Origin of the sequence: Caballeronia arationis (assembly GCF_001544975.2) — a bacterium.
Lineage (GTDB): Bacteria > Pseudomonadota > Gammaproteobacteria > Burkholderiales > Burkholderiaceae > Caballeronia > Caballeronia arationis.
This window is the reverse complement of record NZ_FCOG02000037.1, coordinates 1-57,671: the sequence shown is the minus strand read 5'-3', so window position 1 is coordinate 57,671 and position 57,671 is coordinate 1. Positions and strand designations below refer to the sequence as shown.

The 57,671-nt window shown below is 63.7% G+C and carries 47 protein-coding genes and 2 pseudogenes (1 of these 49 running past the window's edge); 19 read left to right on the top strand and 30 right to left on the bottom strand.

Annotation, left to right across the window (positions count from 1 at the left end):
• From AWB81_RS22000 to AWB81_RS21975, 6 genes are all read left to right on the top strand, one after another.
• Nucleotides 1-604, top strand: partial view of an MFS transporter gene (locus AWB81_RS22000; RefSeq protein ID WP_062638666.1) — the final stretch only. 788 nt of this gene lie to the left of the window's left edge; 604 of the gene's 1,392 nt are visible here — the last part of the coding sequence; its start codon lies off the left edge, out of view; the stop codon is at nt 602-604.
• Between the two features lie 117 nt (nt 605-721).
• On the top strand, nt 722-2,419 hold the full coding sequence (locus AWB81_RS21995; protein ID WP_062638665.1) for an FAD-dependent oxidoreductase: 1,698 nt from the start codon (nt 722-724) through the stop codon (nt 2,417-2,419).
• A gap of 29 nt (nt 2,420-2,448) precedes the next feature.
• A complete protein-coding gene (locus tag AWB81_RS21990; RefSeq protein ID WP_062638664.1) occupies nt 2,449-2,628 on the top strand; it encodes a hypothetical protein in 180 nt (59 codons plus the stop codon).
• Nucleotides 2,629-2,847: 219 nt separating this feature from the next.
• Nucleotides 2,848-3,486 (top strand): 4Fe-4S dicluster domain-containing protein, encoded by a 639-nt coding sequence (locus AWB81_RS21985; protein ID WP_062638663.1) that lies wholly within the window; start codon nt 2,848-2,850, stop codon nt 3,484-3,486.
• A 15-nt stretch (nt 3,487-3,501) separates the two neighbouring features.
• Nucleotides 3,502-5,148, top strand: coding sequence for an FAD-binding protein (locus AWB81_RS21980; RefSeq protein ID WP_062638662.1), 1,647 nt, complete (start codon nt 3,502-3,504; stop codon nt 5,146-5,148).
• A gap of 20 nt (nt 5,149-5,168) precedes the next feature.
• Nucleotides 5,169-6,413, top strand: coding sequence for a complex I 51 kDa subunit family protein (locus tag AWB81_RS21975; protein WP_062638661.1), 1,245 nt, complete (start codon nt 5,169-5,171; stop codon nt 6,411-6,413).
• Between the two features lie 91 nt (nt 6,414-6,504).
• Here the strand turns inward: AWB81_RS21975 and AWB81_RS21970 are convergent, their stop codons facing one another.
• The 3 genes from AWB81_RS21970 to AWB81_RS46910 are packed head-to-tail and all read right to left on the bottom strand — an operon-like array spanning nt 6,505 to nt 10,441.
• Nucleotides 6,505-6,762 (bottom strand): DUF4242 domain-containing protein, encoded by a 258-nt coding sequence (locus AWB81_RS21970; protein ID WP_062638660.1) that lies wholly within the window; start codon nt 6,760-6,762, stop codon nt 6,505-6,507.
• 59 nt (nt 6,763-6,821) lie between these two features.
• The gene (locus AWB81_RS21965) at nt 6,822-9,371 is read right to left on the bottom strand and encodes an ATP-binding protein (protein ID WP_235025866.1); all 2,550 of its coding nucleotides are present in this window, start codon (nt 9,369-9,371) and stop codon (nt 6,822-6,824) included.
• A complete protein-coding gene (locus AWB81_RS46910) occupies nt 9,281-10,441 on the bottom strand; it encodes an adenylate/guanylate cyclase domain-containing protein (RefSeq protein WP_235025865.1) in 1,161 nt (386 codons plus the stop codon). Before AWB81_RS46910 ends, AWB81_RS21965 begins: the two co-directional genes overlap by 91 nt.
• Nucleotides 10,442-11,085: 644 nt before the next feature.
• On the opposite strand from AWB81_RS46910, the gene AWB81_RS48315 reads away from it, so the two are divergent.
• Nucleotides 11,086-11,220, top strand: coding sequence for a hypothetical protein (locus AWB81_RS48315; RefSeq protein WP_268811759.1), 135 nt, complete (start codon nt 11,086-11,088; stop codon nt 11,218-11,220).
• A gap of 56 nt (nt 11,221-11,276) precedes the next feature.
• Entirely contained in the window at nt 11,277-12,806 is a 1,530-nt protein-coding gene (locus AWB81_RS21960) for a hypothetical protein (RefSeq protein ID WP_062638659.1), read from the top strand.
• 110 nt (nt 12,807-12,916) lie between these two features.
• Here AWB81_RS21960 and AWB81_RS21955 read toward each other — a convergent pair whose 3' ends face one another.
• Nucleotides 12,917-13,522, bottom strand: a complete 606-nt coding sequence (locus AWB81_RS21955; RefSeq protein WP_087135102.1) for a YceI family protein — start codon at nt 13,520-13,522, stop codon at nt 12,917-12,919.
• A gap of 192 nt (nt 13,523-13,714) precedes the next feature.
• On the opposite strand from AWB81_RS21955, the gene AWB81_RS21950 reads away from it, so the two are divergent.
• Genes AWB81_RS21950 through AWB81_RS21935 form a run of 4 tightly spaced genes read left to right on the top strand, consistent with a single transcriptional unit; the run spans nt 13,715 to nt 17,767 of the window.
• A complete protein-coding gene (locus tag AWB81_RS21950; RefSeq protein WP_143753754.1) occupies nt 13,715-14,629 on the top strand; it encodes a FecR family protein in 915 nt (304 codons plus the stop codon).
• Nucleotides 14,626-15,504, top strand: a complete 879-nt coding sequence (locus AWB81_RS21945; RefSeq protein ID WP_062638656.1) for a c-type heme family protein — start codon at nt 14,626-14,628, stop codon at nt 15,502-15,504. Before AWB81_RS21950 ends, AWB81_RS21945 begins: the two co-directional genes overlap by 4 nt.
• Before the next feature lie 9 nt (nt 15,505-15,513).
• Entirely contained in the window at nt 15,514-16,905 is a 1,392-nt protein-coding gene (locus AWB81_RS21940) for a serine/threonine-protein kinase (RefSeq protein ID WP_062638655.1), read from the top strand.
• A gap of 40 nt (nt 16,906-16,945) precedes the next feature.
• Nucleotides 16,946-17,767 carry a PP2C family protein-serine/threonine phosphatase gene (locus tag AWB81_RS21935; RefSeq protein WP_062638654.1) on the top strand — a complete coding sequence of 274 codons (822 nt, stop codon included), beginning with the start codon at nt 16,946-16,948 and terminating at the stop codon, nt 17,765-17,767.
• On the opposite strand, the gene tagF is transcribed toward AWB81_RS21935, so the two are convergent.
• Genes tagF through AWB81_RS21860 form a run of 15 tightly spaced genes read right to left on the bottom strand, consistent with a single transcriptional unit; the run spans nt 17,764 to nt 38,218 of the window.
• Nucleotides 17,764-18,411 (bottom strand): type VI secretion system-associated protein TagF, encoded by a 648-nt coding sequence (tagF, locus tag AWB81_RS21930; RefSeq protein WP_062638653.1) that lies wholly within the window; start codon nt 18,409-18,411, stop codon nt 17,764-17,766. The two genes, AWB81_RS21935 and tagF, sit on opposite strands and share 4 nt — an antisense overlap.
• Nucleotides 18,411-21,818 carry a type VI secretion system membrane subunit TssM gene (gene tssM / locus AWB81_RS21925; protein WP_062638652.1) on the bottom strand — a complete coding sequence of 1,136 codons (3,408 nt, stop codon included), beginning with the start codon at nt 21,816-21,818 and terminating at the stop codon, nt 18,411-18,413. Before tssM ends, tagF begins: the two co-directional genes overlap by 1 nt.
• Nucleotides 21,819-21,858: 40 nt before the next feature.
• Entirely contained in the window at nt 21,859-23,199 is a 1,341-nt protein-coding gene (locus AWB81_RS21920) for a DotU family type VI secretion system protein (protein WP_235025864.1), read from the bottom strand.
• Between the two features lie 33 nt (nt 23,200-23,232).
• On the bottom strand, nt 23,233-24,591 hold the full coding sequence (tssK, locus tag AWB81_RS21915; protein WP_062638651.1) for a type VI secretion system baseplate subunit TssK: 1,359 nt from the start codon (nt 24,589-24,591) through the stop codon (nt 23,233-23,235).
• Nucleotides 24,578-26,014 (bottom strand): type VI secretion system-associated FHA domain protein TagH, encoded by a 1,437-nt coding sequence (tagH, locus tag AWB81_RS21910; RefSeq protein ID WP_062638650.1) that lies wholly within the window; start codon nt 26,012-26,014, stop codon nt 24,578-24,580. The genes tssK and tagH overlap by 14 nt, the downstream gene beginning before the upstream one ends.
• Nucleotides 26,011-28,014 carry a type VI secretion system Vgr family protein gene (locus AWB81_RS21905; RefSeq protein ID WP_235025863.1) on the bottom strand — a complete coding sequence of 668 codons (2,004 nt, stop codon included), beginning with the start codon at nt 28,012-28,014 and terminating at the stop codon, nt 26,011-26,013. The genes tagH and AWB81_RS21905 overlap by 4 nt, the downstream gene beginning before the upstream one ends.
• 16 nt (nt 28,015-28,030) lie before the next feature.
• The gene (locus AWB81_RS21900) at nt 28,031-28,420 is read right to left on the bottom strand and encodes a DUF4280 domain-containing protein (protein ID WP_062638675.1); all 390 of its coding nucleotides are present in this window, start codon (nt 28,418-28,420) and stop codon (nt 28,031-28,033) included.
• A gap of 35 nt (nt 28,421-28,455) precedes the next feature.
• Nucleotides 28,456-31,074, bottom strand: a complete 2,619-nt coding sequence (gene tssH / locus AWB81_RS21895) for a type VI secretion system ATPase TssH (protein WP_062638648.1) — start codon at nt 31,072-31,074, stop codon at nt 28,456-28,458.
• Nucleotides 31,071-32,102: a type VI secretion system baseplate subunit TssG gene (tssG, locus tag AWB81_RS21890; protein WP_087135104.1), complete on the bottom strand. Its 1,032-nt coding sequence runs from the start codon at nt 32,100-32,102 to the stop codon at nt 31,071-31,073. The genes tssH and tssG overlap by 4 nt, the downstream gene beginning before the upstream one ends.
• Nucleotides 32,087-33,964: a type VI secretion system baseplate subunit TssF gene (gene tssF / locus AWB81_RS21885; RefSeq protein WP_062638646.1), complete on the bottom strand. Its 1,878-nt coding sequence runs from the start codon at nt 33,962-33,964 to the stop codon at nt 32,087-32,089. Before tssF ends, tssG begins: the two co-directional genes overlap by 16 nt.
• Nucleotides 33,961-34,500: a type VI secretion system baseplate subunit TssE gene (gene tssE, locus AWB81_RS21880; protein WP_062638674.1), complete on the bottom strand. Its 540-nt coding sequence runs from the start codon at nt 34,498-34,500 to the stop codon at nt 33,961-33,963. Before tssE ends, tssF begins: the two co-directional genes overlap by 4 nt.
• Before the next feature lie 32 nt (nt 34,501-34,532).
• The gene (tssC, locus tag AWB81_RS21875) at nt 34,533-36,041 is read right to left on the bottom strand and encodes a type VI secretion system contractile sheath large subunit (protein ID WP_062638645.1); all 1,509 of its coding nucleotides are present in this window, start codon (nt 36,039-36,041) and stop codon (nt 34,533-34,535) included.
• Between the two features lie 4 nt (nt 36,042-36,045).
• Nucleotides 36,046-36,582 carry a type VI secretion system contractile sheath small subunit gene (tssB, locus tag AWB81_RS21870; RefSeq protein ID WP_062638644.1) on the bottom strand — a complete coding sequence of 179 codons (537 nt, stop codon included), beginning with the start codon at nt 36,580-36,582 and terminating at the stop codon, nt 36,046-36,048.
• Nucleotides 36,583-36,627: 45 nt separating this feature from the next.
• Nucleotides 36,628-37,683, bottom strand: a complete 1,056-nt coding sequence (gene tssA, locus AWB81_RS21865; RefSeq protein ID WP_062638643.1) for a type VI secretion system protein TssA — start codon at nt 37,681-37,683, stop codon at nt 36,628-36,630.
• 49 nt (nt 37,684-37,732) lie between these two features.
• A complete protein-coding gene (locus AWB81_RS21860; protein WP_062638642.1) occupies nt 37,733-38,218 on the bottom strand; it encodes an Hcp family type VI secretion system effector in 486 nt (161 codons plus the stop codon).
• A 514-nt stretch (nt 38,219-38,732) separates the two neighbouring features.
• Between AWB81_RS21860 and AWB81_RS21855 the strand changes: the two genes are divergently transcribed.
• Both AWB81_RS21855 and AWB81_RS21850 read left to right on the top strand, forming a co-directional pair.
• Nucleotides 38,733-39,266: an RNA polymerase sigma factor gene (locus tag AWB81_RS21855; protein ID WP_062638641.1), complete on the top strand. Its 534-nt coding sequence runs from the start codon at nt 38,733-38,735 to the stop codon at nt 39,264-39,266.
• A complete protein-coding gene (locus AWB81_RS21850; RefSeq protein ID WP_062638640.1) occupies nt 39,263-40,096 on the top strand; it encodes an anti-sigma factor family protein in 834 nt (277 codons plus the stop codon). Before AWB81_RS21855 ends, AWB81_RS21850 begins: the two co-directional genes overlap by 4 nt.
• Nucleotides 40,097-40,144: 48 nt before the next feature.
• On the opposite strand, the pseudogene AWB81_RS21845 reads toward AWB81_RS21850, so the two are convergent.
• Nucleotides 40,145-40,761: pseudogene (locus AWB81_RS21845) on the bottom strand (LacI family DNA-binding transcriptional regulator).
• 31 nt (nt 40,762-40,792) lie between these two features.
• Here AWB81_RS21845 and AWB81_RS21840 point away from each other — a divergent pair.
• Nucleotides 40,793-41,467 (top strand): beta-galactosidase trimerization domain-containing protein, encoded by a 675-nt coding sequence (locus tag AWB81_RS21840; protein WP_235025862.1) that lies wholly within the window; start codon nt 40,793-40,795, stop codon nt 41,465-41,467.
• 272 nt (nt 41,468-41,739) lie between these two features.
• On the opposite strand, the gene AWB81_RS21835 is transcribed toward AWB81_RS21840, so the two are convergent.
• The 3 genes from AWB81_RS21835 to AWB81_RS21825 form a co-directional block, all read right to left on the bottom strand.
• Nucleotides 41,740-42,060, bottom strand: coding sequence for a hypothetical protein (locus AWB81_RS21835; RefSeq protein ID WP_062638673.1), 321 nt, complete (start codon nt 42,058-42,060; stop codon nt 41,740-41,742).
• Nucleotides 42,061-42,525: 465 nt separating this feature from the next.
• Nucleotides 42,526-42,951, bottom strand: a complete 426-nt coding sequence (locus tag AWB81_RS21830; protein ID WP_235025861.1) for an SgcJ/EcaC family oxidoreductase — start codon at nt 42,949-42,951, stop codon at nt 42,526-42,528.
• A gap of 236 nt (nt 42,952-43,187) precedes the next feature.
• A complete protein-coding gene (locus tag AWB81_RS21825; protein ID WP_062638672.1) occupies nt 43,188-43,856 on the bottom strand; it encodes an MlaC/ttg2D family ABC transporter substrate-binding protein in 669 nt (222 codons plus the stop codon).
• Nucleotides 43,857-44,120: 264 nt separating this feature from the next.
• Between AWB81_RS21825 and AWB81_RS21820 the strand changes: the two genes are divergently transcribed.
• A complete protein-coding gene (locus AWB81_RS21820; protein ID WP_235025860.1) occupies nt 44,121-44,291 on the top strand; it encodes a hypothetical protein in 171 nt (56 codons plus the stop codon).
• A gap of 149 nt (nt 44,292-44,440) precedes the next feature.
• A complete protein-coding gene (locus AWB81_RS21815; protein WP_200822531.1) occupies nt 44,441-45,589 on the top strand; it encodes a BamA/TamA family outer membrane protein in 1,149 nt (382 codons plus the stop codon).
• A gap of 134 nt (nt 45,590-45,723) precedes the next feature.
• Here AWB81_RS21815 and AWB81_RS21810 read toward each other — a convergent pair whose 3' ends face one another.
• The 3 genes from AWB81_RS21810 to AWB81_RS21800 form a co-directional block, all read right to left on the bottom strand.
• Nucleotides 45,724-48,138, bottom strand: a complete 2,415-nt coding sequence (locus tag AWB81_RS21810) for a mechanosensitive ion channel family protein (protein WP_235025859.1) — start codon at nt 48,136-48,138, stop codon at nt 45,724-45,726.
• A gap of 638 nt (nt 48,139-48,776) precedes the next feature.
• On the bottom strand, nt 48,777-49,655 hold the full coding sequence (locus AWB81_RS21805) for an ATP-grasp fold amidoligase family protein (protein WP_062638636.1): 879 nt from the start codon (nt 49,653-49,655) through the stop codon (nt 48,777-48,779).
• A gap of 728 nt (nt 49,656-50,383) precedes the next feature.
• The gene (locus AWB81_RS21800; protein ID WP_062638671.1) at nt 50,384-51,295 is read right to left on the bottom strand and encodes a CHAD domain-containing protein; all 912 of its coding nucleotides are present in this window, start codon (nt 51,293-51,295) and stop codon (nt 50,384-50,386) included.
• Between the two features lie 247 nt (nt 51,296-51,542).
• Between AWB81_RS21800 and AWB81_RS21795 the strand changes: the two genes are divergently transcribed.
• On the top strand, nt 51,543-51,911 hold the full coding sequence (locus tag AWB81_RS21795) for an NUDIX hydrolase (protein ID WP_087135100.1): 369 nt from the start codon (nt 51,543-51,545) through the stop codon (nt 51,909-51,911).
• Between the two features lie 322 nt (nt 51,912-52,233).
• Here the strand turns inward: AWB81_RS21795 and AWB81_RS21790 are convergent, their stop codons facing one another.
• The 4 genes from AWB81_RS21790 to AWB81_RS21780 form a co-directional block, all read right to left on the bottom strand.
• Entirely contained in the window at nt 52,234-53,424 is a 1,191-nt protein-coding gene (locus AWB81_RS21790; protein ID WP_062638634.1) for a M20 aminoacylase family protein, read from the bottom strand.
• A gap of 1,346 nt (nt 53,425-54,770) precedes the next feature.
• Nucleotides 54,771-55,136: a winged helix-turn-helix domain-containing protein gene (locus AWB81_RS48510; protein WP_327372388.1), complete on the bottom strand. Its 366-nt coding sequence runs from the start codon at nt 55,134-55,136 to the stop codon at nt 54,771-54,773.
• The gene (locus tag AWB81_RS48505) at nt 55,133-55,429 is read right to left on the bottom strand and encodes a response regulator (protein WP_327372387.1); all 297 of its coding nucleotides are present in this window, start codon (nt 55,427-55,429) and stop codon (nt 55,133-55,135) included. The genes AWB81_RS48510 and AWB81_RS48505 overlap by 4 nt, the downstream gene beginning before the upstream one ends.
• Nucleotides 55,430-55,874: 445 nt before the next feature.
• Entirely contained in the window at nt 55,875-57,044 is a 1,170-nt protein-coding gene (locus AWB81_RS21780; RefSeq protein WP_062638633.1) for a porin, read from the bottom strand.
• A gap of 247 nt (nt 57,045-57,291) precedes the next feature.
• Between AWB81_RS21780 and AWB81_RS21775 the strand changes: the two are divergent.
• Nucleotides 57,292-57,612, top strand: a pseudogene (locus AWB81_RS21775) (transposase); the annotation flags it as partial.
• Nucleotides 57,613-57,671 lie beyond the last annotated feature (59 nt).

Sequence of the window (57,671 nt, the reverse complement as noted above, 5' to 3'; positions counted from 1 at the left end):
CGAGCTCGTCTCACCGACCGTCCTTAAGTTCGCGCTCGCCTATTTCTGTCTTGTCAATACGCTCGCCATGGTTGCGGTCTGGACGCCGCTGATCGTGAAGAGCTTCAGCGCCGACGCAAGCAATCGCACCGTGGGTCTCCTGGCTGCGATTCCGCAGCTCTGCACGATCGTCGCAATGATCTGGTGGGGAAGGCGCTCGGATCGCAAGCAGGAACGCAGATGGCACCTGATGCTGCCGATGCTTTTCTCCGCCGCTGGCTGGCTCTGCACGGCTTACTCGACAAATCCCGTGGTCCAAATGCTGGGTATCTGCCTCGCATCGGCGGGATCGTATACCGCCATGTCGATCTTCTGGACGACCCCGGATCACGCCCTGAGCTTTCGAGCCCGCGCGGTCGGCATCGCAGTGATCAACGCTACCGGCAATATTGGCTCGGCCTTGAATCCACTGGTGGTGGGTTGGCTGAAAGACCTGACCCACAGCTTCTCGGCCGGTTTGCTGTACGCGGCGGCACTGCTCGTGATCGGCGCCGTCGTAGTGGCCATGCTGCCGATCGAGCCGACCCGCAAGCGCCGCGCCGAACCATCAAGCAGCGTTAGCTAGACCGCGCTTGCGATAGCGGCTGTTCGACTCAAACCAGGGCGAAGTGTCCAGCTACGAATGACGCGTCATCCATGATCGCGTCCACACTTCGTTCAAGAATTCGTTATGGAGCAAACGATGGAATTCAAATCTTATCCCTTTACTGCAAAAAAATACGCTGCCAAGGTGCCGAAGCTAAACAAGGGTATCGAGACGAAGCGACATGCAGTTACGATCGTTGGCGGAGGTCCAGTCGGGCTGACGGTGGCGCTCGGTCTGGCAAACCATGGCGTTCCCTCCGTATTGATCGAAGCCGATGACTCCGTTTGTTCTGGGAGCCGGGCCATCTGCATATCTCGCCGTAGCCTTGAAATAATGGAGCGCCTGGGAGCAGCGGATGGATTTCTGAAGACCGGGCTGCCGTGGACTGGTGGGCGCAGCTTCTACCGCGACACCGAAGTGCTGCACTTCAAAATGCCACAGGACGACAATCAGAAACTGCCGCCGATGGTGAACCTTGCTCAATATCACATCGAGCAGTTTTTACTGGACGCGGCGCAACGAAAATCCGACCTGATAGATATTCGCTGGCAAACACGGGTGACAGCGATCGATTCGCGTGCGGACGGCGCCACGCTCAACCTTGCAACTCCCGAAGGCGACTACTCGCTTGACACGGACTGGGTCGTCGCCTGCGATGGCGGCCGCAGCACGATTCGCGAGGCGCTAGGACTCCAGCTCAAAGGAACGAGCTACGAGGGCCGCTATGTGATCGTCGATATCGAACTCGAGAGCGACAGGCCGACTGAGCGACTCGCCTACTTCGACCCATCGTCCAACCCGGGTTCCACCGTGTTGGTCCACAAACAGCCTGACAATGTCTGGCGCATCGACTATCAACTGCGTGACGGCGAAGACGCCGAGCAGGCCGTGAAGCCGGAGAATGTGTTCCCGCGGGTGCAGAGCCTCCTGGACATGATGGGTGAGCGTGGTGATTGGGCCCCGATCTGGATCACGATCTACAAAGCCAATGCCCTGTCCCTGGAACGCTATCGTCAAGACCGCGTGCTGTTTGGCGGCGATGCAGCCCATCTGGTCCCGATCTTTGGCGTGCGCGGCGCAAACTCAGGCATTGACGATGCGGATAATCTGGCGTGGAAGCTGGCCTTTGTGGTTCGTGGCCTTGCTTCCGAAGGATTGCTCGACAGCTATTCGGACGAGCGCGTCTTTGCCGCGCACGAAAATCTGAGTTACGGCACGAAGAGTACCGAGTTCATGGCGCCGCCGTCATTCGCCTTCGAGTTAATGCGCAAAGCCGTTTTGAGTCTCGCGATCAAGCATGAACGCGTGCGCTCCTTGATCAACCCGCGGCAAACTTCGGCCATCACCTATATCGCGTCGCCGCTCAATGCGCCGGAAGCAGAGCCGGGCGCATTTGCGGCGGGTCCGGTGCCGGGGGCGGTGCTTGGGGAGTGTCCGTTGATGATTGTCGAAGGTGGCAACGCAAGGGAGGCTCATCTGACAGACCTTGTCGTTCCCTCTTTCACGGCCTTGCATTTTAGTGAAAACGGACAGGTACCCGCGGAATTCGTCGCACTCGAAGAATCACTCCGACGCGAAGGGCTGCCTTTCAAGCTGATCCCTGTGACTTCGCATCTGCATCCTGAGACGAAAAGCGATCACAACTGGGACCATACGGGTCGGCTGTTTGCCATGTACGGCGCCAGACCCGGCACCGTGTATCTGGTTCGCCCGGACGGTCATGTATTGGGGCGCTGGCATGCGGCAGCGGCCGAGGATATTGCAGCCGCCATCCACCGCGCCCTTAACACGTGATCACGTCCAACCTGATAAAGGAGAACACCATGACCGACAGCGACCTCGATAACGTCTATACCCGACTGTGCAAGGCAATGACCCAAGTGGGCGAGGCGAACGCTCCCCTGTTTCTCGCGCGCTTTGCGATGCTCGCGATCGATACGATCGACGACCCGGCCGTCGCATTGAACCTGATCGATGATGCGAGCGATGGAATGCCTGAATAAGGGCAACCGTCGTTCCTGGTTGTACCGAATCACATCAACCGCTTCCTCGCGAGCGATCCATCGCAATCAGGATCACCACGATGAGGCGTGCGAGGGCTTTCCAGTGATTTCATGCGACCTCCCCTTGGCAATACCCTCGCTTATGCTATTGTCTATTTAACGTTTTCCGTGGATATGCCACTGCGGTGTCAGCGCCGCGCAACGACAGAGTGCGAAAAAATGGTTTGCTTGAGCATTGAAGGGCATCAGGTTGAAGCCCCAGCCAACTGCTCGATCTTGCAGGCCTTCGTGCATGCAGGGCAGACGCTTGTCCAGGGCGTCGGCTGCATGGGCCAGGGGGTGTGCGGCTCATGTCGCGTCATGGTCCGGCGCAGCGGCGAGCAAGAGGTGAAGACCGCGCTTGCTTGCGAAACCCTGATCGAAGACGGCATGCAGGTCGCCTTCCTGGATTACTTCACAGCCTCGGCACGCCACGCGTATCGCATCGAGGATGTCGGCGACAGCTGGCAGGCGCTGCGCACGATTTCTGAAATATTCCCGGAAGCCGCTCATTGTCGTCACTGTAGTGGCTGCGATCGCGCCTGCCCGAAGGGCCTTGATGTCCAGCGGGGCGTAAACCTCGCCGTGGAGGGCAAGCTGGCCGCATCGAGCGAAGTCTTCGACGAATGCGTCATGTGTAATCTCTGCACGCTTGCCTGCCCCGAACATATCCGGCCTAATCATCTCGGCCTGTTCGTGCGACGAATGATCGCCGCAGTGACGCTGCGTCCGGCCAATCTCATGCGACGGCTGCAGCAAATCGAGAGCGGTGAGATGAAAATCGATTTCGATGCGCCGGGCGCGCACCCGCCGCGCTGAACGGAGCGCAAGATCATGGCTGCCGGCATTCCTTATGAAGAAGCGCACAAGCGCTACCATCCCGGCGGAATGCCCACGCTACGCACCGATGACAGCTCCGTCGATGAACTCCTCAAGGGCTATCACCCCGACCACGGTCCCAACGCACACGTTGCACTGAGTGTCGGGGTGAGCCGCGGAGAGCTCTGTCAGCCGGATCTTGCGCGCGCTCTCCAGGCCAATGCCCTGATCGACGATGTCGACATCGCCGGTGCGCAACTCATGACCACCGATGTGCTGATCATCGGTGGCGGCGGCGGAGGCTGCGCCGCGGCGCTCACCGCGGCAAAGCAAGGCGCGCGAGTGATCCTTGCCACCAAGCTGCGCCTGGGTGACAGCAACACCGTAATGGCCGAAGGCGGAATCCAGGCAGCCGTCGGAGAGGAAGACAGCCCCCAACTGCACTTCGAGGACACGTTGCGCGCCGGCCATTTCTGCGGCGTGCCCGAGCTCGTTGCGCAGATGGTGATGGACGGCCCCGACGTGATTCGCTGGCTGATCCAGCTCGGCATGATGTTCGATCTGGAGGAGAACCAGCCCATCGGTGGCAATCTTCTGCGCAAGAAGCCCGGAGGCGCATCGGCTGCGCGCATTCTCTCCTATCGGGACTACACCGGACTTGAGATGATGCGCGTGCTGCGCGAGGCGGTCGATCTCGATCCAGGCATCGAAGTGTGGAACCGCTCTCCCGTGGTCGAACTGCTGTCCGACGAGCGCGGGCGCTGCGCCGGAGCAGTGGTCTACAACCTGGAATGGCGCACCTTTTCGCTGGTGCGCGCTCATGCAGTGATCCTCGCCACCGGCGGCGCCGGGCGACTGCACCTCAACTCCTTTCCGACCTCCAACCACTACGGCGCCACCGCCGACGGCCTTGTGCTGGCCTATCGGATCGGGGCGCGCCTGCGCGAGCTCGACTCTTTCCAGTACCACCCTACCGGCATCGCCTACCCGACCCATCTGGCCGGCGGACTGATCTCGGAGGCGGCGCGCTCCGCTGGCGCCAGGCTGCTCAACGGCGAGGGTCAGCGCTTCGTGGACGAGCTGAAGCCTCGGGACATAGTGGCATCGGCGATCCTGCGCGAATGTGCTCAGGGGCGCGGAATCGAACGCGAAGGTCAGATCGGCGTATTCCTCGACACGCCGACGCTCGAAATGGAGAACCCTGGCATCCTGGAGAAACGCCTCGTGACGCTGCGCCATCTCGCACGCAAGTGCGGTCACGATGCGGCGCAGGATCCTTTCCTCGTCTATCCGACCCTGCACTACCAGAACGGCGGCGTGGCGATCGACAAGGATGGCGCCACCTGCGTCGCCGGCCTGTTTTGCATCGGCGAGGTCACCGGGGGCATTCACGGACGCAACCGGCTGATGGGCAACGCGCTGCTCGACATTCTCAGCATGGGGCGCCGTGCCGGTGCCAAAGCGGCGGAATCACGGAGCCACGTGATGGCAAGCCGCGCCGGAATCGGCCACGTTCATGCATGGCAGCGGGAACTGACGCTGGCTGGGCTGCCCTTGCACGTGAAGGCACCGCAACTTTTCCCCGAGTACGCTCATTTCGATCTGCGAGTCGACGCCGGCTTGCGCTCGAGCACGCTCGGCGTGGCGGGCGGTATCCGGTAAGCGATCGACGGAGCGTGACGATGGAACAGCTCAATCAGGTGCTTCTGAGGGACGATATCCGCGTCGGCGCAGACCTCGATGCCTGGCTTGCACGCGGTGGCGGGGACGGACTCGCCAAGGCGCTGCAAGACCCGGGCGCAATCATTGCCGAGATCGCCCAGGCGGACTTGCGCGGGATGGGAGGCGCCGGATTTGCGACGCATCGCAAATGGACACCGGTCGCCGCCGCCCCTGACGGCGACAAGTACATAATCTGCAATGGCAACGAGGACGAGCCAGGTACCTTCAAGGACCGCTTTCTCCTGGAGCACACGCCGCATCAGGTGATCGAGGGCGCGCTCATCGCCGCAGTGGCGACCCGTGCCAATCACGTCGTCCTGTATGTCAACCCCCATCAGCCGCTACCCCTCGCGGCGACTCGTCAGGCCGTTGAGCAGTGGCGGAAGCACTCGTTGTTCGCGGCGATAGAGCAAGTAGTCGGCCAGCCAGTGGCGCTTCGCGTCGTCGCCAGTTCGGGCCTGTACATCGGGGGTGAGGAAACGGCCGTGATCGCAAGCGTGGAAGGCGGGTTTCCGTTTCCACGGCGCAAACCTCCTTTCCCGGCTGAGCAGGGGGTGCATGGCGCACCGACCGTCGTGAACAACACCGAGACACTGGCACACGTACCGGCGATTCTGCGCCATGGGGCGCAGTGGTATCGAGACCTCGGCATAGGGAATGCGGCTGGAACCAAGCTCTATTCGCTATCGGGCGACGTCCTGCGACCCGGGTTATACGAGCTGCCAATGGGCACGAGCCTCGCGACGCTCGTCTTTCAGTATGGCGCTGGAATGTTGCAGGGCAAGGAATTCAAGGCGGTCTTCACGGGTGGTCCTTCCAACACCTTGCTGACGAAGCGCGATCTAGACGTTGCACTCGATTTCGACTCGGTGCGGCAACGCAGTTCGCGTCTCGGGACCGGTGCGATGATTGTCGTGTCGGAAGGCACCAGTATCGTCCGCAAGGTCGCAGAGTACGTGAGCTTTTTTGCTCAGGGATCGTGCGGCCAGTGCCCGCCCTGCAAAGGCGGAACGTTCCAAATGATGCGACTCCTCAATCGGATCGACACTGGCCGCGGCGTGCGGGCCGATCTCGAAGCGTTGGAGAACCTGTGCCGCATCCTTCCTGGAGGCGGACGATGCGGTCTGATAGACGGCGCGGTGACGGTGGTGGAGAGTTCCGTCAATCAGTTCAGGGAGGAGTATGAGGCGCTTCTGATGGCCTAGGCGTCGAACGCCGATGCCGATTTGGTCCACAGTCTACTGTGGTCGTCGTCGAACACGTGGGCTGGGTTGGCCACATGGGCACTCCCCTCCTCTAAGCGAACATTTCGGGCCGCAAGTCGCTTACCTCGATGATCACGTCGGCCGGCAGGTTTGCGCGACGCGCTGCGGCGCGGATGGCCTCGGCGTTGGGCGCCTCATACAGGCAATAAGTCTTTTTCTTGTCAGCGCTGAGGTACGAGAAAAGCCACTCGACGCCCTCCTCGTCATTGATCCGCTTCACGGCCTGTGCACTTTCGCCTGTGACCTCGAGTTGTTCTGCAAAGTTTCGTTCAATCATAAAGCGTGGCATGACGTTCTCCTTGAGTAGGGGTTGCATCGTCGTACTTGGAACGGTGCGATAGCCAAGTGCTAGTTTCTGAGCCGTGTGCCTGCGTAAGCGCCACCAATGCGCTCGACGAGCGCGAACATCTTCAGTTCCCTGGCTGCGTCGGCCGCGGCGGCGAGCAGGTCTTGCGCACGCGCTCTATCTTCGATTCGATTGCGCTCTGCAAGCATGAGCGCGAATTCGTGCCGCCCATGCGCGAGCCATGGCCACGCTCGCAAGCGCTCGTCCATGCGCAGCGCGTATTCAAAATGCTCTTCGGCGACGGACCAATCGCCCATTGCATGGGCAAGCATGCCGAGATATCTCGCCGCTGATCCACAGCACAGCGTAAAAACAGGAACGGTGACGACCTGGTCCCGGAACGGCAGCAGAAGGGCGTAGACCTGTTCGGCGTGCTCGACGTCGCGGAGCCGCGCAGCAACTTCCGCCAGGTACGTTAGCGTGATGAGCCGTTTGCTGTCCACGGGGATGCCCGATTCCGATTTCGCAAGCCGATCGAGATTGTCGCGCGCCTGATCTTCAAAACTCAGATCGCAACAGATCAACATGAGCCCGGGCCGCCACGTCGAGTCCTCCGGTTGCTCGTCGACGAATTGCTTGAAGAGCGGCGCGACCTCCGCGAGCCGGCCTTGTTCGCGCCGTATCGTGAACATCTGCATGCCGTAGACGCCTGCGGCGAGGTCGGCGTCGACGCTCTGCGCCATCTGCATCGACTCTCGCGCCTTCTGCTGCGCCGTTGCGAAGTCGCCAACGAGGATGGATCGCATCGCCTGCGCTCCCGTCAGGCACCACTTGTCAACGAAATGCTGCCCGGTGGCGGCAATTTGCCGATACCGCTCCAGGGCAGCCTCGAAACGATCCGCCTCGCCGATCTCGAGGTAGCCGGCAAGGCCGCGCGCGCATGCGTGACCGATGGTATGCGCATCGCCGATTTCTTCGGCAATCTGGCTCATCTCCTGCAACACCGCTGCCCGCTCGGCGAACCTGGCCGCTGGCAACGGACGGCCTCCGACATGCATCACTTCGCACGCCAGCGCGTCGAACAGGCTGGGCAGATCGTTCAGGCGTCTGGCGAGAGCGACAGCCTCCAACGCGAATGCGTCGCTTTGTCCCGGCCCGCCGGTCATGTGAACGGTCCGGACCAGACGGCTCAACAGGCGGCAACGCTCGACGGACTCCTCAGTGCCGACCACGACGAGCGCCTCTTTCAGCAAGGCAAGAGACGCCTTGCCGGAGCCTTCGAGAAACGTCTCGGCGGTGTCGAACTCCAGCGCCGCCTGCACGAGATACGACGGGAGTTTCTGTTCCCGCGCCATGCGAGCGGCCTGCCGGAAAGTCGCTATTGCCTCGCGGCGGCCCAGCCTGTGCTCCGCACCGCCTCTCGTCAGGAGCAGAGGCAAGACGTGGGCGGCCCGATCCTGTTCAGTATAGGCACAACGCTTTGCCAGTTCGAGTCCGCGCCGCGTATGAGCGATGGCCTCTTCGTAAGCAGCACCCGCAAGCGCCCGTTCCGCGGCACGTTGCCAATAGCCGAGCGCGCGATCCGGAAGGTCGGCTGCAGCGAAGTTATGAGCGATCAGTTCGGGCTGCCGCTCGACGATCTCCGGATAGTGCTCCTCCAGCGCCGCCGCGATGAGAGCGTGGTAATGGCGGCGGCTCGCAAGCAAAAGCGATTGGTACGCGATCTCATGGATCAAAGCGTGACGGAACAGATATGCGTCTTCGTGCGTCGCCGTACCCGAAGCGGGAACAATGATTTCTGTCGCGACGAGTCGGTCGAGCGTTTCCCGCAGTTCGTCGTCGGGTTGGGACGAGATGAGGCCCAGCAGCTTTGTGCCGAATTCCCGACCGACCGTAGCTGCGATCTGTGCGGTTTCCTTGACGGCTGGCTCCAGCCGGTCGAGCCGGGAGAGCAGCGAGCCCTGTAGCGTGTCCGGAATCGCAATCGTCTGCGACGTTCCCTTCAATTCGTAGTTGTCGCCGGCATCCCGCAACAAATCGCCCTGCAGGACTGCCTTCGTGAGTTCCTCGACAAAAAGCGGCACGCCATCCGTTTTGGAGGCGATCTGATCGAGTATCAAAGGCGGAAGCCGCTTTCCATCGGTCAGCCGTTCGACCATCGCCACGCAATCCCTGCGCGAGAGCCGATCAAGATTGACCTGAACCAGATGCGGATAATTCCATCCCGGCTCGAACTCGGGCCGCGCAGTCAGCAGCAATAGCAGCGGCGCGGCCACCAGCCGCTCGAGCACGAGGCGCACGAGTTCGAGGGAAGACGGATCGATCCAGTGCGCATCCTCCACGACGATGAGTGCTGGCTGGGCGCGCGTCGAGCTTTCGATGATGGCGACGAGCACGTCCAGCGTCCGGCGCTTGAAGGATGGGGAGGAAGCGTCGATCGCCGGATGGCGCGACGCCACCGGAATGACCAGCAAAGTCGTGAGTACGAGCAGCGCTTCTTCGATATCGACGCCGAGTCGGGCTATCCCTGCCTCCAGACTTTCGAGATCCGCAGGGCCCGGTGCGTCGGAGAGAGGCCAAAGGCGTCCCGCAGCCAGCGCAACACCGGCCAAAAGGGACTGTTGCGATGATACGGTGAACAATGAAGCGAAATCACCGCGTGAGCGTCTTCCCTGATGCTGTCGCCGAACGCCCGCAGCAAGCGCGATTTTCCGATTCCCGGCTCACCGGTCAGGAGCACGCAGCGCATCTCTCCGTCGACGCTTTGCTTCCAACGCTGTCGGATCATATCGAGTTCCGCGCTCCGGCCAACGAGCGGTGTCATGCCATAACCCGCCCTGATCTCGAAGCGGTCGACCGCGTCTGTTTGCGACAGCACGCGTTGCACCAGAACCGGACCGGCGACGCCCTTCAGTTCTTGCCAGCCGAGGTTTTCCAGCAGGAATGATCCTTGAATCAGGCGCTGGGTCGCCGGGCCCACCACGATCGCGTCGGGTGAGGCGAGCGACTGCAGTCTTGCGGCAATGATCGGCGCCTCGCCGACGACCGCCTGGCGGTCCAGGGTGGACCCGGCACCTATCGCCCCTGCAACGACTAATCCGGTCTCGATCCCGATACGCACTTGCAGCCGCACGCCATGCTCGAGTTCGATGCGATCGTTGGCCTCGCGAAGCGCCGAAACAACGGCGAGAGCGGAGAGCACCGCGCGCAAAGCATCGTCTTCGTGTGCGTTCGGATAGCCGAAATAAACAAGCAGCCCGTCACCGATGTAGAGCGCGATGTGACCTTCATGAGCCTCGATGGCGCTTGCGCACGCTTGATGGTAGGCCCCTAGCAGGCGTCGCATATCCTCGGGATCGAATCGCTCAGCGAGCGCCGTCGAATCGATCAGGTCGATGAACATCACTGTGAGCTGCCGCCTCTCGGCCTCGACGGCGGCAGCAGGCGACGCGGCTGGCACCGGTCGATCCGCCGCGCGTTCGGATGATCGAGCATGAGCGCCGGGTAGTGTCGCAACTGCCTTGATGAACCGTTTTCGGTCACCGAGCGTCAGGCCGAGTTCTTTCAAGTCGCCCTCGGAAAGATCACCGAGCACATCCCAGTCGATCCCCTGCAAGGAGAAGCTAGCGGCGTGACCGCCGAGGCCAATTTCCTCCAACCATTTCGTCAGATCGTCGGTCATCGCCGGATCTCTGGTGTACCGTCCAGGACTATGATCGGCGAGGTAACGCAACTTGTCCATGCGCCTGGGCCCGACCGTCCGAAAAACTTCCGCCTGGCGGGCTGCTCCGGGATGTACTGCATGTCCCCGGTATTGCTTAAATAAGAATACCGAACGTTGCCCCACTGGAGAGCCGGCCTGTCCGCCTTTGCCTCCCATTAAAGGGACGCGGCACTCGCAAAGGAATAACGTACTTAACGAATTTGAATTGACACAGAGACTCCGTGTTGCGCGAGGTCAGGCGAATTCGAGCCGCGTCAGATTGGGAAGCGTTCGCCTTGCATCTGAATTTGATCTAGATAACTAACCGACTCAAGGGGCAGCGCGCCGTGCAATCAAGCCAGCCGCAAGAGCCACAATGTCACGAGTGCGGATAGTCGTTAAGGGGGCGGCGACCGTCGATGAATGCGCTCACGACCTGCTCTGCACCCATCCTGCAACACGCAACTGCACGCGTTATTCCTCGTTTCCGCAAAAATAAAATTCCAGGCTCACACGGAAGAAACCGCCGTTGTCCGCTGTTCAGTAGGCATGGACGGCGTGGCACTCTGCCGCGCGACAAAAGACTCGGTGCACACAGCGCGCGAGCCTGCGAGGAGACTTTCATGCACCGGGAAATCCACGTCATGCAGCAGAGCTTTTTCAACCTCGGCTGTTTTTATCGCGTCGATGTACGCAGTCGAAGCGGCCGCCTGATTGAATGCCATTACGTCGAGTTGCGCGAGATCACGTGGTGCTAGGACACGCGAAAACATCTGACTCCACTCAACACCCACAAGGCGCAAGGAGACCTCCGATGCCCTACAACCAAGCCCGCCTGCCCGCCATCGTCGACTACGACGAATGGCTCCGAGGAACATCGTCGTTGCTGCAACCGCGCAGTGCCGCGCTCAAGGCGCTCGATCAACAGATACTGACGTATCACCGTGATCGGTCGACGTACCAGTTTCACCAGTTGAAGAATGCGTTCAGGAACTGGAAGGAAAGCGTCGGTCCGAGCGGTGCGTGGGAATCGGATGCACGCAATGAATCGAAGCTCTTTTCGTTGCTCGACCAGCAGTTGGGCGGCAAGGGCGACACCGATGCCGCGATGGGCGCGCAGGACTTCATGACGCCGGCACTCGTTAATTCGCGACTGGGCGTGCTCTACTTGTTCGGCAACGTGACGATCGAGGACGATGTGTTCCAGGTCATGCTGGAGGGCGCCTTCGAGGTCACGATCGGTGGCCTGGGCATCGCGGACTCCAACGATGCCGCGTCGCGCGCCTCCGACGTGCTGGAAAACAGCGTCGTACAGAAGTCCGCCTCGCTGGCGCTCGAGCAAGTGCAGAATAGGATCAGGAAGCATAAGGGCAACAAGCTCGTGAACGCGAACCAGCTCACCACCGGCAGCAGCCCACCGCCGACCGGGAGCGCCGCGCGTGCCCTGTACGACTCCATCCGCGCGAAGCTCGATGAAGCTGCAATGAAATTGTGGAACATGATTCGCGAAAAGGTGGTGGACATCCGCGACGATCCGGGCGCCTTTGCACTCGACGTCATGCCTGGACTGATCCGCAAGCTGGTCGATTTCCTGTGCAAGAAGCTGCTGGTCGCCGTCGCCCCGCTCATCGGCGCAAGCCTCGACATCGCCAAGGGCATCGCGAATACCGTCGACAGCAGCATCACCAAGTACCGGGAATGGGTCGCGGGCCGCGAGGTCCAGTTGCTCGCGGGGCATCCGTCCACCATCATCGAGGCGATCAGGCGCGCGATGAAAATGAGCATCGGCGCGGGCGTGTACGACATGGTCAAGGGAGGCGCGGACCTCGGCCTGCAGATCGCGAGCCAGGGCGCATCGACGATCGTGGGAGCCGTGGTCTCCATTCTGGAAACGCTCGCCAAATCGATCTGGAAGATCGTGGAAATCAAGCGCATGCAGCGCTTCTTCCAGCAGGCAAAAGTGCATTGGGAAGCGCGCATGCATCGCGACGCGCTGCATACTCAGCCGATCGCATTCAACAACTGGTTCAAGCGCTATGCGATCCCGCTTCCGGTGCTGTCGGTCCTTGCTTTGAACTCGGGAATCTGCGGCGACAAAATGCACTTTCTCGCGATGTTCAAAGACGACGACGCAGTGATCGGCGAGGCTGAATTCCAGGCCGGATGCAAGTACGTCGATGACCTGAAGGTCTGGGGATCGACTTATCTGAGCGATGCCGGATTCAGCTTCGCGTCGGAAGACAACATGGTCAAGTCACTGCTGGAATTCTCCGGCAATCACAAGCAGGAACAAACCTGGGATCTCAAGGTCCGGCAGGCCGTGCTGGGATTCCTCAACGGCTGACCGCGCCGCTTCCGTCACCGTGATCGCCTTCATCGTCGTGAAGGCGCTCGCATGTCTGCCCGCGCCAATGTGAGATACACGCCTGAGCGTGCATCTCACCGGGGCAGATGTCATCTGCCCGGCTTCATCATCACCGAGAAGCTCACGGGCGCAGAGCTTGCGAGCACGTTGAGATTCATGACGGCGCGCAATGCCTCAACGCCATCCTGCAAACCGTAATCCTTCAGATTTACGACGATCGGAACGCGCGTGCCCACGAGCAGCGCATCGGAGGCCAGTTTCACGACGCGCACGCTGGCCGTGAGCGGCTTGCTCTGTCCGCCAAGCGCAAGCTGCCCGCTCACGTCCATGTCGAGGCTCGCCCCGACGCCCAGCGCGTTCAGGCGCCGCGGATCGACGGAGCCGGTGAACACGGCCTTCGGGTTATCGGCGACCTTGAAGAGCAGCTCTTTCAGCCGGTCGTTTCTCAGGCCAATGTTCGTTTCGATGCTCGCCAGTTCGACGTCGAACACGAGCTTGCCGTCATCGGCAAGCGAGCCGCCGATCTGCCTGAACGTCTGCACTTCCTCCACCGCGGACGTGCCGGGCATGCCGGCCTTGGCCGTCGTGAAGGAGAACGAGGACTGGCCGCTATCGACGTGCCACGCCGCCTGGCTCGAAGAAGCGGCCAGCGCGAGCGCGATGACCGCGGCATGCAAAGTGGATCTACGCATCATGAATGTTCCTTGAGTTCGATGGATCGGTGATTGAAAGACCGGATCACGGAACGCCTGGCGATCCCGTCCTGCCGACAACAGCGGAACACGCGATTTTGTTCCATCGCTCTTCTGAAATTTATTTTGGAATAGAAACGATAGCCCGGCTGTTTTCGACGCGATCCCCCTTCACTTTTTCGAGGCATGGCGGCGATGAACTTCCAGCATTGGTCAAGATGCGGCCTTGCACGATGGCTGCGCCACGGCATCGGCATCGCATGCCTGTGCGCCGCCCCGCTCGCGTACGCCGGCCACGCGATACTGCTTCCCGAAGGGCCGGTCACGCTTGTCCGCGGCACATCCGTATTCACGATCGACGCGCCGCTAGCCGTCGAGCCGGGCGATCTCTTCTCGACCGATGCTCACGCAAGCGCGCAGATCGAGGACGCGAACGGGACGATCGTGGCGCTCGGACCGCAAACGCGCATCTCAATCGATGCCGCGCCGCGCGGCGTGAACGCCGATACGCTCGATGCGCTCTCGCTTCTCTCCGGCTGGATCAAGGTCGAACGTGGTGGCGCCGACTCGTCCGGGCAATTGAAGATCGACACCGCCGCGTTGCGCGTCGGAATGCCCCACGGAGTCGCCGTGATCCACGCGAGCGGAGACGCCGCGTCGCTTTTCATCGAGACGGGGGGCATCCTGCTCGCTCTGCCGGATACAGCCGACGCGCCACGGCCCCTGATTGCCGAACACTACGTCCAGCGCGAGAACGGCAAGCCGCTCGAAGCGCAGCCGCGCCCCGCACCGGCCTTCGTCACCGGCTTGCCGCTCGCGTTTCGCGATCCCCTCGCTTCGATCACCGCGCGCATGCCGACACAGCCGCTCGCGCCCACGCACGGCCGCGTCGCCGCGTACTCCGACATCGCAGAGTGGCTCGTTTCGCCGCTCACCGTGCGGCGCACCTTCGTCACGCGCTTCCGTTCGCTCGCCCGCACCGAGACATTCCGCAGGCAGGTCCGGCAGAACCTGCGCGACCTTCCCGAGTGGCGCACGGTGCTCTGTCCGCCGCCATCCGCGCCGCCGCGTCGGCCGGGCATTCCGAAAACGTCCGAGGTGGACTCATGAAACTGTCGCTCGCCGTCAAATTCAACCTGGTGTTCCTCGCGGTCTTCCTGATCGGCTTCGTCGCGGCGGGCTTCGCCGCACGCGATCTGCTGCGGCGCTCCGCGGTCGAAGAAACCGTGCAGAACGCGCGCGTCCTGATGGAAGCGGCGGGCGCGGCGCAGAACTACACCGCATCCCAGGTCACGCCGCTCCTGCAGACGCAGCTGAAATACAGCTTCGTGCCGCAGTCGGTGCCGGCGTTCTCCGCGGTCGAAACGCTGATGACGGTGCAAAAGCACCTCACGGGCTATTCGTATCGTTCCACGATGCTCAATCCGACCAATCCGCGCGACCGCCCGAGCGACTGGGAAACCGATGTCATCCGCCACCTGCGCGACAGGCCCGAGCTGAAGGAAGTGGTGGGTGTGCGCGACACGCCGTCCGGGCCCAACCTGTATATCGCGCGCCCGAACCGGATCAACGACGTCGCGTGCATGGAATGCCACAGCGTGCCGTCCAGGGCGCCGAAGACGCTGATCGACAAGTACGGTCCCGACAACGGCTTCAACTGGGCGATGCACGAAGTGATCGGCGCGGAATTCGTTTCGGTGCCGATGGCGCTGCCGGTCGCGCACAGCGAAACGATGCTGCGCACGTTCCTGGTGTCGCTGCTGGTGGTATTCGTGTGGCTCCTGCTCGCGCTGAACGCGATGGTCCACCTGCTCGTGACGCGGCGCATTCGCGCGCTCTCACGGGCCGCCGACGAAGCGAGCCTCGGCAAGCTCGACGGCGCCACGTTCACAGAACGCGGCCGCGACGAGATCGCTTCGCTCGCCGCTTCGTTCGCGCGCATGAAGACGAGCCTCGTGGAAGCGTTCAAGATGATCGAGGCCTAAGGCAGCGCGATGGAACCGCCGCCCGTCAGGTCGCTCGGCAGGTACCGCATCGAAGGGACGCTCGGTGCCGGCGCGATGGGCGTCGTGTATCGCGCGTTCGATCCGCGCCTCGACCGGCTCGTCGCGCTCAAGACGATTCGCCACGAGTTATTCGAGACCGGCGAGCGCGCAAGCCTGATGGCGCGCTTTCGCAACGAAGCACAGGCGGCGGGGCGGCTGTCGCATCCGAACATCGTCGGCGTCTACGACTATGGCGAGACGCAGGACACCGCCTATATCGCGATGGAGTTCGTCGCGGGACGCGGGCTCGATGTCCTGCTCGATGCGAGCAGCGGCCCCGTCGAGGTGTACACGGCGCTCGGCTGGTTCAGCCAGTTGCTGGCCGCGCTCGGCTTTGCCCACGCGCACGGCATCGTGCACCGCGACATCAAGCCGGCGAACCTGCTCGTCACCGAACACGGCCGGCTGCAAGTGACCGACTTCGGCATCGCGCACGTCGAATCGTCGACGCTGACGGTCGTCGGTTCCGTCGTCGGCACGCCGAGCTACATGTCGCCGGAGCAATTCTCGGGCGCTCCCGCCGATGGCCGTTCTGATCTCTTTTCGGCGGCGGTCGTGCTGTACCAGATGCTCACGGGTCAGCGGCCGTTCGTTGGAAGCTCGCCGGTCGCGGTGATGCAACAGGTGCTGCGCGAGACGCCGCGTGCGCCATCGCTCTGCAACCCGGCATTGCCCGCGGCGTTCGACGAAGTGCTGATGCGCGCACTGTCGAAAGACCCGGCAGCGCGCTTCCAGACACCGGCGGCGTTGCAACAGGCGCTGACCGACGCGATGGGACCGTCGGGCAACGCGCACGGCGATCACGAAATCGATCGCACCGTGCTCGTCACGGCGGCGAGTGGTCAGACCGGGTCCACTGCACCGGCCACGGATTCGTGGCGCGGCGACTGCGTGGGCTCGCCCGCAGCATGGTCCACCGCGACGCTCGCCGGCATCGAGGCGCGACTCGCCTCGCAGGTCGGGCCGGTCGCGCGCCTACTTGTCGCTCGCGGCGCGGCGCGCACGGCGGAGCTGTCTGCGCTCGTCGCACTGCTCGCCCCGCATATCCCCTCCGACAAGGGTCGCAGACAGTTCACGGACGCCTTCGCCGATGACGTGCAGACGTGCGCCACGCATCGCGCGACGCCACCGGATGGCTCGCACCTTCCGCACCCGAGCGTCGAAGAGACGCAGGCAGCCGCGCTGAAACTGGCTGTGTATCTCGGACCGATAGCGAACATCCTGGCCCGGCGAGAAGCCGCGCGCGCAGCCAGCCTGCAGGCACTGTACGAAAGCCTCGCCATCACGATCACGAACGAACACGATCGCGCCCGCTTCCGGCGCGACGTCGGACTGCAATGACAGAGCGCGCGCAAGCGCTCTCATCGAGGGAGACCCGACCATGATTTTCGACACACTGCCGACGCCGGCGCTGCTGCGCCTCGGCGACTGCTCGGCGTGCGGCCTGTCCGATCCGGGGCGCGTGCGCCGGGAGAATGAGGACCGTTTCCTGATCGACGCGAGCCTGAACCTGTTTGCCGTCGCCGACGGTATGGGCGGCCACGCGTTCGGTGCACGGGCCAGTTCGATTGCGCTCGAGCGCCTCGCGGCGATTCTTGCAACCTCACCGGTGCGCGAGAGCACGAAGCTCGCCGTCGACCCCGATGCCACGATCCACGACGACACGCTTGCGGCGATCCGCGCGCTGACCTATGCGCTCGACGACGCGAACGCCACGCTCCACGCGATCAACGTGCGCGAGCGCATCGCGGCGCATCGTTCGATGGGCACGACCGTGACGGGCATCTGGCGGCCGCTCGCCCCCGACCTCCTGATCGCGTTCCAGGTGGGCGACAGCCGGCTCTACCGTTATCGCAATGGCGCATTGCTGCAACTGTCGCGCGATCAGACGCTCTACCAGCAGGCACTCGATCTCGGCACCATCGACCATTTGCCGCCGCGCAACGTGCTCCTGCAGGCGCTCGGGCCGCTGCCATCGGTGGCACCTGTCATCGAAGCGCACGCGTGCGCGCCCGGCGACCGCTACCTGCTGTGCAGTGACGGGCTGCATGGCGAAGTGCCGCATCACGAGATCGAAGCGGTTCTGGCAGGGCTGCACGGATCGGAGATCGAGGCAGGATGCCAGCGTCTGATCGATCTAGCCCTTGAATCCGGAGGCAGGGACAACGTGACCGCAGTGATTGTCAGCGTCGACGCCGGCTAGATTCCGGCGCGGCCCGTCAATGGGCGATGCCACGCCCAGCCGCCGATCCGGCCGTCGATGAGGCCGGCGAAGCGCGCGGCATCCGGCAGGCCGCTGCAGCCTCGCAGCGACGGCGCGACGCTGTCCGATCCTTCGGTCCACCAGACGCTCATGCCGCGCGCGACAGCATCATCTGGCACCTCGATGCCCGGTCCCGCCCGCACTGTCGGGCAGACCGGCGAAAGCGCGACCAGGCCCTCATCCAGATCGTTGAGACGCGAACCTTTTTCGAGCGTCGCCAGCGCGAGTTCGCGGCAGCGCCCGAACCACGCGCCGGCTTTCGGCAGCCAGAGCGGCAGCGCGCCCGGATCGACGGGAGCCGCGATCGTCAGGGGAAAGTGGCGTCCGGCGAGATCCACGCTCGGCATCAGCACGCCCGCCCACCCGCTCCCGCCCACGATATCGCCGCCAAGGGCGAAACACCACAACGGCGCGTCCAGATAGGCATCGAGCCATGCGTGCCCGAGCGCCGCGCGGGTCGCGAGCATGCCGGTCTGCAGCATGGCGTCCCACGGCTCGACGAACGTGCGCGGCAGGCGTCTCGAGACGAAGTCGCCGTTGCCTCGCACCTTGCCGAAGCAGCCGGCGGTTCCGGGCGTTTGCATCACAGATGATCCGGGCAGCGAAACTGTTCGAGCGGCGCGCGCCGGAACGGATTGACGACGCTGTTCGCATCGAGTTCGAGCACGGCCTTGCGGCCCGCCGATTCGAGCGTCAGCTTGTAGCGCTCGGGCTGCGCGGTCGCTTCGAGCTTTCCCGCATCGATCAGGTGCAGCAGCGCCCACGGGCCGCTGGTATCGAACGAGACGGCCTGTCCGGCCGCCTGCGGCGCGAATTCCGCGCGCGCGTGCCCCGTATTCTTTCCGCTCGGCCACTGGAAGAACATCGACTGCAGCGTATCCGGCCTGACGACGAGTTGCTGGCCGTCGATATCGAGCGTCAGTTGCGCGACCGACGCATCGATCGCGAGCGGCTTCACGGCGAAGCGGACGGACAGGTCGCGTCCGCCGTCGCGAAAGAACGCGTCGCGGATCTGCGCGGCGCGCTGGAACTGCGCGAGCACATCGCGCGGCATGCCGGCGGGCGCCGCGCCCGCGCGCCACTGCCAGACGGGCGTGCTGGTATCGACCAGCGCCGCGAGGTTCTTCTGGAAGAAGTCGTCGATGAGGCCGCCCGGGCTGAAGAGCCTGGCAAAGTCGTCCGATGCGGCATCGCGCGTAGAGGTGCGAACGAGCGGATAGCGGCCGTCGAGCGCCTTGTGGCACTGGCTCGCGAGCCTGAGCTTGCCCAGCGCGTCGCCAGCAGGCGCGGCCTGGCCCATGCGACGCGCGGCGTCCGCTGCGTCGAGATAGACGGCGACGTCCTTCAGCGGCGCGAAAGCCTGATCGAGCGCGGCGGAGTCAGCCGGCTTGCCCGCGAGGTCATGCAGGGCCTGGAAGTGCGCATCGACCGGTGTCGTGGTCGGAGCCGTTTCGGCTGCGGGTGCTGCTGGCACCGCCTCACTGCCGAGTGCGGCGGCGACGCGCCTGCGCGCCGCTTCGATAGGGCCGGCGGGCTGCGCGCCGTGCTCGCTGGTCGTCCGTCCGACGGACACGTCGGCAAGCGTCGTTTCCCGCGCCGCCGCGACGATCAGCTTCTTCAGTGGCGAGTCATGCGCCGACAACTGGTTCGCCACGCGCGCGCCATCGGACAAGCCCATGAACGGCGCGACGGTCACGTCCGCAAGCAAGCCATCCCACGCGCGGATATACGCGTCGAAATAGCGCTGGTCGAGCGCGGCTCGCAACCCGGCGATGCCTTCCGGCGTCGGCGCGACGTCGTCGCGGCCGAGCACCCACGCATCTTTCGCGACATCGGCCAGCGCGACGTCGCGCACCCGCGTGTACTGGGCGTAGCCGGCGCGCGTGTAGGCGCCCGGCACGCCGCCCGTCAGCGCCGCCCCGCTCGCCCGCGCGAGCACGAGCGGCGCGTTCGGCCCGGCAGCCTCGCTGACGCTGAACGCAGACAGGTTCTCCTGGTTCAGTTCGCGATCCACGCGATCGCCGATGCGCTGCGCGAGCGGCAACGCGCCGAGACTCGCACGCGCCTGCGCGATCAGCGCGCCGTCGAGCGGCAGCGACGGATCGAAGCCGGATTTGTCGAAGAGCGCCGCCAGATGCGCATCGAGCGCCCGCTGCTGGGCCGCGTTCGCGTCGCGCTGGAGGTCGCGCGCCACCCATGCGCGCACGGCGTCGGCGTCGTAGTGACGCGGATCGCCGAGCATCAGGTAAGTGCGCAGCGCTTCGTAGCGATGTTCGGGCGAGTCCGCCGCGCCGTGACGCAGCGCATCCGCGAGCCGCGCGACGACGAGCGGCAGCAACGCCTGGTCGAGCAGACGCCGGTAGGTCACCTGCGCCTGCTGACCGAGCTTGTCGCCCTGATACAGCCACAGGCGCGTGAGCCACGGCACCGGCTTGCCCGCGTCCGCGTAGCCGCCGGGAAGCGCGCGCGCCGCATCGAGAAGCGGCAGCACCGCGAGCGGATCGCCATCATTGCCGCGCTCTTGCGTCATTTGCTGCAGGCGATGCATCTGCTGATCGAACGACGCGACGAACGCACGGTTGCGCTCGTAGCTCACTGCCATGCCTGCGAGCGCCAGCGCGAGCGCGACGCCGATCAGCGCGAGGCCGCCTCGCTGCAGCCACGCGCGGCAGCGCTCGAGCCGCGGATTGGCGCCAGCAAGCCCCGCCTCGCCGATCACGACCTCCGTCAGCAGCCGGTTGATGAAGTACGCCCGGCCGGCCGCCTCGCGGTTGAAGGCCACATCGCGGTTCAAGCCGAAGCGCTGCGCCAGCGAGCTGATCGCGCGGTCGATCGGCCGACCATGCTGCGTGCCGCTCGTGAAATAGACGCCGCGCAGCAGCGGCGCGGCTTCGTAGCGCGTGCCGCGAAAGGTGTCGTCGAGAAAACGGCGCAGCGCCGGCTGGAGACCCGCGAACTGTTGAGGAAACGCGTAGATCAGCGCGCGGCGATGCACGTCGGTTTCGCGCTGCATGCGATGCAGCACGCGCGCGTGAAGCCGTGTGCCGAGTGCATCGAATTCGGCGGGAAACGCGCCGAGCGCACTGTCCGCACTCGCCGATTCATCGAGCGGGAACGTCATGCCCCACACCTGCGCGCGCTCCTGCTCGCCGAGGTCGTCGAAGAACTCGGTGAAACCGGCGAGCAGGTCGCACTTCGTCACCACCAGATAGACCGGGAAGCGCATGCCGAGACGCTCCGTGAGTTCGTTCAGCCGGGCGCGCACGACCCGCACGTGCGCGGCGCGTGCGTCATCGTCCTGGCGCAAGAGATCCGCCGCCGACAGCGCGACGATGATCCCGTTCAGCGGACGGCGCGGACGATATTTGCGCAGCAGTTGCAGGAACCCGGACCAGGCGGACTCGTCGGCCTGGGCGTCGCTGTCCTGCGTCGTGTAGCGGCCGGCCGTGTCGACGAGCACGGCGTCGTCGGTGAACCACCAGTCGCAATGACGCGTTCCGCCGACACCGCCGATCGCATCGTCCCCGAGCTTTTCGCGCAGCGGGAAGCGCAGCCCGGAATGCGTGAGCGCGGTGGTTTTGCCGGTGCCCGGCGCGCCGATGAACATGTACCACGGCAACTGATACATCCACTGGCTGCCGAAGGTGCCTTTCACGCGGGCCTTGCGCAGCATGGCAAGCGCCTGTTCGAAGCGTTCGCGCAAGAGCGCGATGTCGGCGCTGCCCGCGGCCTGCGAAGGCGTCTGCGCCGCCACGCCGCTGACGAAGCGCACGTTGACGATCCGCCCGGCGAGGAAGCGGCCGGCCCACGCCAGCGCCCAGGCCAGCAGCAGGAAGCCGATCGCGAACCAGCGGCTTTGCTGCGTTTCGAACGGCACGTGAGAGCCGAACGCGAAGAGGGGCCCTTCGAACCACAACGCGAGCGCAAGCCCCGCCACGCCCACGAGGGTCAGGCCTTGAGGCGTCTTTATCCATCCAGCGAGCTTTTTCATTCGATGTCTCCCCGTCGGGCGATGTCTTCAAAGCGGCGCGTCATGACGACGCTCCCGGTGCAAGCAAGGTGATCTCCACGCGGCGGTTCTTCGCGCGTCCCGCTGGCGTGTCGTTCGGGGCAAGCGGCTCGGCGTCGCCGCGTCCTTCGGCGGTGAAGCGTTCCGGCGTGCCGGTGGCCGCCGCGAGCCGCGCGCGCACGCTGTCGGCGCGCACCTGCGACAGATGCCAGTTCGACGGGAAACGCGCCGACAAAAGCCGCTGGTCATCCGTGTGACCGATGACGACCACCCTGCCCGGCACCGCCTTCAACGCATCTGCGATTCTCGTCAGCAGCGGGTCATAGGCGGGGTCGGGCGTCGCGCTGGCGGATGCGAACAGCCCGTCGCCGTTGATCGCGACCACCGTGCGGTCGGCTCCCTCGCGCACCGTGACGAGTCCCTGCGCGATTTCCGGCGCGAGGAACGTCGCAAGCTTCGCGCTGGCGGCGGGCATCGCCGGAAGCGGCACGGCGACGGCGTGCTGCGACGGCGGGTTCGCGCGAATCCGGTTCATCGCATCGAACACGGGGTCCGATGCGCGGTTCAGGCTCACGCCGAGCGCCACATGCGTCGCGGCCAGCACGACGCCGGCGAGCGCCGCCGCCACCCACAGCGGCACGAGTTGCGACAGCCGGCGGCGCGTGCGCTGCACCGGCTGCCAGTGCAGCGACAGTTCCGTCTCGAAGGCGCCGCGCTGCGCGCGGATCATCCGCTCCAGCCGTTCGCGCACGGACTCCAGTTGCGTGCGTCCGCCATCGATCAGGCGATAGCGACCCTCGAAGCCAAGCGACAACATCACGTAAATCAGTTCGAGGACGTCGACGTTTCCCGCCGGGTCCTGTGCGAGTCGTTGCAGGATCAGGAAAAAGCGCTCGCCGCCCGACGCCTCGTTGTGAAACGTTACGAGCAGGCTGCGGCTCGCCCACACGCCGCTGCCCCATGGCGTTCCGGAGATCGCCTCGTCGATGCAGGTGCACAGGCAATAGCGCGCTGCAGCGAGCCGTTCGGTGTCGATGCCGCTCGCGCGCGCGTCGTGCTCGAAAGCGCGAACCATCTGCACGAGTTGGGCGCGCAGCGCCTCGATATCGGTCAGCGACGGACGCGTGCGCAACGGCAGCGCGAGTTCGAGCAGCGGGTTGGCGGCGCGCAGGAGCGGGTTCAGGCCGCTCGCGACGTCGATGACCGGCGCCTGGCGCGATGGCCGGGCGTTCGCGCCCGCGTGTTGCTGCGATTGCGCGGGCGCGTCCATGCCGGCCTGCGCCGCGCGCCGCCCGCCCGGTTGCGGGATCAGCATGGTTTCATCCGGGTCGGTGCTCGCCACCGGCAGTGTCTGGTCGTTCACGGTCTCATCCTTCGAAGGTGCAGGCGGCGTCGTTCATGGACGGATGGCCCAGAACTCGAGCGCGAGTCCCGGGAAGTCGCCGGCGACATGCAGCGCCACGCCCGCCGATGTCGCGAACTGCTTCCACAGTTCGCTGCTCCGGTCGAGCTCGAAGTAGGTGAAGCCGGCGTGGAACGGCAACTGGCGCGGCGCGACGGGAAGCACCCGCAGCCCGATCCCCGGCAGCTGGAGATTGACCAGATCGCGGATACGCTCCACCGGTCCGAGCTTCGCCTGCGACGGGAAGCCGTTCAGCAGCGCGGCAGGCGCGAGATCGGCCTTGACCGCGAGCACGAAGCTCGCCGAGCGGAACAGGTCGCGATCGGGCACGACCGCGACGCGCAGCCCGTACTTGCGCTCTTCCAGCGCGATCGGCACCGCGTGCGGGTCCATGACCATGCCGAGCGCGGCACGCAATGCATCGACGACAGGCGTGAACGTTTCATCGAGCCGCTCGTGCCGGTAGACCGGGAACGCGCACGGCCGCTTGCCCTGGCCGAAGGTCGCGAGTTCGCCCGCCAGTTGCAGCGCGTGATGATGCAGGTCGTGCGGATGCAGGCCGGTCGTCGATGCGATGCCTGCGAAAAGCGGTTCCGCGCGATTGAGCACCTGCAGCAACAGGAAGTCGGCGATCTCGGCCGCGCCCGTGGACGCCGGCTGGGCGAGGCGTGCCGCGAGCGCATCGGCGCGCTGGTGCAGCAGGCCGACGAGTTCATCGACGAACGACGAGAGCCGGCGCGTCACGCGATAGTCGAGGCACGGCGGGGCGTAGCCGGCATCGAGCACGACGCGGTTGTCGGCGCGGCGCTCCACGATGCGCACGACGCCGAGCGACGTATGCGCATGGGCGACGTCCTGCTCGAACGCGAGGCGCAACTGGAGCTTGCCGACCTGCACGAGCGCCGCGCCCGTCGCGCCTTCGTTGCTGTCGAGCACTTCGGCCTCGGCGATGCGATGCCGCGCGAAGCCGTCGCGATGCGCGTCGCCCGGCGTCTGTGCGGCCGATGCAGCATGCATGGCTTCGGGCACGCCACGGCGCGCCGCCGGCAACGCGAGCACGACCGTCAGGTCGCGCGCGTCCTCGGGCACCGCGAGCGGCAACGGAAGTTCGTCGTCCGACGGCAGCCGGAACGGGCTGCCGTCCGGCAGCACGCCGGCGCACGCGGTCAGCGCGATGCGGCCGAGCTTCAGTTGCTCGGCGTCGATCGCCAGTTCCGAGAAGCCGAATGCGTAGGGGCGCAGCGCCGCGCAGCGCGCATCGATCTGCGCGCGCACGTAGCGGTCGTGTTGCTGGAGGTGCTGCGGCTGCAGCAGCATCCCTTCTGACCAGATCACCTTGTTATTCCAGGACATTGTCGTCTCGCTGCGTGTGAGTGAAGGTCTGCGGCTCGCCGCCGGACATGAGGCCCGCTTGCCGCTCGTATGCATCGTTGAAGGCGCTGCCGCAGAGCGCCTGAAGGTCGTCGGCGCTCGCGCGGGTGAGTTCGCGATGCAGCGCGACCAGGCGATCCCACTGCCTCGCCTTGCGGCACGCGGGCAGCCAGTCGAGCCAGTGGTGTGCCGTTTCGGCGACTGCTATTGCCTGAGGATCGAAGCGGCCGAGCAGATGCTGGATTGCGGCGCGCATGCCGCCGAGTACCGCGAGTTCGTGGCGGCGGATGTCGTCGAAAGCGCCCTGCAGCGCGGTCTGCGCCGGCAGATAGCCGCCGCTGCGGCCGGCGAGCATCTGCTGCAGCGCGCTGTCGCCATCGGGAAAGAACTTCAACGGGTTGTTGTCGCGTTGCAGAAGGAGCGTGGTGTCGAGACGGACTTCGCGCTTGAGCACCGAGCGCGACAGCAGCACGTCCACCGCACCTCGCACCGCCGTGCGCAGCATCGTGCCCGCAAGGCGGGCGAGTTCCGTGGCGCTGCGCTCGCGCAGCGCGGATGCATCGATGCCGAGGCCTTCGAGCAAGGCGTTGAGCGTCGGGTCGTCGGTCGCGGGCGCGGTGCGCGCCATTTCCGGGACGGCCGGTTGCAGCGACCGCTCGCCAGACAACTCCATCGAAGCCGATACCGGCTCCGGTCGCTGCGGCACGAACGGCTCGTCCTGCAGCGGATCGTAATCGTGCGGAATGCCCGCGGCGGCTGCAGCCGGCGGCATCCAGGCGAACTGCTCCGGCGGGACGTGATCGCTCTCGGACCCGGCGAACGCCGCGCGTCCGCCCGGGCGCAGGGCGTGCCTCCGTGCCGCATCGGCCGGCGTGCCGAGAGGATCGAACATCGCGCCCGGCACAGGCGAGCCGGAGAGCACGGCAGCATGCGCGAGCGGATCGCCGGAGAGCGCGGCTGCCCCGGCGCTGGCGAGCGGATCGAAGACGCGCTCGTCATGCACGCCGGGCGGCGCGTCGAAGCCGTCCGCGACCGCGCGCTCGACGGTGCGAACTTCGAGCCGATAGCCACCGATCTCCAGCCGGTCACCATTGGCAAGCCGCGCCGGGCGGGCGGCGGCAAGCGGCCGCCCGTTGAGCCGGCTCGGGTTGCTGCCGAGGTCGGTGAGCCGCCAGCCGTCCTCGCTCCAGTCGATGCGCGCCTGCACGCGCGATACCGTCTTGAGCGCGTCGGGCAGCACCATCGTGCTGTCGGGTCCGCGTCCGATGGTCCCGCCCGCCGTGCCGAATCCGCAGGCGAGCGGCGCGTCGGGCGCGGCGCCCTGATAAGTCCTGACCGCGAGCGTCATGCGCATCGTGTCTTCCTCGTGCGCGTGGTGCGCGTAGTGTTCGGCGGGCGCGTTCATTGCGAACCGTCGTCGGCTTGTTGCGGATCGGCGGGCGCATCGGGCCTGGCGCTCATTGCGCTCGCCCCGCCACCCGCGCCGCCGCAGTTGATCTTCACAAGCACGCCGTCGATCGTCACCGGCCCGGACGCGCTGATCGCGATGCCTTGCGGCCCGAGCACGATGGTGTTGCCGCCCGCCTTCAGCGTGAGCGTGCTGCCGGCTTCGATGGTCACGTTGGCAGCACCCTTGAGGTCGACGTTGCCGCCCGCGCTGAGCGCGAGATTCGCGCCGGTCTTGTGCTGCGTGTCGGCGCCGACATCAAGCGAGTACTTGCCGCCGATGCGTCCGCTGTGACTGCCGTCGAGCGCGTCGCTGCGATCACCGCCGCAGCGCGCGAAGTCGCTTTTTTCGACGATCACATGCCGCTCGTTGCCGATGCGCGCGAGCGCGTCGTGCCCGACCCAGGTGTCGAAATTGCGCTCGGCGTGGAAGAACAGTTGTTCGGCGCCCTTGGCATCGTCGAAGCGCATTTCGTTGAAGCCGTTGCCGCCTTTGGTGGAGTTGGTCTTGAGCGTCGTGCGCGCCATCTTTCCGGCTGGCGTGTAGGGCGGCATCTGCGCGGCGTTATGGACGCTGCCGATGACGAGCGGCTGATCCGGATCGCCTTCGATGAAATCGACCAGCACTTCCTGGCCGATGCGCGGCAGGAAAAATGCTCCGAAGCCCTTGCCCGCCCAGGGCTGCGCCACGCGCACCCAGCAGCGTTGAAGCGACGCGCGCGACTCCTGCGGCGTGAGCTGTTCCCAGTGGAACTGCACCTTGATGCGGCCATACTTGTCCGTGTGGATTTCCTCGCCGGCAGGCCCGACGACCACCGCTGTCTGCAGTCCGGCGACACGTGCGCGCGGCGTGATGCGCGCGGCCCGAAACCCGGCGTCGCGGGGCAGCGCCTCGAAAGCGCAGTCGAATACATGGGGCTGAGCCGCCGCGTCGAGCGTGGACAGATAGGCGTCCGAGTTGAGTTCGTAGTCCGCCGCAACGACGAGGTATTCGCCGTTCTGTTCCTTCAGCGGGTGCTCGGCGAGCCGCAACAGCGTGCCGGGACAGATGCCGCGCACCGTCGCGTGGCCGCGCACGCATGCGTTGGCCGCCTGATGCCCCTGCGCGTGCGCCTTCGCATAGCGTTCGGCGTCGTCGTGCCGCGTGTAGCCGAGGCCGTGTTCCTGCATCACGTAGACCGGCTCGTCGTAGCGCTTCATCCGGCGTCCGCGTGCGAGCAGGCCCTCTTGCTCGCTTTGCGACGGCTTTTCGAAGTCGTAGTCGTTCGTCTCGACGATGCCCGCCTGCACCTCGCCGCCCGTGGACCAGCCGTAGATGCATTCATGCTCGCCGGGCGCCGCGGCTTGCGGCCGATAGACAAGCGGCGCGTAGTGCGGCATGGCCGCGTGCACTTGCGACGAGTCCGTCAACACGAGCTTGTGCTTGCGGTCGCGATGTTCGAAGAAGTAGTAGATGCCTTCGCGCTCGGCGAGCCGGCTGACGAAATCGAAGTCGGTCTCGCGATACTGCGCGCAGTGCTCCAGACTCGGATATGTGGCCGAGCACAGGTTATCGAAGTCGATGTGATAGTCGCTCAGCACCCGGGCGATGATTGCGGGCACTGTCATCTGATGGAAGAACCGGCTGTGCGACGCGCGCGTGAGCAACCAGAGGCGCGGCCGCACGGTCGCCCGGTATATCGCGGGGCGGTTCGGCTTCGTGCTGGCGGGCTGCGCCAGCACGAATGCGCTCACGATGCCGTTGAATTGCCGCTCCCCGCCGCCAGGAATATCCAGCGCGATCGACAGGTCGCTGCCCAGCATCGCGGCGATGTCGAGATCCGAACGCTCGGCGAAGAGATCGAGCGTCCACGCTGAAAGCCGGCCCAGTTCCTCGCGCCCGCGCATGCGGTAAAGCACCAGCGCGTCGGGCCCGAGTGCGCAGGTCAGCTTGGCAATGCGGTGGGTATCGGTCAGCATCATCGCTCCTCTCGCGTCAGGGAATTTGCGTCTCGCGCGTGGCGGGATCCGCGACCGCGACCACGCCGCCCCAGGCGCACGTGCAGACCGACACGTTGTCGAGCGACGGCTGGTTGCCGAGCAGCACGGTCGTCGCGCCGGGCGTCCACGGCTGTGCGGTAGCGGGCACGCATGGCATCGGAGTCGGGACGCCGAGCGCGGCGGCGGTCGCCGCGGCCACCTGCGGATTCGCGGGCGACGTGCACATCCCGAACGGCATGATGTTCACGAGCGGGACGTGGTCCATGATGTTCGCGGCGATCGGCCCTTCGCAGAGCACGCGGTTGACCGGCAGCACGACGAGCGTCGACGGCGCCATGCCGAACGAACACTGCAGCGTCGCACCCATGCTGACTTGTTGCGGCATCATCGGCTCCTCTGGTGTGATGTGCGTTCGCGCGTTCAATCGAACGCGTAGGTGAATTCGCCGTCGCGCGCGCTGACCTCCACCTTCGCGACTTCGCGGCCTTCCATCAGGCGCGCCAGGAATTCGGCGCTGATGCGCGGCAAGAGCGTGTTGGTGAGGATCGCGTCGATCATGCGTCCGCCGCTTTCGAACTCGGTGCAGCGGCTCGCGATCTGACGGACCATCGCGTCGTCGTAAGCGAACGTCACGCGATGCCGCTCAGCAATGCGACGCTCGATGCGCGCGAGTTGCAGGCGGATCACGGCGTCGAGCATCGTGTCGTCGAGCGGGTAGTACGGAATCACCACGACGCGACCGAGCAGCGCGGGCGGAAACACCTCGACGAGCGGCGCCCGCAGCGCCCGCGCGATCACTTCGGGCGCGGGCGTCTCACGCGCATCGCCGCACAGACGCGTGACGAGCTCGGTGCCGACGTTGGTGGTCAGCAGGATCAGCGTGTGGCGAAAATCGATCTGGCGGCCGTCGCCGTCTTCCATGCGGCCCTTGTCGAAGACCTGGAAGAAGAGTTCGTGCACGTCCGGATGAGCCTTCTCGAACTCGTCGAGCAGCACGACGCTGTAGGGACGCCGGCGCACCGCCTCGGTCAGCACGCCGCCCTCGCCGTAGCCGACATAGCCGGGAGGCGCGCCTTTGAGCGACGACACCGTATGCGCCTCCTGGTACTCGCTCATGTTCACGGTGATGACGTTCTGCTCGCCGCCATAGAGCGCCTCGGCGAGCGCGAGCGCTGTCTCGGTCTTGCCGACACCCGACGTGCCCGCGAGCATGAACACGCCAACGGGCTTCTCCGGGTTGTCGAGGCCGGCGCGCGAGGTCTGCACTCGCCGCGCGATCATCTGCATCGCGTGTTGCTGGCCGACGACGCGCCGGTTCAGCGTCGCCGCGAGATCGAGCACGTTGGCAATGTCGTCGCGCATCATCCGGCCCACCGGAATGCCGGTCCAGTCCTGCACGACCGACGCCACCGCCTGCCGGTCCACCGCAGGCAGGATGAGCGGCGTTTCGCCCTGGCGTTGCGCGAGTTCCTGCTGGAGCGCCTGCAGTTCGGCAAGGCGCGCGGCATCGGTCCCGTCGGACGCTTCGAGTTCGCTCTGCAACGCGAGGATGCGCGCGACCAGCGCTCGCTCCGCTTCATGGCGCGTGCTCAGTTCAGCGAGCCGCGCGCGCTCGCTGTCGAGCCGGGCGGCCACATCGGCGGCCCGCGCGGCTGTATCGATACCGAGCGCGGCCTCGCGCGCGACGATCTGCGCTTCCGTTTGCCACGCATCGATACGCCGGCGCGCATCGTCGAGCGCCGGCGGCAGCGCATGCTGGCTCACCGCGACGCGCGCGCACGCGGTATCGAGCAGGCTCACGGCCTTGTCCGGCAACTGGCGCGCAGGGATGTAACGATGCGAAAGCGCGACTGCCGCTTCGAGCGCTTCGTCGAGCACCTGCACGCCGTGATGCTGCTGCATCCCGAGTGCGAGGCCGCGCAGCATCGTGACGGCGCACGCCTCCGACGGCTCCGGCACCTGCACCACCTGAAAGCGCCGCGTGAGCGCCGGGTCCTTCTCGATGTGCTTCTTGTATTCCACCCACGTCGTCGCGGCGATCGTGCGCAGCGTGCCGCGCGCGAGGGCGGGCTTGAGCAGGTTCGCCGCGTCGCCGGTGCCGGCGGCGCCGCCCGCGCCGACGAGCGTGTGAGCTTCGTCGATGAAGAGGATCACCGGCTTCTCCGATGCCTGCACCTGCTCGATCACCTGCTTCAGCCGCTGCTCGAATTCGCCCTTCATGCTCGCGCCGGCCTGCAGCAGGCCGACATCGAGCGTCCGGACGACGGCATCGCGCAGGGAAGGCGGCACTTCGCCCGCGACGAGGCGTTGCGCGAATCCTTCGACGACCGCCGTCTTGCCGACGCCCGCTTCGCCCGTCAGGATCGGATTGTTCTGGCGCCGGCGCATCAGGATGTCGATGACCTGGCGGATCTCGTCGTCGCGGCCGACGATGGGATCGAGCTTGCCGCTACGGGCCTCGGCGGTGAGGTCGACGGTGTAGCGTTCGAGCGCGTCCTGGCCGCCGAGCGGATCCGTCTGCGGACCTGCGTGCCGGTCGTGCTGCGTGTGCTCGGCGGACCCTTCCGGCGAACCCGCGAGCAATGCGTCGAATCGCTCCGACAGCGCGTCGAGGCTGATCTTCTCGAACTGGCGCGAGATGGCGAAAAGCGCGTTGCGCAGGTTCGGCGTGCGCAGGATGCCGATCACCAGATGGCCCGTGCGCACCTTCGCCGCGTTGAACATCAGCGAGCCGAACACCCAGCCTCGTTCGACCGCTTCATCGACCTGCGCCGAGATGTCCGAAACCGACATCGAGCCGCGCGGCAGACGATCGAGCGCGGCGGTCAGGTCGCGGGCGAGCACGGCGTGATCCAGTTCGAAGTGCCGCACGATCCGCTGCAGGTCGCAGTCCTGCGCGAGCAGGATCTGATGCAGCCAGTGAGCGAGCTCGACGTAGGGATTGCCGCGCAGCTTGCAGAAAACGGTGCCGCTTTCGATCGCGCGATACGCGAACGCGTCCAGTTTGCCGAACAGCGCGAGACGACTGATCTCAGTCATGGAAGGTCTCCAGTTGGCGGGGGCTCGCACGCGTCCCGTGCGATGACGACCCGATGATGGTCATGAACCGGCGTGCCGCTCGTGAGCCACGTCGACCAGCCGAGACGCGCGCCGGGTTCCGGTGTGGCGCCGAGGCGCAGCGCGGGCACTTCGTCGCGCTTCAGATGCAGCACCACGTCCCAGTCGAGCGGATCGCGCACGTAGTTGCGCACCCAGTCGGCGAGCTTGCTCAGGCTCGCGCCGCCGGGAAGGAAGCGCTGGAAATCCTTGAAATCGAGCGGCCCGAGCTCGATGCGGAACTTGTGCTGGCAGTCCCACACCTGCGTGCCGACCACCGACGAGACGCCCAGCCGCGCGCCGCCGAGACGCGTGCGGGCATCGTCCGGCAACGTGATCCAGTGGCCGCGCCACGGCTCGACCGCAACCGGCACGCCGAAGAACCGCGCGAGGATGAGTTGCAGTCCGCTCGCATGGCGCGTCGGTGCGGCGAGCACGCCTGCGAAGTGCAGCTTGGCGGCATCGGGTACCGCGCCGCGATCGTGCAGTGCAGGCGCGCCAAGGCCGAACAGGCTGCCGAGGTAATCGGCGAAGCGGTCGTCGCTCGGGCGGTCCGCGCTCACCACCGGCTGCGCGTCGGCCCATGCACGGTAGAAGAGCGACAGCATGCGGTGATGGAACACGTCGAGAAATCGCGCGATTGTGGCATCGCCTGCGTTGCGGGCACGTTCGCGCACATAGGCCGTCAGGTGCGTGGGCAGCGGACCGTTCGGGCCGAGAAGCCCGAGGAAATTCACCGCCAGGCGGCCGGGACCGCCCTCCCCGCCGGGCGTGTAGTCGCCGAGCGCGGTCGGGTGGAAGATCAGCTCCGGATCCTGCGAAAGGCGCACGGCGTCGTCACGGGCGCTGAGCGAGCGGCCGAGGCGCGGACGCTCCGGATGCGTCCGGTCGAGGAGGCGCAGCGCCTGGAAGAAGTCGAAGCGGCGTGCGTCGCGCGCGAGGGCGCGGTCGAGGTCTAGAGCGTCGCGCATCGTCCGGTCCTCGCAGGCCATTGCATGATCGGTCCGCGCGAGAGGGTCGCGACGGCGGTCTCGGTGAACGAGTTGATCGACACGTACTGCGCGAAGAAGCGCGCGAGAACCGCGCCGAGCAGGAAGGCGCCCGCGCCCTCGAAAGCGGCATCGTCGAACTGGAGCGTGATGCGCAGGCCGCGCCCGAACACGATCGGTCCCGGCGAAGGCATGCGCCGCACGACCGGCGCCGCGACGACCGAGCGCAGCCCTTCGATCTGCCGGTGCGCGGCGGTATCTCCCGCCGGGCAGTAGAGCGCCAGCATCTCGCGCAGCGCGCGGGCGCCATGCTGCGGATCGCTGTCGACGAGCGACGCATAGTTGAGCGACAGGTGATTCAACAGCCGCCACGCCGCCGGTCCCTGCGCGAACGACGGCAGCGGCCGGCTCGGACCCGCCACGCAGCGCACGGCCGTAACGGGCGCTTCGGCGTCGAGGGTGAAATCGGTCGAGCCGGTACCGATCGGCATCGAGAGCGGCAGGTCGCGGTTCGTGCACCATGCGGCGACGCCGAGCTGGCGCAGTTCGCCCCGCACCGGCACGCTCGATGCATCGACCAGCGCGATGAACGTCTCGCTGCCGAGATAGCTGCTGCGCGCGCCGTGTTGCTGCTGCCGCGCCGACGGCCGCCGCGCCTCCCGGCGCAACTGGTAGAACGCGCCGCCTTGCTGCGGCATATCCAGATCCTTCGCGCAGTGGAACGGCCGGAACTGCTGCTCGGCGCTCGCGCCCGCGCCATAGCCGGTCACTTCGTCGATCTGGTGGATTTCGTAATCCATCGGCCGGGTCCGGTCGACGACGACGTGATACTCGAAGTCCGAATCGGCGAGCGCGATGCGGTCGGTGCGGCGGCGGAACAGGTTCACCGCCGGCGTGCAATGGAGCGCGAAGTGCGATACGTCCACCGAGCGTTCGAGCGACGCATCCGCCCCGTCGAGCAGGACGATCAGTTCGACTTCCCGCTCGCGGCACCCGCGCAACGCTTCGCGCAATCCGCCGATCTCGACGAACATGAAGCGCGGCGCGAATGCGAAATACTCCTGCAGCAGCCGGTAGCCGTCGAACGATTGCTGGCTCACGGGCAACAGCGCTTCGTCCTCGCCAAAGCCGAGCGGCTGGAGCGCGGCCTTCGGCAGCAGGGTTCCCGCCCCGGCGCCATGCAGCACGGCAACGCCCATGCAACCGGCCAGCAGCCGCTCGTGGATGCGCGCCGGCAGGCCGTCGGCGCCGCGCAGATAGAGCGCAAGGCGATCGAGTGCGAGGCGCTCGAACGTCAACGTGCCGGTCGTGCGCAGACGCAACCGCAACCCTGCCTTGACGCCGGCTGGCACTGCCAGGCCCGCAGCGCCCAGCGACCCCGTATGCGTGAAGAACTTCGCGTGCGTGATCTCGATCGGCCACAGCGTCACCGCGTGCGCGGTGCGGTATTCGCAGCGCGTCGAACCCGACTTGTCGAGCATGCTTCGCAGCATCGTGTTCCGCGCCACGACGGCGCCCTCCGGACTCGCCGCGAGCTGCGGATTGGAATGGTCCGCCTGCAACTGCACGACCGCCATCGACGGCGTCGGCGCGAGATAATGCGGATACGCCAGCTCGGTCAGGTGTTGCGTGAAGCGCGGAAACTCGGCGTCGAGCTTCAATTGCACGCGTGCGGCGAGGAAGCTGAAGCCTTCGAGCAGGCGCTCGACATACGGGTCCGCGCATTCGATGCCATCGAGCCCGAGCCTTCCTGCGACCTTCGGAAACGCGGCGGCGAACTCACCGCCCATCTCGCGCAGATGCTGGAGTTCCTGGCTGTAATACTTGAGAAGCGCCGGGTTCATGCCTGCTGCTCCGCGAGTTCGGTGCGCCGTGCCGCGCCACCATCGACGATGCGCACCTCACCCGCTTCGAGGTCCAGTTCCGTACGCAGATAAAGACGCTCGGGGTACGGCTGCGACCACATCTCGGCTTCGATCCCGAAGCGGATCACATGGGCGCGCGACGCGCCCTTCGCGTCGTCGAGCGCCGTGACGCGCACCGTATCGCGCACGAGCCGCGGTTCGAAGGCCCAGAGCGCATCGCGGATCAGCCGCTCGATCGCAGCCGGCGTCAGGCCCGTGACGTTGCGCCCCGCAAGATCCGGCAGGCCGTAGTTGAGGACCGAAGTCGCCACATGCGGAAAGCCAGCGAGGTCCTGCACCGCGTCGAGCCCGCTCGCGTTCAGCAGCCAGCCGATGTCGCGCTGCACGCTGTCGCGCAACGCACGTTGCGACAGCACGCGCCGCTCGCGCGTTTCGTGGCGCGCGTCGGGTTCGAGATCGGTGAGGCGATCGAGCAACGACGGTTGCAGGCGGTCCCGGGCGGTCAGTTCGGACATTTGATGCTCCTTCGAGATGGGCGCGGCCGGGATCATGCGGTCTTGGCGGTCGGCAGCTTCGACACGAGCCGCAGCGACACCGTCAGCCCTTCGAGCTGGTAGTGCGGCCGCAGAAAGAACTTCGACGTGTAGTAGCCGGGATTGCCCTCCACCTCTTCGACGACGACCTGAGCGTCCGCGAGCGGCTTGCGGGCCTTGGTGTCGTCGGATGAGTGGGCCGGGTCGCCGTCGACGTACTGGAGAATCCAGTTCTGCAGCCAGCGCTGCATGTCCTCACGTTCCTTGAACGAACCGAGCTTGTCGCGCACGATGCACTTCAGGTAGTGCGCGAAGCGGCAGCACGCAAAGAGGTATGGCAGGCGCGCGGCGAGGTTTGCATTCGCGGTGGCATCCGGGTCTTCGTACTCGGCTGGCTTGTGCAGCGACTGCGCGCCGATAAACGCGGCGAAGTCCGAGTTTTTCTTGTGCACGAGCGGCATGAAGCCGCTCTTGGCAAGCTCGGCCTCGCGACGGTCGCTGATCGCGATCTCGGTCGGGCATTTCATGTCGACGCCGCCGTCATCGGTCGGAAACGCGTGCACCGGCAGCCCTTCCACTGCCCCACCCGACTCGACGCCGCGAATCCGCGAGCACCAGCCGAACATCTTGAACGAGCGCGTGATGTTGGCGGCCATCGCGTAGGACGCGTTCGCCCACGCATATTTGCTGCTGTTCGCGCCTGCGGTGTCCTCTTCGAAGTCGAACTCCTCGACCGGGTCGGTTTTCGCGCCGTACGGTGCGCGCGCGAGAAAGCGCGGCATCGCGAGGCCGATGTAGCGCGAGTCCTCCGATTCGCGCAGCGAGCGCCACGCGGCATGCTCGGGCGTCTGGAAGATCTTGGTCAGGTCGCGTGGATTTGCGAGCTCCTGCCACGATTCCATCAGGAGCGCCGTCGGGTCCGCGCCCGCGATGAACGGCGCGTGCGCCGCCGCCGCGATCCTGCCGATCTGCGCGAGCAGGTCGGTATCGGGTCCGCTGTGATCGAAGTAGTAATCGGCCACCAGCGCGCCGTACGGCTCGCCGCCGAACTGGCCGTATTCTTCCTCATAGAGCTTCTTGAACAGCGGGCTCTGGTCCCACGCGATGCCCTTGTACTTCTTCAGCGTCTTGTGCAGTTCCGCCTTCGACATGTTGAGCACGCGGATCTTCAGCGACTCGTCCGTCTCCGTGTTGTTCACGAGGTAATGCAAACCGCGCCACGCGCTCTCGACCTTCTGGAACGGCTCGCTGTGGAGGATCAGGTTGATCTGCGCGGTGAGCGTCTGGTCGATCTGCGCGATCAGCGCTTCGATGGTTGCGAGCACGTCGCCCGAGATCACGCCCGTGTCGCGCAAGGCCTGCTCGGCAAGCGTGCGCACCGCGCTCTCGACCGCCTCGCGGGCGCGCTCGGACTTCGGCTTGAATTCCTTTTGCAGCAGCGCCGAAAAGTCGCTGACGTCCGGGGCGCGTTCGATGGCGGTCGCAAAGGCGTCACCCTGTTGCTGGATGCTGAGATCGTTCATCGCGTCATGCTCCCTCGGTCGGCGTCTGGGTTTCGGTTGCTTGTGCCTCTGGGCGCGGCTGGGCAGACAGCGCCTGCATCAGGGCAGGCTCCTCAAGCAGGCGCGCGATCAGAGCTTCGGCGCCGGTCTTGCCATCCATGTAGGTCAGGAGGTTTGCGAGCTGCGCGCGTGCTTCGAGCAGGCGCCGCAACGGCTCGACCTTGCGCGCGATGGCGGCCGGCGCGAAGTCGTCCATGCTTTCAAAGGTCAGGTCGATCGCCACGTTGCCCTCGCCCGTCAGCGTGTTGGGCACCTGCACCGCGACGCGCGGCCTGACCGACTTGAGGCGTTCGTCGAAATTGTCGACGTCGATCTCGAGAAACTTGCGCTCGGCGGCCGGCGCAAGCGGTTCGGCGGGCTGGCCCGACAGGTCCGCGAGCACGCCCATCACGAACGGCAGATTCACTCGCTTCTCCGAGCCGTACACTTCGACGTCGTACTCGATCTGCACCCGCGGCGCGCGATTGCGCGCGATGAACTTCTGACTGCTTTCCTTTGCCACGATGTCACTCCTGTGTCCGCCAGTTGAATGCGCCCCGCGCAGGTCTCACTCGACGCCGCCCAGATGCCTGAATTGACCGGCGCCGTCGGGCGCCACGTCCTCGATGATTTCGATAAAGCTCTTGCCCACGAGCCGCCGCGCGCGCTGCAACAACACGGGCAGCGGACTCGATGGCTCGTGCTCCGCGTAGTACGCGCAGATCGTGTCGAGCGCGTCGATCACGTCCCGCGGGCTTACGATGCGTGCCGGGCTTGCAGGACCGGGCATGGCGGCGCGATGCGTCGCCGATCCGGTGTCTGCTTCCTCTTGATTACGGCTGGTCTCCATCGCACTGCCCTGTTGTCTTTCCCCTTCCCCCGATGCCGCGACACGCGCCCCGACGAACTCGGCGATGCGCGCCAGAAGCCGCGCAAACGGCTTGAAGTCAAGCGCGCGCGCCGGGCCGACGCGTTCGGTCAGCAACGCCTCGATCCGTGCCAGCGAAGCCATCGCGTCGCAAAGCGCCTCACGGGTCGCCTCCACTTCGCCCGTTCCCGACTGCGCGAAAGCGGCGTCGATTTCGGCGAGCGTCGGCATGCCCGCGCCCTCGGCCGGCGACGATTCGCCCGCAAGCACTTCGATGTCGCGCAGCGCGAAGCCGCACTGGCCGGGCGGCGCCACGAACGGCACGTCGCGCAGCGCTGCCGGCAAGCCGGCGCCGTCGACGAGCCCCGAAAGCGCGTTGACGCGCGCAGTCGGGTCGTCGTTATCGCTTGCATCCAGTTGCGGATGAACGGTCTCCCAATACAGGTCGACCAGACCCTCGATCAGCGCCAGCCCGCATGCCAGTCCCTCGAAACCCTCGCGGATCGTGCTCGCCCGGGTGAAATGCACAGCCACGCGCAAGTCGCGGCTGCGCGCCAGCAGCGTCATCGAGAGAGAGAGCGCCCGAGTCCAGTCGGGCGGCGTCGCGGCAACCACGGTCCCGCCGTACTGCACATCCGGCTTGCCGGCCACCGCCAGTTCGAGTGCACGAAATTCCGCGCTGTATTCCTCGTCTTCTCCGCACGGCAGTTCCGGTGCAACGTCGGTCAGCCAGGCGGCGATTTGGGCATGCTTCATGGTGATGTCCGGGGATCGCGATCAGGGGTTTGCAGGGTCGGCCCAACGATCATTCCGAAACGTTCTTCGGGATGTTCCACTTGCCGGTGACGACGCCGCCCTTCTTCGCGCCGTTGTTGTCCTGCGGCTGGTACTCCATGTTGAATTGCGCGAAGTTGAGGGTGATGTTCTCGACGGCCTGGTCGCCGCCGCCGAAGCTGACCGAGTGACTGCTGACAAGCACTTCCTTCAGCGTGAGCTTCAGGTACTCGACAGGCTCCTTGCCGCCTGCCTTGCGCATCGTAAGCACCGCTTCGGGCATGTGGCTGCCCTGGCAGCAGGACTGCACGATCGTGGGCGAACTCTTGTCGACGTACTTGCTGATCATCAGGTCCTGCACGGCGGCGGTTCCCGTGCCGCCGCCCGTCCCGCTGTGCGTGGTGCCCGTCTGCGACGAGCCCCATGACCAGCTCAGAAATTCGATTTCTTCCACGTGGCCCACGGCCAGTGATTCACCCTTGATGTCGCCCAGCTTGAGGAACATATCTACGGCCATTTCAGTCTCCAGAAAATGTGTGCGTCTCGCCGCACAGGTCAATTCGCGCCACTTGGATCGCGAAGCTAGTGATTCGGAGCGCGACTCGCCCTCCGATCGATTCGGATATCTAACTATGTCGATTGGCTCGATCCGCTCGAAGCCGGATTTACTTAGCCGGCGCTCACGCGTCGTCGGCCCATCGGGCGAACGTGTCGCGATCCGCAAGCGGCGCTTCGCAAAGACGCGCAAATCGTTCGAAACGTCGTACGCGAACCGGCTATGCTATAAAAATGCTCGCGTCCATGCACGCCTCCAGCATGACCGCCATGCCCGCTTCCCGGGCCCTGTCGAGGATGGTCTCCATGATCTGTCTCCTTTTCGGTCGTTCGTCTCTGCGCTGTTTCGCATCCAGTGACCCGAAAACAGCCGGGCTCCACGACTTATTCCGCAAAAAAACTCGAAAAAACTTTGGAATAAAGGCGCGAACTGGGTGTTTTGTTCTATGAGCGCGCCCATTTCAGGAGCTGCCCCGATGAACGACGACGATTTGCCCGCCGTCCTGCCGACGTTGTTGCCGCGACTCTGGCGTTTTGCGCTGCGTCTGACGCAGAACCAGCACGATGCCGAGGATCTCGTCCAGCGTTCCTGCGTGCGCGCGCTGGAACGGCGCAGTCAGTTGCAGCCCGGCACTTCGGCACTAAGCTGGCTCTTTTCGATCGTTCACTCGACGTGGATGAACGAACTGCGCGCTCGTTCGATTCGCAACCGCGGCAGCATGGACTGGCAGGACGAAGACATAGAATCGTTTGCCGATCCCGCATCGCACAATCCGGAGATCGATTTGCTGCATCGCCAGGTGATCAACGCCGTGGAAGCCCTGCCGGACGCACAGCGCGTCGTGATGGTTCTGGTCGCAATCGAAGGCCTCAGTTACCGTGAGGCTGCCGACGTGCTCGATGTGCCGATAGGCACCGTCATGAGCCGGCTGTCGCGAGCGCGGCTCACGATCGGGCAGCAATTCGGCGCGCAACCATCGTCCGCGGCTCGCAAGGGAGAATCAATATGATCAATGTCGATGATTCACTGCTGATGTCATACGTCGATGGCGAGCTTCCGCCCGAACAGCGCACGGAGGTCGAAGCCGCGATTGCGCACTCTGACGATCTTTCCGCCCGAGTGGCCGCGTTGCGCGCGTCGTGCCTGCCGTATCGCGCCGCCTACGAGCGGCAAGCCGTGCCCCCGGTGCCAGAAAGTCTCACGCGCCGCATCGAGGAACTCGTGAGCGTGACGACGCCGCACCAGCGCGCCGCCGAGCGCCGCGGTCGGCGCTGGCCCGTTCAGTGGGCCGCGGCCGCTTTCGTCGCGGGCGCCATCTGTTCCGGCGTTCTTACCGGCTATCTGGGGGGCGCGAATCCATTCAAGCCGGGTGTCGATCCGTGGGTGCGGAGCGTGGCCGATTACCAGGTGCTGTACGGACGCGATACCGTCGCCAATATCAGGGAGGATAAGGTCAGCACGGAGCAGGTGCTTTCCGATATTCACCAGCGCGATGGCATGCCGGTCAGCGTGCCGGATCTGCGGCAGGCGGGCCTCAAGTTCAAGCGCGTGCAACGGCTGAATTACCACGACCGGCCGCTCGTACAGATGGTCTATCTCCCGGAGCGGGGCGATCCGGTGGCGCTCTGCATCATCGAGGACGGACAAGGCGATGCGCCCGTACGTTCCCAGCAGGTCGGCGAGATGAAGACCGTTACATGGCGTGCGAACCGGCTCGCTTACGTGCTGCTTGCAAAAGACACGTCGGTCGATTTGCAGCGAATGGCGGACGGTATCGCAAGCGGACAAACGGGGCAGCTTTACGGCAAGCTTCCACAGGAGGATCCGCGCAGCAGTTGACGCAAAAGCGGCGCGGACAAGACCCTCAACGGGCGTTCGGAACAACGCTCATCGCGCGCGCGAACGCCGCACGCCCGTCGACGCGCGCACGACTAGCGCCGGGGGTGGCGCCAGCACCATCTCCGGCGTGCGCGCCGGCTGCTGGATAAGTCGAATCAGCCTCTCGATGGACAGCTCCGCGATTGCGGTCGTGTTGATCGCGACGGTCGTCAGCGCGGGATGCACCTGATTGGCCAACTGGATGTCGGTGATGCCGATCACCGACACATCGTCCGGAATGGCACGTCCAAGCGATATCAACGCCTGCGCCGCGCCGATCGCGAGCAGGTCGTTGGTGGCGATGTCGGTGTTCATCACGAGCACGCCATCGGCGAGCGTCCCAGCGATCTGGTTCAGATACGCACGACCGATCTCCGCGTCGTCGTCGGTGTTGCAGACCATCAGGAAGTGACCCGCCTTGCGCGCGGCGCGTTCGGCGGCCAGGACAAACTCGGGGTAGAACGGGTTCGACAGGTTCGAGAGCATCAGCGCAAGCGTCGACGATCGACCCTCCGCAAGTGCGCGTGCGTTAAGGCTCGGCCGATAACCGAGCTCGGAGATCGCCTTCAGGACGCGTTCCGCCGTCTCGGGGGCACCTTCTCGCGGTTGCGCAGCACATTGGACACGGTCGCGGCAGTCGATTACGAAACGCAGTGGATGTTCGAAATCCAGCGGCATGGCAAGAGTTTCGACTATAAGACACTCGCCTTCGACTACTATGAGGCGCTGCGCGAACTTGGGATCGATGTCGATTTCGTGCCTGCGACGGCGGATCTCTCCGGGTACCAGCTCGTGGTCGTGCCGAGCATCGCCGTGATCGACGACGCGCTCGTCCGGCAGATCGAACGCAGTTCCGCGCAATGGGTGTTCGGTCCGAGAAGCGGATCGAAGACCGGCGCGTTCGCGATTCCCGGCAATCTTCCGCCCGGTGCCCTGCAGCAGGTTCTGCCGATGCAGGTGCTCGAAGTCGAGTCATTGCGTCCGACGCTGCAACCTTCGCTGTCGATCGGCGGGGAAAATGGCATCGCCGTGCATTGGCGCGAGCACGTTCGCGCGAACGGCAATGCGCAAGTGGACACGCGTTTCGAGGACGGGTGGCCCGCGATCGTGAGTCACGGCTGCGTCCGATACGTAGCCGCGTGGCTCTCGCACTCACTGCATCGCGCGTTGCTGCAACAGGCGGCAAGCCATGCAGGCGTTGCCCGAAGGACTGCGCACGCGCCGACGAGGAGACGTGACATTTGCGTTCAACTTCGGCGCAGAGCGGCAACGCGCTCTAGCGGCGTCGAACGCGAGGTTCGTGCTAGGCGAAGCGCTACTCGCGACGGGTGAAGTCTGTGCGTGGGTCGATGCCCCAAACAGGGCTCAGTTGAATGCGTGATCATCCTCGAGGCGCTCGAAGCTTTGAACCGGGCGCACGCGAGGCTACGAGCAAATCGCCGCGATCGCGGCACGCACCATGACGCTCGACTCCATGGGACCGTGTAGGTCCCTCGTATTATCTAGCGCCTGCTAGCCGCGAAACTGGGGCGCCGGTCGCAACTACTCCTGCGCCCCATGCGATCGAAGCGCTTGTTTGCTTCGCGCTTCATTGATCAAAACTGCTACTGGCCGGCGGCCGGCGATACTACGCTCGGAGTCGCCAGAGTGTTGTTGCTCTTGGGAGCGCTGTTGCCAGACGTCGAGTTGCTGTTCGTGCTACTCGGCAGGCCCGAGTTCGACGACCTGGCGGCCGTGCCGCTGTCCGAGTTGGTAGTGCCTGGCGTGCCGTAGCCGCCCGTTGCACCGTTGACCTGGTTCGCCGGGCCAGCCGTGCTGCCCGTCGAACCGCTCCCGCTTGAGCCTCCGGCCGCCTGTGCATAAACGCCGCCGGACAGCGTGAGTGCGGCGACGGCCGCGATCATTGTGTTGATTGCCTTACTCATGATCCGTCCCTCCTTGATCGGACTGAAATATGGAACGCAGACGGTTGCCGCCTGCTTGACCACGAATTCAGCAATCACCGTGCCGGCTGTTTTTTATCCACACCGAAACGCGTCGCAGCGAGCAGCTTTCGTGTGCGCCTTTAGCTGATCCCCTGCAAGAAAGTTGAGTCTTATCGGACCCACATCAGCCTCTCGATCCGACGCAACCGACAGCAGCCAAACTGGAATGGCCGTTTGCGCGTGGTCGTCGCAATCGGTGAGTCCTCGGCAAATACCGACAATGGAGCGGACTGGGTTCTTTAGTCAGCAACGTGGCGGATTGCCGACGGTGGCGGTGTCGAGCAGCGAGACAGCGGGTTCCTGCGTCAGCGAACTCACACTCGTGACCCATGACGGACACACGGATCCGCCTGCAGGACATCCGCCTACGGCATAGTTCGTGGTCGAAGCAATTTCCTTGCTCGCTCAAAAACCCCGGCCGTCTCTCAAGACGGCTTCCCCCGTGCGTGGATTCGCCAGGGTGACGTTCTCGAGCGCTTTGATTCGCCACTCGTCAACCTCCCGCGTCAGCACGGCAAGGATCAGCGTGTCGACAGCGTGCGGGCCCGACGGATGAGCAGCACCGACCGTGAGGCGGCTCCAGAAGTGCATGACCGCCGCATCGTCGCGGATCGGGACCACGTCGATCAGCTCGTTCTCAAGCGCGGAATCGCTGTAGATGGTTGCGTGGATGGGCGCATGCAGCTTGATAATCGCCTCGACGCCGCGCACGTAGTGCCCGAACCGGTTCACGAATGTCGCATCCTCGTGGAACAAGGCTCCGAAGGACTCCATGTCGTGACTGTTCCAAGCGGTCTGAAATTCGTAGAGCGCGTCTTCGGGACGTCTCATTTGAATCATGTGGATTCTCGCGAATGTCTACAGAGGGACACCCGACGTTCGCATCGGGCGCTTGCTGTCGGGCGGCAAAAACAAATTCTGTCACACCACGGAATGTCGGCTCATAGCGGAACTCGGTTCCATCCGGAATCGACCGGTTGAATCCGCCGTGCACTGCGGCCATTGGCCGTTCTGCTTGAGCCTGATCTGCTAAGCGTGCGGTGCGACTAGGTGATGGGAAATCGGGATCAAGCTGCCGATGACGCAAGTTGCTTGTTGCGGTCGATGAGAAACTGGATCAGCCCGTCGACGCCGCTTTGCTGGATCTTGTCGTTGAATTGCGTACGGTAGGTCTGGATCAGCCACGCGCCGAGCACGTTCATGTCATAGACGCGCCAACCCTGGGGTGACTTGTACAGCCGGTAGTCGATCTGCACTTGGCCGTTCTTGCCCGAGGCGATCGTGCGCACCACCGCATCGGTGTCGCTCGACACGGTATGCGATGGCGGGTACTCGAATTTCTGATCCGTGTTGATCAGCGTGAGCGCGCCGGAATACGTGTGGATAAGCAACAGCTTGAACTGCTCGACCACCTGATTCTGTTGCTCGGGTGTCGAGGTGCGCCAGAAGCGGCCCATCGCGAACTGCGTAGTGCGGCGAAAGTCGACGTATGGGAGGATGTCCCGGTTCACGATATCCATGATGCGCGGGATGTCGTCCGGCGTGAGTGCCTGCTGGCGCACTTCGTCCAGGATTTGCTGCGTCACTGTTTGGATGAGTCTCTGGGGGTCGGTCTGGTCGTCGATTTGAGCCGACCACGCGTGCTCCGGCGCGCACAGCGACCCGATGCCGGCCCAAATTGCCACCGATGCGACGAACGCGGAACGGACAATGGTGCTTCGGCAGAAGTGCTTCATGCAAACCTCGGTTTTGAGAAGGTTCAAGCAGACCGCCGGAGCGGTGACGGCACGGTTCGCGCGGCGTTTTACTGCCCGCGCGGCGACACTGGCATACCACTTGATCGTACTGTTCGACTGCAACATGCTCGGCGTGTCGCGATCTCGGCCGGTGATTCGCCTGCTTTCAACGTACGCTCGCATTCAGACATCGCAGGATGTCGCGCGTATCGCCGCCGTGCCTTTCGTCCGATCAACAATCCGAACAACCCGACCGGCTAGCTCATGGACGGAAAATTCCTGACCGAAGTCGGCGAGATCGCGCGGTCGGTCGGCGCCTTCGTGCTCTGCGACGAAGTCTATCGCGGCACCGACCAGGAAGGAAACGGCTACACGGCATCTGTCGCGGATGTGTACGAGCGCGGCATCGCCTCGGGACCCGAACCGACGTGTTAGCCGCCGCTGATCGTCCTTCATTCGGCAGCAGCCGACCCGATTGAAATCGGTCCGTGTTAGATATACTGCCGATGGCGACCGCGAAGACGCATTCGGGGCCACGGGAAGTACAAAAAAACCACACGGGTACCCGGAAGAGGTGTCCTGCCATGCATAGTCAGCGAAGGCCTGATGGTGCAGCACCCGCCACCCGGCGCCGAAGCGTTCGCCTCGACGCCGCCACTTTGAGCGTCTGCGTTCTGCTTGCGATCAGTAGCGCCGTGCGCGCCGATGAGGAGCCGATCCAGGCGCAGGAGCCAGCGAAATCTCCGGAGCCGGCAAAAGCGCCTTCGCCTTGGCTGGTCTTGCCAACGTTCTCGAACAACCCGAAGCTCGGCACCTCGTTCGGTGCACTCGGCGCTTACGTTCGAAAATTCGACGCTCAGTCGCAAGTGTCGATGTTTGGTATCAGCGCACAGTACACGTCGACCAATTCCGCGACCACAGCGATCTTCGCCCGAACATCGTTCGCCAACGACCAACATCGGCTTTCCGTGCTGGCCGTTGGCGGAGTGATCAAGAACGACTACGACAACTTTCTCGGGACCGGTACTCCGTTGAAGTCCGACGACCACTTGCGGGCGCTGGTGGGCCGCTACCTGTACCGCCTGAAAAGCGACTGGTTCGTCGGCGCACAGGCGATTTTCACCAACTACCAGATCGTGGGACAGACGGCTCTGGACGATGACATACTCAACGTCCTCGGGTTGACCGGTTTCAAGGCGGGCGGGGTCGGCTTGGTTATCAACCACGATTCACGGGATATCGTGGACGCGCCGAAGCACGGGTGGTACTTCAACGTGAACAACATCGCCTATCGCCAAAGTATCGAGGGAAGCAACAATTTCAACGTGTACCGGGCCGACTACAGGCAATACTGGAGCCACGGAGACGGGAATGTATTTGCAGTGCGGCAAAGCAACCAGTGGACGGCGGACGCACCCCCGGGCGCCTACGCGCCCGTGTTATTGCGCGGATATACGACGGGCGAGTACCTCGGCAAGTACATGTCCTCTCTCGAAGTCGAGGAACGCCATCGTCTGGCAGCGCGCTGGACGGCCACGCTCTTTGCCGGCGTGGCGTGCCTGTATGGCGCGAACCGTAACGGCTGCGCAGATTCGGCCAACCGCTTTCCGAGCGTGGGCGCTGGAGTCCAGTACATCCTTAAGCCTGCTCAGGGCATCGTTGCCAATATGGAATTCGCGCTAGGAAAGGAGGGCAACAAAGCCTTGCTCGTCAAGATGGGATACGGATGGTGAGTCGATTGACGACACCAAAAGCCTGCTCGCAGCAGGCGACGCAATCAGCGTGGGCGTCATCGACCGGATCGTGCTGCACAACATGCGATATGAGGAGGCGGCCACGCACGCATCCTCGGACACCGTATAGATCCTCAGAGACGGTCAGTATCACTGTCCGGCGAATCGGCCGACGATATGGGGCCTTTCTGACTCGCCGGTGGCTGCGGCGCGGGCGGCTCTTTGAGTACGCGCTGTTCCAGCGGCGTGGTGGTAGCCGGCCTGCGTCGGCGCTCACTGTTCGCATCGATCCCCTGCCCGCTTTCGTCCGGGTCGCCATCGTCAGGCTGCGACGCTGCGTTCGGTCCGTTCGGCGGCGTATGAAGCCGCATATGCGGCACCGGAATCTCAATACCCGCCTCATCCATCTTGTGCTTGAGCCTCGCGTTAAAGGCGCGCGCCACGCTCCACTGCTGCAGCGGCCGCGTCTTGATCTGCGCTTTCACAACCATCCAGTTGGCCTCGAATCGATCGAGCCCCCACACCTCAACGGGCGCAAGTATTTCCTTGCGCAGGCGAAAATCTCGCTGCAGATCTGCGCCCGCTTCCACAATCATGCGCGAGACATCCTCGAGGTCAACGGAGAACGGCACCCGTACCTCGAACACCGCGTTGGCGAAGTCGCGCGACAGGTTCTTCACGATCTTGATCTGCGAAAAGGGAATGGTGTGAACCGCGCCTTGTCCGTCACGTAAACGGACCGTGCGAATCGTCAGGTCCATGACGATACCGGCGTGACTGCCGTCAATTTCAATCCAGTCGCCGACCGAAATCGTCTCCTCAACAATGATGAACAGGCCCGTGATCAGATCGGTGACGAGCGCCTTTGCACCGAAGCCGACTGCAAGACCGATCACGCCAGCGCCCGCCAGGAGAGGCGTCAGATTGACGCCCAGTGTGGCGGCGGCGACGATGGCGGCGAGGGTTGCAACCGTTGTGAAGACAGCGTTGCGCACGAGCGGCAACATCGTGCGTGCGCGCACGCCAGGGTCGAGTGCCTTGCTACGCGAACTGCTCGGGCCCAGCGTATTGAGAATTGCGGTGTCGCAAAGTATCCATATGAACCAGGCACCGAAAACCGTCCCGATGACCGTAACCAGCGCATGCTTGAAACTGGGTGTCATCGCGCTGTGCTTGATCATCCGCGCGATCGGCCCGCTCCACACGTCCAGTTCGAATCGAATGAACGCGAGCCACACCAGAAGGACAAGCAGCATGCTGGCGAAGCGCAAGAGTCGCATCAAATGCGGCGCGCGACGGTGTGCGCGCGTGTCCCTTCGACGCGTCACATGTATGAGAAGTGCTGACACGAAGAGCGTGAGGACGAGTAACAGCGCACTGAGAAGCGACGGCCGTAAAACGTTCTCTTCCGAACCGCGTGCATCGATGATCGCCACGACCGACGCGATCGCGATCAAAAGAATCGGGATGTTCCAGAGCGATGCGAGGATGTCGAGCGCTTCCGTAGCGAGTTTGTGATCTCGCCTTCGCCCATACGGGCGATTGCGTATCAGATGGGTGACGGGCCGCCGGTAAGCAAGCGCGAAATAGCCGATCAGGACGGCCGCCGCCACGTTTGCAGATGCCGACACGAGCCCGGCGAGGTTCACGCCGAGCAGGCTAGTGACGTCCGGATTGGCCGTCGCGTCACCGAGCGCACCACATGCACCGATCGCGAAAAGCGGCCAGCGGGTTTGCGCGAGCAGCTGATGAACTGCGACACGCCGGTGCGCCGTGTTGAACGCCGAGAACACGATCAGGCAAATCGCAGAGAAGATTGAGCCCGCGACCACGGCATAGACAATCACAAGCCCGAGCGTGCTTCCGAGCGCGTCAGGCATTCCCCGCATAAACAGCGCCACTGCCACGAATCCGATGATCCATGGGGCCGTGCGCCAAAACGCGAAGCTCAACAGTTCCAACGACGTTGGATTCGGTTCGAGCGCGACCTTCCACCCATAGCGCGCACTGATGCGTCGCCGCAGATAGATCAACAGTGCAGCGCATGCGCCCCAGCCCGCAAGCGTCGCGATCATGCCGAGCAGGACCTGCCCGAACGACTGCCCGCTCCCGCCCCGGAGAATGGTCCACAGCTCTTGTGCCGCCCCGCTCGAACGCGCCACCCAGTAATGCAGGGGCGTGCGGCCCTCGCTCAGATCCGTCTCGACAGATGCAATGCCCGATGCAATCGCGCCGAGCAGATCGCTATTAACCTGTCCGGACGATGCCGGCGCCGCAGGCGCGGTACTTTGGGTCGCTGCACGCAGCCCCTTCAATTGGGCGACCAACTCTTTACGTTTTGGATCGCTCTCCAGCGTGCCGATCAGGCTGTCCAGCGAGCGCGTCATTTCGGCCTGGCTGGCAGGCGTCGGTGCCGAAGCAGCCTGCGCCGGCGAGGCTGGCGGCGCCGGACCACCCGTCGCGCTGTTGATGATGTTTTGCAGCCCAGCAGGCAACGCGGCTGCCGCCGGATTGATGTCCGCAGTCGACAAAACGAGGAGGCTGGTCACGGACAGCCACAAGCAGGCACACCCCATGGCGCGCGACAAGCCGGCATGCAAAAGTGCTCCAGCCAGCCGTCTGGCGAAGACCATGGCACGGCTCGATTCTCGCCGCATGAATGCGTGCATGGAGACCCCTTCCGAAAGGTCACCCCTGTGAGTACCGGGTCGCCCGGCGATCGCTGCTGCGAAAAGCTTCGCCGCGCCCGAGCTGTGCTTTGTGCCGAGAGTACGGGCTAAAGCTTACATCACCACGAGCTCCAGCCCCTTCCGTGCCCTTCGGCCCTCCGGCCCTTCGGCACGGAGGACACAGCGAAGGGCCCGGCGCACCACCGGTCACGACGGCCTCCCGCCGACCTCCCGCGCCCGTCTATCCCGGTGCAAGGGTTGCTATCCTCCGGACATCACGGCAACGCAAGCCCTGTGCAGCCGCGATGACGTTTCAATGCGCACGCGCACCACTTTACAACCGCTCCGTCGTCGGTCACTGCGGGCGGTGTCGTGCTCGTTTGCGCGACGGCGGACAACTACATCCGCGCGTTCGACGTGAACAACGGAAACATGAGATGTGGGCAAATGTGAGAATTTCGTACTGGAGCTACGGGGATCGCCTGCAGCCAGCGATGCTTGAACGAAGAGGCGTTGCTTCAATGCGCTCGAGTATCCTGAACGTACCTGCCCCACTCATAGTCGACGCTGTCCGGCCGAAGTTGAAGTACCCCTGCGCCGGGCGTAAAGGTGAGCTCGCCAAAATAGATCCTGCCTTGCGGTGAATAAAGGTCGACCCGAACAAATTGGAACTCCTCGGCCAGCCGTTCTCCGAGACCCAAAAGCATCGGAAGGTTCTCAGGGCGCGGATGGGGAGACTTGCTACGCCCGAAATGACCGATACCGATGTCGAGGAGATTCCATTGGGCGTCGTAGAAATCAGCGCGTGGGTGATCCGTGAATCGATCGGAGATCACGCAGAGAAACACCGTCTTGCAGCCGTTGTCGTCTTTGAACACATATATTTTGAAGTCTGCCGGAACGGCGCCGCGCTCGTCTAGCAGCAAGGTTTCGAAATAGATCCGATGCTTGATAGCACGGTAGTGTCGCTCGCGCGCCACGCGATAGAAATCGGCCGATAACCACTGAGTGGCAAGATCGTTCAATTCTTCGAAACTGGTCGTCGACTTGTCTTTAATTACCTTGACGTATCCACTTCCATGATTCGCCTTCATTACAAAAGCCGAAGGAAGCGCGTCGAATACCTCTCTAGTCAGCGATTCAGGCTCTGCAATCAGAGGTATCAGATACTCTTCGCCTATCTTGGATTTCACATAATCGCGGACGGTGAGTTTGTCCGTCAAAGTAGCGTATCGTGGATCAGGATGGAGGCATCGGTGAAGGATCTTCTCGTTGTATGTGGTGGGCTTCTGCAAATTCGGAAAGCGTCCGACCTTCTTTCGATGTTGCATGCTCAAAAATAGATAGTCGGGCAACAATTGCTTTGCTACGCCGATAAATGCTTTAGATAACGACATCTTCGTCCTCCGCTATGCGGAAATTGCTCCGCGAGTTGGCGCCAGAGGAGGGTTAACGATCGCTATCCTTCTAATATTCCCGCTGTACTTAAAAAAATTCCGATTGCCACCTGGTCGAATGGCGATAGGGGCGACGGCCGCCCTTCGCTGCCAACGGTGGGTTATTGGGTCATGCCGGACTGTAATGCCGATTACACACGCTTGTCGGCTCTTTGTCATTTATCTTTTCAAGAGTCATTCCGTCCGCCATCAGCATCTATACAGGAGCGACCTATTACAAAAGACCGGTGTACCTTTTCTGGCCTTCGGGGCTGGTTCGAAAGGGAATCGCTGGCGATCAATACGAAACATCGTTTGGGTGATAGTCGCGGTCGCGCCGACTATCTGGCCTTCCGCCGATTTTCTGGCCAACGGTGACCTGATCGCTGCAATTCGCAGCCTCCCGATTTTTGGCCGATCTTGAATCACCGGCCACAGAAAAATCGAATAAGCGCTGACGCCCCTAAAGGGGTCAACGCTGAAATGGGCCTTCAGGTATTGGAGCGCTCTTCGCTGTGCGTCCCGACGGCGTGATCGGCTTTGCAGATGACCCGGCGTGACCCCGCCGCGCTTATAAGCTGGCTACGCCACGCCGGAATGGACCGATAAACATAGCGCCCCGCTTCACGCCAACCCGGCCAGACAACTCATTGAAAATGCCGTGCTCGGCGTTGGAAATCGCGGCAGGCTCAGCTTGCGATGGCTCGAACACGCTGCGATGCTGCACGCATCCGTCGGCACTTCTGCTTTTCCAGCCATTGCAGCGACTCCTGCACAACTTCGGGTGGAATGTCGTTGAATGACGCACTCCGAATCAGGGTCTCGCTTGCGGCAATGTCGTTGAACTGGCCGAGCTTGTTCTGCACGGACGTCAATTCTTTGATGGTGCGATCGTGTCCGCCCTTGATGACGGGTTGAAAAAACTCGAGCAGATACCTCAGCTTCTTGCCGGCCTTGCGAACATCATGGAGATCTTCTTCGTGGGCGGTGTCGTTACGAGATGCATATCTGCTGCGCTTCTTCAGTGCGCGCTGCGCGCGACGAACACGATCCTCGGCGAACTCCTGAATGGGAAGATCGTTGCAGCTCGACTCCAACGTCACTTGCGCGCGAAGCAAGACGTCATTCAGAAACGCCTCGATATCGTCGCTCTTTATCATCGTCTGGCTATGCACCACTGCTTGTGCCCGCTTCTCACGCGCAGCGGCCACGAGCAGTCCCATCGATGCGCGTGACTCCCGCGCGCCTTTCAAAAGATCGCCAGCAATGTCCCAGTCGCGCGTTCCACCGGCTACCGCAGCAAGGCGCTTGAACTCTTCGGTGGCCTGCGCGGTTGCCTCTTCACCGAGGTAGGGCGAATAGGCCCAATACAAGGCACGCAGTTTTCTGAATGCGACGCGAAGCTGGTGGAATCCTTCAGCATCGCAATTCGTGGCCAGTTCCCGCGCCCGCCGCACTGCCTCGGCGACCACCGGTGTAGCCAGTGATGAGAAAGTACTTGCGATGGAACTTGTCGTTGATAGCGATGAAACCGCCGGCCGCTGTTCTTCCTTGAAAAGATTGATTGGCCGCGGTAAGGGCCAGTCAGCATCCATATCCACCATTGGAGCCTCGAGTCGGACGAAACGTGGTTTGCCCGACCTTACCACAGCGATATTCTCGGAACCCAATTTCTGTGTCGATTTGATGAAACGCCTTTCAAGTTGTTGCGTGTAAACAGCGATCAGGTCGAGGCGTCGCCGGGCGACTGCGGTTCTGTATTAGGATGCTCGGTTATATCAAGCAGTGCCCGATACGCTGGCGCATAAAGCGCCTCGAAAATACCTGGAAGATAAGTGGGAGGTCAGTTTGAAGAAACGCGCCACCGTCATCTGTCGCAGAGGTAAGCGAATCCTCCTGGTCGCACGTAGTCAGTCGAAGTGGGCACTGCCAGGTGGGATTCTGAAGCACGGCGAACACATCTCGGCCGCCGCACTTCGGGAGCTCAAGGAAGAAACGCGACTGTCCGGGAAGTCGGCGAAGTATCTCTTCGACTTTCGTGGCAAGCAAAAGCACCATCACGTGTTCTCCTGTGAAATTTCAAATCGCGCCAAGGCTCGCCCGAGCAACGAAATCTCCAAATGCCGTTGGGTCCATCTCGAAGACATCCCTCGCCTCTTGACCAGCGCGCCGACGACCGACATCGTGAAGCTGATGGGTCAACGGCGTAAAAAGTAGCTGCGCCAGGTTGGCGCAGGCATGAGTCGTCGACTTAATGACAGCGCCCGGCTTGCTCGTTGGTGTCGCGCCTGTGATTCATGCAGTCGGCGAACCGCGGTACGGGACGAGATCCTACACGTAGATTTCTGCGACAGCCGCAGCAACGCGCTGACGATTCTGTTTAAACGCAAGATAGAGTTGCGAAGCGGACAGATCCTTCGTCACGACGACTGCCGGAATCGGAGACCGTAATAGAGCGATCTTGCATTCGTCATCGTGCAATAGAGCCCTCGCTTCGGCCGTGCGTGACGAGCGTCATGCGCTTAAAGTTTTATAAAAGTTATTGTGCGAGAAACCGTTCGACGAGACGCGTCCAGTAGGCCGCGCCGATCGGAAGGTTGGCATCGTTGAAGTCGTACTGCGGGTTGTGGACCATGCAGCCATCCTCGCCAGCGCCGTTGCCGATGCACAGGAACGAGCCTGGGCGCTCGTGCAGCATGAACGCAAAGTCTTCGCTGCCCATGAGGATATCCGCGTTCGCGACGACGTTCTCTTCCCCGACCAGTTCGCGCGCAACCCGCGTGGCGAATTCCGTCTCCGCGTCGGTGTTCACGACGGCCGGATGGCCCCCCACGTACGCCACGATTGCCGTCGCACCGTAGCTCGTGGCCTGCGCCTGGACCAGTTCCGCGATGCGGCGCTTGAGCAGCGCGCGCACGTCCTCGCTGAACGAGCGCACGCTCAGTTCCAGCTTCGCCGAATTCGAGATGACGTTGTTCGCCGTGCCCGCGTGCAGCGAGCCAACCGTGACGACGGCCGGCTGCGAAGGATCGACGTTACGCGAGACGATCGTCTGCAGCGCCATCACGACGCTCGACGCCACCACGACCGGATCGACCGTCAGGTGCGGCCGCGCCGCATGGCCGCCGACGCCTTCGATCGTGATCGTCACCATATCGCCCGCGGCCGTGAACGCGCCCTTGCGGAACAGGAACGTACCCGGCGGCATGCCCGGATGGTTGTGCGCGCCGAACACGGCGTCACAGGGAAAGCGATCGAAGAGGCCGTCCGCGATCATCTTCTGCGCGCCGCTCGGGACGCTGCGCTCCTCCGCCGGCTGGAAGTACAGATGCACCGTGCCGCTGAAACGCCGCGTGCGTGCGAGATGGCGGGCGGCGCCGAGGAGCATCGTCGTGTGACCGTCGTGGCCGCATGCGTGCATCTTGCCGTGGGTCGCGCTGGCGTAGGGCTTGCCGGTCTGCTCGACGATCGGCAGCGCGTCCATGTCCGCGCGCAGGCCGATGCTGCGCGCGCCCTCGCCCACCTTCAGCGTGCCGACGACACCCGTCTCGCCGACGCCACGCGTCACTTGCCAGCCCCAATCGGCAAGCTTCTCCGCGACGAGCGCAGCGGTTTGCAGTTCCTCGAAGGCAAGTTCAGGATGCTGGTGGATGTGGTGGCGAATCTCGCGCAGGGAGGGGATGTCGTCGGCGAGATCGGGGATTTCGGTATAGCGGGAAGTGAGAGTCATCGGGGAAACGCTCATGTGTCGGGTCCGCGCGGCGGCTTTTGGGTCGTGTCAACAATTACGGGCTGCAAAACGGGTCCGGTTCTGCGGATGTGACTGCTCGTTTTATAGGGCCTGTTCCTCTCGAATACCCCGACGGCTGCAACCGGCACCTTCTGGGATACGCAGGAAGAGCGGGCAAAGCAGTGGCGGTCCGAATGTACCCACGTCGAGCGTCTTGACCTCCGCCCAGATGAGCGCACCCGCGCGAGTTTCGGCCCCCGATGGAACTTCGGTCCCGGCAGGCGCCCCACATCCTTATCTGCGGTGGCAGATTGCAGATCTGTGTTCGGCGACGTGTTGATCAAGTCCCCATCGCTTGAAAAGCCCTCGACGCAAAACGACACCAACAGCGCCTTAAAGGCCTCAGTCCTCAAAATCAGGAAGTGCGCGACGAGTGTTAGCAACCGCGTCTCGCTTGTATCGAAAGGCGATCCAGGCTAAAAATCGATGGGGACAAAAGACAGGCGACCAAATGAGTTCTCAGCTCAGCGACCCCCGCCGGATGTGTTGCAAAGACTTCTGGGGCTGCAATTCATCGCTGGCCTGGCCGCCCAATACGAGGAATAGCCGGAGGCGTCTTTAGTCGAGCTGACACCGCCATAGTCCGTCGACGCAGAGGGCGCTGCCGCGTTCACCTGAGCAGGCTGCTGCGTGTCCGTTTTATCTTGCGCATGGACTCCGTTCAGTGCAATCGCGCCTAGCACGACTGCGGAGATGAGGTGAATTGCCTTCATGATGTTTCCCCCAAGGAGTTGGAAAGCTGCTTTTCAGTCGCTCGTGGCATAACGTTGCGACATGAGTTGGTTAAGCACGACCATGTGCGTGGTCGCGTTGAATGCGATGTCTCGCCGAGTCCCATTCGTGAAACGCAGAGAATCGGCTTAGCAAGCTCTTAAGAGGGGGGCGCAGGATGAGCGCTAGCGCGGGGCGGTTCGAAGCGGCATGAGCGCTCAAAAAATCGCCAGTGGACTGATGGGTCCGGTGCAAAAGGAGAAGCACACTTAGAATCTAGTCGTTATGTCAGAGAAAGCAATGCCATAAATTCTAGCCCTGTGTTCGAAACGAAATTTGATCTTGGTGTATCTCATCGCGCCTAAATGGCGAACGTTCTAATTTGGTGTTGTTCACGAACATATACAAGAAACACGCGATGCTATTCGAGCATGTGTCGGCGCGATTCCCTCGGAGGGCGCGCAGAAACTCGCGCCGCGGCACCTCCTGCGACCAAAGCGTCAGAATCGTTGGGGCAGTGTTGATAGGCCTTGTTATCGGGAGCGCCCTGTAGCTGACCTGCGCGTACATTTCTGTTACGTCATCTTCAGCCGGTACCCCAAGCCCCGCAGGGTAATGATCTTGTCTTCGCCGATCTTCTGAGGCAGGCTATTTACGTACACCTGTATCGTGTTGCTCTCAGGGTCTGGTCCCTGTCCGTATAACAGTTTGGAAAGCTCTGTGCGGCTGATTGCGCGAGTGGTCTCTTCCATTAAAGCCTCCAATATCGCAAATTCACGAGGCGTAAGAAGCAATGGATTGCCGTCCTTGCTCGCTTCGTGCGCGGCCGGATCCAGCGTGAGTCCGCCATGGACGTGCACCGCCTGGGGGCGGTCGGCGCGGCGGCGCAGCAAGGCGTAAACGCGCGCGGCAAGCTCGTCGAAGTCGAGCGGTTTCCTCATGAAATCATCGGCGCCCGCAAATAGACTTCGATGCCGTCCGCACCCTCATCGCGTTCGGTCAAAATCAGTATCGGCGCTGAACCGCCCGCTTTCCGATCAGCGTTTAATAACTCGGTTCCGTTCAGTCGAGCAACGTCTAAGGCTAGCAGCGCCAGATCATAGGGTTCGTGCAGCAGCGCCTGCCTTGCCGTCTCTTCCTCGCGCTTCCAGTCGATCGTATATGTCGCGCGCCGCATGGACCCGAGCACCGTCGCAGCGACCATGTCATGCGCTTCCACCAAAAGCAGTCGCATCGTGGTCTCTCATAACGAACAATGGCTGGATGGAGTTTCGCCGGCTGGCCGTCAGTGGCTTGACTCTTGACACGCGTAATTAACTGTGGGATTTCAGCCTTGATCTTCAGTTCCGCACATCTCCCGTACGTCGAGAGCGGGCGCTCTGAGGCTGTAGACGCCAGCTATCTTCCCCGAACCGTTCCCCTTGTTGCAAGACGATGCTAAATCTGCCCGTTGAAGTACATTATGGCCCGTCCCAAATAACGATCGCCATGAAGAAACGGCTCAAGCGTGTGACGCTTGAGGCGTTCTGGCACAAAGTACGGGCGCCGTTTGAACTAGCAGAACCCTCTAATCGTCAGCCGTGAACACGACGCCACAGCCTCCCTGTGCGACGGCGGATCAACGCGCGCCATCACCGCGTCCGCATGCTGGAATGGCCCAGTCAGACGCGGGATGACAATCAGAATTTGTGGCGGATGCCGACGATCACAATTTCCTGGTGGCTGCTGCCGCTACTGTAACCGAAACTACCGTTCGAAGCTTGTGCCTCCGAGGTCGTCACGCCGTCCGCATTCTTCTGCGTACCGCTTGCGTGTTGATAAGCCGCGACAGCATAAAGGTCAGTGCGCTTTGACAGCGAGTAATCGCTGCCCAGGCTGACCTGATGATACGTGGCCGACGTGTCGCCGTGAGCATGCGTGTACGTGTAGCCCAGGCCCAGCAGCATCGCCGGCGAAAGCTGCCAGTTCACGAAACCGTTGCCGACATCGAATCTTTCGTACTGGCTGAAGAGCGAATTGCCGTCGTTCTTATACTGTGCGTTGCTGTACGAAGCGCCGAGCGTGAATGGGCCGAACGCGTATTGGCCCGCCGCACGAGCGATAGCGATCGCGCTAGCCGTCTGGTAGCCAATGTTGACCGGGCTCAGGAACAGCGAGTCCGACGACGGGCTGTTCCAGCCGCCGCCAGCGGCAGTCGGGCGCCCTGCGGACGGGTTGTTCGCATAGAGGTAGCTGGCCGCGAGAGCGAACGGGCCGTTGTTGTACGTCGCGCCCGCACCCCAGGTGTGGCCTTGACCCGTCGCACCTGCCACGTTGCTGAAGCCATAGATGCCTTCGACCTGGAAGCCGGCATAGTTCGGCGAAACGTACTTCACGGAGTTTGACACGCGCAGGTCGTTATCGTAGTTGTCTATATCGCCCGGCGTTGCCATGATGCTGCCGAAATAGTTGTCGCCCGTGATGCCCTGAACCATGTCGACCGACGGATCGTACTGGCGGCCCAACGTCAGCGTACCCCAGGTATTACTGGTCACACCGACGAACGCTTGACGCCCGAATTCGCGGCCACCCTGATTCGACTGGCCCGTGCTCGGGTCAAAGCCGTTTTCCAACTGGAAAATTGCCTTCAGGCCGCCGCCTAAGTCTTCCTGACCCTTCAAGCCCCAACGGCTGCCCGACAGGATTCCGTTTTGAGTGCCCCACCGATGGTTGCTTGCTTCGTCAGCATTGCTTACATAAGAGAGACCTGCGTCGATCACGCCATAGAGCGTCACACTAGACTGCGCTTGTGCTGCGCCCGCGGCGCCGAGCAATGCTAGCGAAATAGTCGCCATAGTAGTGTTCTTCATCGACTGATCTCCGCGAAAAGATTAAGTGTCTGAATTCGGTTTGAAGAATACTCCTGGTGAACTAAGTTTCACAAAAAGTTGCAATATCGCAACGCTTCGATGTGCGTGCTTTGCCGCTGCCGTCGCTGGTGGTGCTAGCGGAAGCGCTTCTGGTTCAGGTGCTCTTGCGAGCCGCCCGAGCTGGTACGGATAACGCAGGGCGCTATCAAAAGCGAAGTGCAACACCTATCTCGTATATGGTGTCGCAATGCCCGACAAAGCCTCGTACCAACAGCTTCAACCTGAAGAACGCCTCGCCATTGCAAGCCTGCGGCTACAAGATGTGAGTATTCGGGCCATGGCCCGAATACTCGGACGCTCGCCGGCCACCGTGAGCCGTGAACTGTCGCGAAACAGCTCTCCTGCTGGTTACGCATCTGTGCCGGCCGAAGCGCTCAGCGCCGCACGCCGCATCGCGAGTCGCCGCCCCACGAAGCTTTGCCCGGAAAGCGTCTGCTGGCGCATCGTTCTCACCCTGCTCGATTGGAAATGGTCGCCCCAGCAGATATCAGGCACACTCAAGCGTATGGTGCGATGTGATGTCGCGTAAAGGATTGTTTCATCTGGTGTTGTTAGCCAGAGAGGAGA

Excerpts from the sequence above, each read along its gene's own strand:
- AWB81_RS21995 (WP_062638665.1), top strand. The coding sequence starts at position 722 with ATGGAATTCAAATCTTATCCCTTTACTGCAAAAAAATACGCTGCCAAG.
- AWB81_RS21990 (WP_062638664.1), top strand. The coding sequence starts at position 2,449 with ATGACCGACAGCGACCTCGATAACGTCTATACCCGACTGTGCAAGGCA.
- AWB81_RS21985 (WP_062638663.1), top strand. The coding sequence starts at position 2,848 with ATGGTTTGCTTGAGCATTGAAGGGCATCAGGTTGAAGCCCCAGCCAAC.
- AWB81_RS21980 (WP_062638662.1), top strand. The coding sequence starts at position 3,502 with ATGGCTGCCGGCATTCCTTATGAAGAAGCGCACAAGCGCTACCATCCC.
- AWB81_RS21975 (WP_062638661.1), top strand. The coding sequence starts at position 5,169 with ATGGAACAGCTCAATCAGGTGCTTCTGAGGGACGATATCCGCGTCGGC.
- AWB81_RS21970 (WP_062638660.1), bottom strand. The coding sequence starts at position 6,762 with ATGCCACGCTTTATGATTGAACGAAACTTTGCAGAACAACTCGAGGTC.
- AWB81_RS46910 (WP_235025865.1), bottom strand. The coding sequence starts at position 10,441 with ATGACCGACGATCTGACGAAATGGTTGGAGGAAATTGGCCTCGGCGGT.
- AWB81_RS48315 (WP_268811759.1), top strand. The coding sequence starts at position 11,086 with ATGCACCGGGAAATCCACGTCATGCAGCAGAGCTTTTTCAACCTCGGC.
- AWB81_RS21960 (WP_062638659.1), top strand. The coding sequence starts at position 11,277 with ATGCCCTACAACCAAGCCCGCCTGCCCGCCATCGTCGACTACGACGAA.
- AWB81_RS21955 (WP_087135102.1), bottom strand. The coding sequence starts at position 13,522 with ATGATGCGTAGATCCACTTTGCATGCCGCGGTCATCGCGCTCGCGCTG.
- AWB81_RS21950 (WP_143753754.1), top strand. The coding sequence starts at position 13,715 with ATGAACTTCCAGCATTGGTCAAGATGCGGCCTTGCACGATGGCTGCGC.
- AWB81_RS21945 (WP_062638656.1), top strand. The coding sequence starts at position 14,626 with ATGAAACTGTCGCTCGCCGTCAAATTCAACCTGGTGTTCCTCGCGGTC.
- AWB81_RS21940 (WP_062638655.1), top strand. The coding sequence starts at position 15,514 with ATGGAACCGCCGCCCGTCAGGTCGCTCGGCAGGTACCGCATCGAAGGG.
- AWB81_RS21935 (WP_062638654.1), top strand. The coding sequence starts at position 16,946 with ATGATTTTCGACACACTGCCGACGCCGGCGCTGCTGCGCCTCGGCGAC.
- tagF (WP_062638653.1), bottom strand. The coding sequence starts at position 18,411 with ATGCAAACGCCCGGAACCGCCGGCTGCTTCGGCAAGGTGCGAGGCAAC.
- tssM (WP_062638652.1), bottom strand. The coding sequence starts at position 21,818 with ATGAAAAAGCTCGCTGGATGGATAAAGACGCCTCAAGGCCTGACCCTC.
- tssK (WP_062638651.1), bottom strand. The coding sequence starts at position 24,591 with ATGTCCTGGAATAACAAGGTGATCTGGTCAGAAGGGATGCTGCTGCAG.
- tagH (WP_062638650.1), bottom strand. The coding sequence starts at position 26,014 with ATGAACGCGCCCGCCGAACACTACGCGCACCACGCGCACGAGGAAGAC.
- AWB81_RS21905 (WP_235025863.1), bottom strand. The coding sequence starts at position 28,014 with ATGCTGACCGATACCCACCGCATTGCCAAGCTGACCTGCGCACTCGGG.
- AWB81_RS21900 (WP_062638675.1), bottom strand. The coding sequence starts at position 28,420 with ATGCCGCAACAAGTCAGCATGGGTGCGACGCTGCAGTGTTCGTTCGGC.
- tssH (WP_062638648.1), bottom strand. The coding sequence starts at position 31,074 with ATGACTGAGATCAGTCGTCTCGCGCTGTTCGGCAAACTGGACGCGTTC.
- tssG (WP_087135104.1), bottom strand. The coding sequence starts at position 32,102 with ATGCGCGACGCTCTAGACCTCGACCGCGCCCTCGCGCGCGACGCACGC.
- tssF (WP_062638646.1), bottom strand. The coding sequence starts at position 33,964 with ATGAACCCGGCGCTTCTCAAGTATTACAGCCAGGAACTCCAGCATCTG.
- tssE (WP_062638674.1), bottom strand. The coding sequence starts at position 34,500 with ATGTCCGAACTGACCGCCCGGGACCGCCTGCAACCGTCGTTGCTCGAT.
- tssC (WP_062638645.1), bottom strand. The coding sequence starts at position 36,041 with ATGAACGATCTCAGCATCCAGCAACAGGGTGACGCCTTTGCGACCGCC.
- tssA (WP_062638643.1), bottom strand. The coding sequence starts at position 37,683 with ATGAAGCATGCCCAAATCGCCGCCTGGCTGACCGACGTTGCACCGGAA.
- AWB81_RS21860 (WP_062638642.1), bottom strand. The coding sequence starts at position 38,218 with ATGGCCGTAGATATGTTCCTCAAGCTGGGCGACATCAAGGGTGAATCA.
- AWB81_RS21855 (WP_062638641.1), top strand. The coding sequence starts at position 38,733 with ATGAACGACGACGATTTGCCCGCCGTCCTGCCGACGTTGTTGCCGCGA.
- AWB81_RS21850 (WP_062638640.1), top strand. The coding sequence starts at position 39,263 with ATGATCAATGTCGATGATTCACTGCTGATGTCATACGTCGATGGCGAG.
- AWB81_RS21840 (WP_235025862.1), top strand. The coding sequence starts at position 40,793 with ATGTTCGAAATCCAGCGGCATGGCAAGAGTTTCGACTATAAGACACTC.
- AWB81_RS21835 (WP_062638673.1), bottom strand. The coding sequence starts at position 42,060 with ATGAGTAAGGCAATCAACACAATGATCGCGGCCGTCGCCGCACTCACG.
- AWB81_RS21830 (WP_235025861.1), bottom strand. The coding sequence starts at position 42,951 with ATGAGACGTCCCGAAGACGCGCTCTACGAATTTCAGACCGCTTGGAAC.
- AWB81_RS21825 (WP_062638672.1), bottom strand. The coding sequence starts at position 43,856 with ATGAAGCACTTCTGCCGAAGCACCATTGTCCGTTCCGCGTTCGTCGCA.
- AWB81_RS21820 (WP_235025860.1), top strand. The coding sequence starts at position 44,121 with ATGGACGGAAAATTCCTGACCGAAGTCGGCGAGATCGCGCGGTCGGTC.
- AWB81_RS21815 (WP_200822531.1), top strand. The coding sequence starts at position 44,441 with ATGCATAGTCAGCGAAGGCCTGATGGTGCAGCACCCGCCACCCGGCGC.
- AWB81_RS21805 (WP_062638636.1), bottom strand. The coding sequence starts at position 49,655 with ATGTCGTTATCTAAAGCATTTATCGGCGTAGCAAAGCAATTGTTGCCC.
- AWB81_RS21790 (WP_062638634.1), bottom strand. The coding sequence starts at position 53,424 with ATGACTCTCACTTCCCGCTATACCGAAATCCCCGATCTCGCCGACGAC.
- AWB81_RS48510 (WP_327372388.1), bottom strand. The coding sequence starts at position 55,136 with ATGAGGAAACCGCTCGACTTCGACGAGCTTGCCGCGCGCGTTTACGCC.
- AWB81_RS48505 (WP_327372387.1), bottom strand. The coding sequence starts at position 55,429 with ATGCGACTGCTTTTGGTGGAAGCGCATGACATGGTCGCTGCGACGGTG.
- AWB81_RS21780 (WP_062638633.1), bottom strand. The coding sequence starts at position 57,044 with ATGAAGAACACTACTATGGCGACTATTTCGCTAGCATTGCTCGGCGCC.